We start from the raw sequence: 56,520 nt of genomic DNA, 5'->3' as shown, positions 1-56,520 counted from the left end.
AGGGTGAGCGGGAGGAAGACCGCGTCGCCGCCGGTGCGGACCGGGGCGTGGACCTGGGCGCCGACCTCGGTCAGGCCGGCGTCCGTCAGGGCCTGGGACAGGCTGCGACCGGTGCCGGGGGCCACGTCGGCGGCGCCGAAGGCGGCGCGGAGGGCGCGGCCGAGGCGTTCGGCCGGCTCGGTGTAGCCGGGGTAGTAGCCGGCGGCGGCCGGTTCCGTCGGACCGTCGATGTCGAAGTCCTCGACGATCACCCAGCCGCCGGGGCGGGTCGCCGCGACCAGTCGGCGCAGGGCCTCGTCGCGGTCGGGGAGGTGCTCGATCACGGCCCGCGCGTGGACGAGGTCGAAGGAGGCGTCGGGGAGGTCGTCCGCGCGCAGATCGTGGGTGCGGATCTCCAGGTTGGACAGTCCGTGGGTGTTGGCGAAGCTGGTGTCGACGTCGGTGGCGAGGACACGCCCTGCGGCGCCGACCTGCTTGGCCAGCCAGCGCGCGATACTGCCGGCGCCGCAGCCCACCTCCAGGCAGCGCCAGCCGTCGGCGACTCCCAGCTCGGTCAGGCGGTGGCGGCTCTGGCTGTCGTAGATCTCCTCCAGCGCCAGCAGCCGCCCGTGTTCCCGCTCCCAGGAGGTGTCGAAGACGTATCCGCTCTCCATCGTGGCCGTGTCGCCCACCGATCGCCCCTCTCCGTTGGTCGTGGGCCGAACATTGTGTCGTGTCAGAGAATCACGTGCGGCAGAAAGCGCGCGTATTCGTCGGTCACCAGTCCGGCCGACTCGCGGATGCCGAGGCCCGCCGACTCGTCCTCGACGACCCACGCGCCCAGAACGACACGGTTGCCGTCGAAGTCGGGCAGAGGCGCCAACTCCTGGTAGCAGCAGGCCTCTTCGCGCAGGACAGGGGCGGTGCCGGTGGTGTCGGGGGCGTGGACGGTGACGCCGGCGCCCTCGCGGCCGAGCAGTGGTTTGGCCACGTAGCCCTTCGTCGTCGCCAGCTCCCGCGGCCCGTCGAGGTAGGCGGGGAGGAGGTTCGGATGGCCGGGATAAAGCTCCCAGAGAATGGCCAGAAGTGCCTTGTTGCTCAGGAGCATCTTCCAGGCGGGCTCGATCCACAGGGTGGTGCCGGTGCCGCCGCCGTTGTCGAGGGTGTCGAGGACGTGGTCGGCGAAGCGGTCGGTGGTCAGCCACTCCCACGGGTAGAGCTTGAAGCAGCTGCGGATGAAGCGGAGTTGCTGGTCGACGAAGCGGCCGGAGAGGCGGTCCCAGCCGATCTCCTCCATGGAGATCCAGGCGGTGTCGAGGCCGGCCTGCTCGGCGGTCTCCTGGAGGTAGGCGACCGTCATCAGGTCCTCGCCGAGCTCGTCGTCGGAGGAGTACGCGAAGTACAGCGGGCTGCCCGGCGGGAGCAGCGCGGCCTGCTTCTTCCAGGCGGCGACGAGGCGTTCGTGCAGGGAGTTCCACTGGTCGGCGCCGGGGAAGCGCTCCTCCATCCAGAACCACTGCGGGGAGGCGGCCTCGACGAGGGAGGTGGGGGTGTCGGCGTTGTACTCCAGCAGCTTGGCCGGGCCGCTGCCGTCGTAGCGGAGGTCGAAGCGGCCGTAGACGGAGGGGAGTTCGGCGCGGCGGCGCCAGGCCTCGGCGACCGTGTCGGCGACGCGCGGGTCGGTGATGCCGAGGTCGGCGAAGCGGTTCGCGGTGACGATGTGGTCCGCCGCCGCCAGGCACATGCGGTGCAGCTCCTCGACCACGTCCTCCAGGGCCTCGACCTCCTCCAGGGAGAAGGCGTAGTAGGCGCTCTCGTCCCAGTAGGGGCGCAGGGAGTCGTCGGGGTAGCGAGTGAGCGGGTAGATCAGGCCCTGTTCCTCGACGGTCTGCTGCCAGCCGGGGCGGGGCTCGATGGTGCGGCGTTCCATGGCGTCTCTCTGTGGCCTGTCCGTACGTCCGTGCGCCCGCGCTCAGCCGCCGCCGCTGCCGCCGGAGCAGCCGAAGCCGCCGCGGTCGACGGCCTCGCTCTTGCTGAAGGTGCCGTAGTCGGCGCGGCCGTTGCTGACGTCGGCGTCGTAGTACCAGGCGGCGTCGGCGCTCTGGCCGGTGCCGGACTTCTTCTTGCCGCCCTTGGCCGAGGACGAGCCGGAGCTGCCGGTGTTGCAGTTCCTGTCGGCGACGACCTTGTAGCCCTCGTAGGTGTAGCTGTCGCGGTCGACGCAGCGGCGGTCGGGGTCGGAGCCGCAGGAGGTCAGTGCCGCCGCGACGACTCCCATGCCGCCGAGCACGACCGTGCTGGAGCGCAGCCGTCGCCGAGTTTCCGCCATGGTCTCTGTCTCCCCCGTGGTTTGTCGGGCCGTTGTCCGGCGGTCAGCCTAGAGATCGGTGAGAGTGCCCGCGCAACCACCCCGTCCGTCTTCACCGCTCCCCTACAGTCGCTTTGTGCTCTTTGGGATGGTGTGTGCGCTCGGTGCGGCGGTCTGTTTCGGTACGGCGACGGTGTTGCAGGCGGTCGCCGCGCGGGCGGCCGGTGCCGGTGGGGGCGGCGAGGCGGCGCTGCTGCTGCGGGCGGTGCGGCAGTGGCGGTATGTGGCGGGGCTGGCGTTGGACGGGCTGGGGTTCGTGCTGCAGATCGTGGCGCTGCGGTCGGTGCCGATCTACGCGGTCGGGGCGGCGCTGGCGTCGAGCCTCGCGGTGACGGCGGTGGTCGCGGCGCGGTTGCTGCGGGTGCGGTTGAGCGGGGCGGAGTGGGCGGCGGTGGCGGTGGTGTGTGCCGGGCTCGCGATGCTGGGGGTGGCGTCCGGGACGGAGGGGGATCTGGGCGGGCCGGAGGCGCTGAAGTGGGTGATGCTCGGGGTGGCCGTGGGGGTGCTGCTGCTCGGGCTCGCGGGTGGGCGGCTGTCCGGGCGCTGGCGTGGGCCGGTGCTCGGGCTGGGGGCGGGGTTCGGGTTCGGGGTGGTCGAGGTGGCGGTGCGGTTGATCGACTCACTCGCCCCGTCGTCGCTGCTCACGCATCCGGCGACGTATGCGCTGCTCATCGGCGGGGGCGCCGCGTTCCTCTGTCTGACGTCGGCGTTGCAGCGGGGTTCGGTGACGACGGCGACCGCGGCGATGGTGATCGGGGAGACGGTCGGGCCCGCGCTGGTGGGGGTGGTGTGGCTCGGGGACCGTACGAGGGAGGGGCTGGAGTGGCTGGCGGTGCTGGGGTTCCTGGTGGCGGTGGTCGGCGCGCTGGGATTGGCGCGGTTCGGGGAGGCGCCGGCCTCCGGGGGTGAGGCGGCCGGGGAGGGTGCGGAAAGGGCGACCGGCGCGGAAGCATCCCGGTGAGCGCCCCGGCGACGGCTCCTCGGACAGCCCGCGACGGACACCCCGCGACGCTTCGAGCAAGCCCCTGACTCCCCTGGCCGACCCACCCAGGTCCTCGGCTCGCCGGTGACGGTCGACGCGGCACGCAGCTGGAAGCCGCCGGGGACCCTCAAGCTCCGCACCGTCGGCCCACTCGCCCCCACGCCCTCACCCCGCCCCCACCCCCTACGGCATCGCCCTGCACAACGCCTCCAGCGCACCCGCCCACCCGCTGTCCGACGGGGTGCCGTAGCCGACGACCACCGCGTCCAGGCCATCGGGGAGGGCGTCGGGGTGGCGGAAGTAGGAGAGGCCGTGGAGGGCCACGCCCTGCCAGGCGGCGGACCGGACGACGGAGTGCTCGGTGCCGGGCGGGAGGCGGAGGACGGCGTGGAGGCCGGCGGCGATGCCGGTGATGTGGACGTCGGGGGCCTCTGCGGTGAGGGCGGTGAGCAGGGCGTCCCGGCGGCGGCGGTAGCGGAGGCGGGAGGCGCGGACGTGGCGGTCGTAGGCGCCGGAGGTGAGGAACTCCGCCAGGGTCAGCTGGTCCAGGGCGCTGGAGGTGTCGACCTTGCCCTTCGCCGCCGCGGTCTCCGCCGCCAGGGACGGGGGCAGCACCATCCAGGCCAGCCGGAGGCCGGGGGCCAGGGCCTTGCTCGCGGTGCCGAGGTAGACGACACGGTCCGGGTCGAGGCCCTGGAGGGCGCCGACGGGTTGGCGGTCGTAGCGGAACTCGCCGTCGTAGTCGTCCTCCAGGACCAGGCCGCCGGTGCGGCGTGCCCAGTCGACCACCGCGGTGCGGCGGCTCCGGTGGAGCGGGAGGCCCATCGGGAACTGGTGGGCGGAGGTGAGCAGGACCGCGCCCGCGTCGCCGAGATCCCCCGGGTCGGTGCCCCGGTCGTCGTAGGGCAGGGGTGGGGTGCGCAGGCCGGCTTGGGTGAGCTGGTTCCAGTGTGCGTCGAGGCCGTACGACTCCACGGCGACGGTGTGGACGCCGCGGGCCCGCAGGACCGTGCCGAGCAGGCGCAGGCCGTGGGCGATGCCCGAGCACACCAGGATGCGGTCGGGGTCGGCGCGGACGCCGCGGGCGCGGGCGAGGTAGCCGGCGAGGGCGGTGCGCAGTTCGGGGCGGCCACGGGGGTCGCCGTAGCCGAGGACGTGGTGCGGGGCCGCGAGGAGGGCGCGGCGGGCGGCCTTGAGCCACTCGGCACGGGGGAAGGCGGCCAGGTCGGGGGTGCCAGGGCGGAAGTCGTGGGTGGGGCGGTGCGGGGCGCGGGGGCCCGGGCCGCCCGTGGGCGAGGGCGGGGGCGTCGCCGTGCCTTCCGCGACCCTCGTGCCCGAGCCCTGCCGGGCGGTGAGCCAGCCTTCGGCGACCAGGTCGGCGTAGGCGTCGGCGACCGTGTTGCGGGCGATGCCCAGGTCGGTGGCGAGGCTGCGGGAGGAGGGCAGCCGGGTGCCCGGGGCCAGGCGGCCGGTGCGGACCGCCTCGCGCAGGGCGTCGGTCAGGCCCCGGCGCAGGTGTGGACCGGCGGGTTCCAGATGGAGGTCGACGCCCAAAGTGGCCCATGATTTCGCCATGGGAATGGACCATACCGGTGGGCTGCCTGGAATCTAGGGTCGAGGACATGACGACGCACACCGACGACAGGACACCCACCGACCGCACCGGCCACGCCACCGTGGGCTACGCCCCCGAGCACACCCCGCGCCTCGCCTGGGCCGAGCAGGCGCCCGAGGTCTTCAAGGCGATGATCCGGCTCGACGCCGCCGCCCGGAAGGGCCTCGACCCGAAGCTGCTGGAGCTGGTGAAGGTCCGCGCCTCGCAGATCAACCATTGCGCGCTCTGCGTCGACATGCACAGCAAGGACGCGCTGGCGGCGGGCGAGAGCGTGGAGCGGATCGTGCAGCTCAGCGCGTGGGAGGAGTCGGAGCACTTCTACACCGAGCGGGAGCTGGCGGCGCTGGCGCTGACGGAGGCCGTGACGGTGCTGACCGACGGGTTCGTGCCGGACGCGGTGTACGAGCGGGCGGCGGCGCACTTCGAGGACGCCGAGCTGGCGCAGCTGATCGCGGCGATCACGGTGATCAACGCGTGGAACCGGTTCGGGGTGACCTGCCGGCTCGTGCCCGGGCACTACCAGCCGGGCCACAAGTGACGGCGCGTACGCGGCTGTTGGACACGTCGGTCGCGCAGGCCATGTCCACGCTCAGCGCCGCCGCGAAGAGAGGCCTCGGGGACCCCGCGCTCGCCGAACTCGTCGTGATCCGGGCCTCGCAGCTCAACCACTGCGCGTTCTGCCTCGACATGCATCTGCGCATCGCCCGCGAACACGGGGTGCCGGAGCGGCAGTTGGATCTGCTGGCCGCCTGGGAGGAGGCCGAGGGGGTCTTCGACGAGCGGGAGCGGGCGGCGCTCGCGCTGACGGAGGCGATGACCGTCCTCACCGGGGGCACCTCCCAGGCTTTCGGCTCTGGGGGAGGGTTCGTGCCGGACGCGGTGTACGAGAGCGCCCCCAAGCACTTCGACGACACGGAACTCGCCCATCTGATCGGGCTGGTCGTCGCCATCAACAACTGGAACCGGGTGATGGTGAGCCGACGCGTCCCGCCGGGAGGTCACACACCATGAGCGTCGGAGGGGCACCCGTCATGAGCAAGGTCGAGATCTTCCGTCGGCTCCATCGGCGCCGGGCCGCCGACGATCCGCTCGTGCTCCCGGGGCCGTGGGACGCCGCCAGCGCCCGGGTGTTCGCCGAGGCCGGCTACCCGGCGCTCGCGACGCCCAGCGCGGGGGTCGCCGCCTCGCTGGGCCATGAGGACGGGCAGACCCCGGCCGACGAGATGTTCGCGGCGGTCACGCGGATCACCCGGGCCGTGGACGTACCGGTGTCGGCGGACGTCGAGGACGGGTACGGGCTGGCTCCCAAGGAGCTGGTCGAGCGGCTGCTGGAGGCGGGTGCCGTGGGCTGCAACCTTGAGGACTCCAACGGGGGTGTCCTCAAGGACCCGCACCAGCATGCCGAGTGGCTCGCCGAGGTGCGCTACGCGGCCGGGGGCGAGCTCTTCGTCAACGCCCGTATCGACACCTTCCTGCACGGCGACGGCGATCCCGAACAGGCCATCGAGCGGGCCGCGTTGTACACGGCAGCGGGCGCCGACTGCGTGTATCCGATCACCGCCCCGGCGGATGTACTGCCGCTGCTGCGGTCCGGGATCCACGGGCCGGTGAACGTGTTCGCGAAGGTCGGCACGGGCCCCTCGCCCGCCGAACTCGGCGAACTCGGGGCCACGCGGGTCACGTTCGGGCCGGGGTTGCAGCGGCGGGCGGCCGCGATCCTCCATGAGCTCGTCCAGGAAATGGGCTGATCCAGCAGCCAGGAGGGGTCAGGACAGCCACGTCCGCCACGTCGACTCATGGCCCTCGACCCACTTCTTCGCCGCCTGCTCCGGCGTCAGCTTCTGGTCGGCGATCATCAGGGCGACCTCGTTCTGGTCCTCGGTCGTCCACCGGAACTTCTTCAGGAAGGCCGCTGCCTTCCCGCCGGAGCGGGCGAAGTCGGAGTTGAGGTACTTCTCCAGCGGGGTGTGCGGATAGGCGCAGGCGACCTTCGCCGGGTCGGCGTCGCAGCCCTCCTTGTAGGCGGGGAGCTTCACCTCGGTCATGGGGACCTTCTTGAACAGCCACTGCGGCGCGTACCAGTAGGTGAGGAAGGGCTTCTTCTCCTTGGCGAACTGCCTGATCTGGGTGATCTGGGCGGCCTCGGAGCCGGCGAAGACGACCTGGTAGTCCAGGTCCAGGTTCGCCACGAGCGCCTTGTCGTTGGTGACGTACGACGGGGAGCCGTCCATGAGCTGGCCCTTGCCGCCGCTCTCCGCGGTGCGCATGAGGTCGGCGTACTTGTCGAGGTTCTTCCAGTTGGTGACGTCCGGGTGCTGCTTGGCGAAGTACGTGGGGACGTACCAGCCGATGTGCCCGGTCACGCCGAGTTCGCCGCCGCGCGTGATGGTCTTCTTGTCGTCGACGTAGCGCTGTTCCTGTTCGGGGTGGCCCCAGTCCTCCAGGATCGCGTCGACCCGGCCCTGGCTGAGCGCGTCCCAGGCGGGGACCTCGTCGACCTGCACGGTGTCGACGCGGTAGCCGAGCTCGTGCTCCAGGAGGTACTGGGCGACGGCCACGTTGGCCTGGGCGCCGACCCAGGACTGGACGGAGAGGGTCACCGTCTTCGAGCCCTGGGCGTTGGCGAACGGCGAGGCCTGTTTGGTCATGTCGGCGGCGCCGCAGCCGGTCAGGAGCACCAGTGAGGCCACGGCAGCGGTGGTACGTACGCGCATGTCACGCTCCCTTCTTCGTACGGCGTTCCGTCGGCTGGGTCACCCGGTCGAGCATCAGGCCGAGGCAGACGATCGCGGCACCGGCCACCAGACCGGTCGCGAGGTCGCCCTGGGCGAGGCCGAAGACGACGTCGTAGCCGAGGGCGCCACCGCCGACCAGGCCGCCGATGATGACGACGGCGAGGACCAGGACCACGCCCTGGTTGACGGCGAGCAGCAACGCCGGGCGGGCGAGCGGGAGTTGGACCTGGCGCAGCTGCTGCCAGCTCGTGGCGCCGAGGGAGTCGGAGGACTCCATCGCCGCCGCGTCGACCTGGCGCAGTCCCTGGGTGGTGATGCGGACGACGGCGGGCAGCGCGTAGACGACGGCCGCGGCGACGGCGGGGGCACGGCCGACGCCGAACAGGGCGACGACCGGGATGAGATAGACGAACTGCGGCATCGTCTGGAAGACGTCCAGGACGGGGCGCAGGGCCCGTTCGAGGCGGTCGCTGCGGGCCGCGGCGATGCCGGTCGCGAAGCCGATGACCAGGGTGACGGCGACGGCGGCGAGGACCTGGGAGAGGGTGTCGAGGGCCGGCGTCCAGACGCCCAGGACGCCGATCGCGGCCATGGCGAGGACCGCGGTGAGCGCGGTCTGCCAGGTGCCGATCAGCCAGGCCAGGGCGGCGACCACCAGCAGCACCGACCACCAGGGCAGCCAGGTCAGTCCGTCCCGGAGCGGGTTGAGGACCCAGGTGGTGAAGTGGGCGGCCCAGTCGGCGGTGCCGCCGACGACGGGGACGCCGGAGTAGAGGTGGTCGGTCATCCAGTCGACGGCGCGGTTGACGGGCTCGGCGATCCGCACGGTCCAGGCGTCGGGCCAGTCGAGGCGGCCCATGAGGCGTCCGGCGACGGCGATCGCGAGGGCGGCGACGAGGGCGTACAGCCATCCCGTGCGGCGCGGCTCCGCGGACGGGGAGCCGTTGCCCGCCGCCCCGGTGACCCGGTCCAGGACGACGGCCAGCAGCACGATCGGGATGCCGGCGGCGAGGGCCGCGCCGACGTCGACGGAGGCGAGCGCCTGGTAGACGCGGTCGCCGAGGCCGCCGGCGCCGATGACCGACGCGATGACCGCCATCGACAGGGCCATCATGATCGTCTGGTTGAGGCCGAGGAGGAGTTCCTTGCGGGCCAGCGGGATACGGGCCGTCAGCAGGCCCTGGCGGGCGGTCGCGCCCAGGGACCGCACCGCCTCCAGCACCTCCTTGTCGGCGCCGCGCAGGCCGAGCGCGGTGAGGCGGGCCATGGGCGGGGCGGCGTAGACGACCGTGGCGAGGACGGCGGCGGGGACGCCCATGCCGAAGACCAGGACGACCGGGAGGAGGTAGGCGTAGGCCGGGAGGACCTGCATGGTGTCGAGGACCGGACGCAGGGCCCTGTTCAGGCGGTCGGAGAGACCGCCGGCCAGCCCGAGCAGCGCGCCCACGACCACGGACGCGGCGACGGCCACGGCCATCAGGGCCAGGGTCTGCATGGTCGGCACCCACATGCCCAGCCAGCCGCAGGTGAGGAACGCGGCCACCGTGCCCAGGGCGAGGCGCAGGCCCGCGACCCGCCAGGCCACGAGGGCGCTCAGGGCGGTCACGCCGGCCCAGCCGGCCGCGAGCAGCACCAGGTAGACGGCCCGTACGCAGAGCACGATCGCGTTGCTGACGTGGCCGAAGAAGTAGAGGAAGAGGGGGTGGGTGTCGCGGTTGTCGACGATCCAGGTGCTGGCGTTGGTGAGGGGCTTGGTGAGGTCGACGGTCAGGGCGTCCGGCCAGGCGCCGCCGGCCCAGCGGGCGTTCGCCAGCGGGACGAGGACGGCGGCGGCCAGGGCGAGCAGCCCGAGCTTGTGGACGGCGCGGTGCTTGAGGACGGTGGGCACGGTCCGCGGGGAGAACGCGGTGATCGCAGCCATCAGACCGCCTCCTTGGCCGTGCCGGCCACCACCCCGAGCAGCCCGTCGGCGTCCACCACCCCGACGCACCGCCCCTCGTCCACGACCCGTGCCGGCTCGCCCGAGCGGGCCACGGCCTCGATGGCCTCCGAGACCGTGGCGTCCGGCGCCACCGCCGGGCCGGTGACCGCGTCCCCGTCCGAGGGCGTCCGCATCGCCGTCCGGACCGTCAGGACCTGCTCGCGCGGTACGTCGCGGACGAACTCGCGGACGTAGTCGTCGGCCGGGGAGCCCACGATCTCCTCCGGGGTGCCCAGTTGGACCACCTTGCCGTCGCGCATCAGGGCGATGCGGTCGCCCAGCTTCAGGGCCTCGCTCAGGTCGTGCGTGATGAAGACCATCGTGCGGCCCTCCTCGCGGTGCAGGCGGACGACCTCCTCCTGCATGTCCCGGCGGATCAGCGGGTCGAGCGCGCTGAAGGGCTCGTCGAAGAGGAGGACCTCCGGGTCCACCGCCAACGCCCGTGCGAGGCCCACGCGTTGGCGCTGGCCGCCGGAGAGCTGGCTGGGCCTGCGCTGTTCCATGCCGTCCAGGCCGACCTTGGCGACGACCTCGGCCGCGCGTGCCCGGCGTTCGGCCTTGCCCATGCCCTGGATCTCCAGGCCGTAGGCGACGTTGTCGAGGACCGTGCGGTGCGGGAGGAGGCCGAAGTGCTGGAAGACCATGGCGGCGCGGTGGCGGCGCAGTTCCCGCAGCCGGGGCTTGTCCATGGCGCGGACGTCCTCGCCGTCGATGGCGATGGTGCCGGCCGTCGGCTCGATGAGCCGGGTCAGACAGCGCACCAGCGTGGACTTGCCCGAGCCGGACAGTCCCATCACCACGAAGACCTCGCCCTTGCGGACGTCGAAGGAGACGTCCCGGACGGCGGCGGTGCAGCCGGTGCGGGCGCGCAGGTCGGCGGGGTCGAGGGCGGTGAGTTCGGGATCGGCGGGGATCCGGTCGGCCTTCGGACCGAAGACCTTCCAGAGCCCGTTCACAGAGAAGACAGGGGTCTCGGCGAGAACAGCATCACTCATCAGGCACCGCCTCCGATCAGGTCCACGGCTTTCTCACCGACCATGAGCACCCCGATCATCGGGTTCACGGCCGTCATCGTCGGGAAGACCGACGCGTCGGCGATCCGGATGCCCTCCAGGCCACGGATGCGCAACTCGGGGTCGACCACCGCGAGTTCGTCGTCCAGGGCGCCCATGCGGCAGGTGCCCGCCGGGTGGTAGACGGTGTGGGCGACCTTGCGGGCGTACTCGCTCAGTTCCTCGTCGCCGGTGACCTCCGGGCCCGGGCACACCTCGCGCTTGAGCCAGCCCGCCAGCGGCTCGGTCCGCGCTATCTCACGGGCGATGCGGATGCCGTCGACCAGGGTGCGGGCGTCGTAGTCGTCCTCGTCGGTGAAGTAGCGGAAGTCCAGGGCCGGTTTGACCGACGGGTCGGCGCTGGTCAGGTAGAGGCGGCCGCGGCTCTTCGGCTTGGGGATGTTGGGGGTCATCGAGACGCCGTACCGGGGGCGTTCGTAGCCCAGGCGCTCGGGGTTGTCGGTGAAGGGGACCTGGTAGAAGTGGAACATCAGGTCCGGGCCCGGGTGTTCGGGGTCGCGGCGGACGAACAGGCCCGCGTCGGAGTCCATCGCGGAGTTCTCCGGGATGGGGCCGTTCGTCTCCCAGACGATGACCGACTCGGGGTGGTCGAGGAGGTTCTCGCCGACGCCCGGCAGGTCGTGGACGACGGGGATGCCGAGGGCCTCCAGGTCGCGCGCGGGGCCGATACCCGAGTGCAGCAGCAGCCGGGGCGAGTCGACGGCGCCCGCGCACAGCAGCACCTCGTTCCGGGCGCGTACGACGAACTCCTCGCCGTCCTTGGCGCGGACATGGACGCCGCGGGCGCGGGTGCCGTCGAGGTCGAGGCGGTGCGCCCAGGTCTCCAGCAGGATCGTGAGGTTGGGGCGCTGGTCCATCACCGGGTGCAGATACGCCACGGACGCCGAGGACCGCTTGTTGTTCTCGGGGTGGTAGGCGAGGTCGAAGAAGCCGACGCCGTCGTCGAAGGGCCGGCGGTTGAAGCCCTCGACGCGCGGGACGCCCGTCGCCTTCTGCGCGGCGTCGACGAAGTCGCGGGCGATGGCGTTCCGGTCCTTCTCGTCGACGGGGACGATGTTGTTGAGCAGCCGCGCGTAGTACGCCTCCATCGGCACCGCGCCCCATCCCTTGGCGCCGTTCGCCTCCCACTCGTCCCAGTCGGACGGCAGCGGCTTGAAGGAGATCAGGGTGTTGTGCGAGGAGCAGCCGCCCAGGACGCGGGCGCGGCTGTGCCGGATGTGGGAGTTGCCGCGGGGCTGCTCCACCGTCGGGTAGTCGTAGTCGAGGTCGCCGCCGAGGAGGCCCATCCAGCGGCGCAGGGTGAGGACGTCCTCGCGGTCGACGTCGCTGGGGCCGCCCTCGATGACGGCGACGGTGACGTCGGGGTTCTCGGTGAGGCGGGAGGCGATGACGGAACCGGCGGTGCCGCCGCCTATGACGACGTAGTCGTAGAGATGATTGGTCTCTGGCATGGGGGTACTCCTGAAGCGTGCGGGGTGGAGGCCGGCCCGTGAACGGGCAATCTGCGAGCCGACGGGCGGGTCGGCCTGCGGACCGGGCGGGTCGGCCCATGGACGACGGAGGGCTCAGCCTGCGAACCAGCGGACCGGCTTCGGCGCGAGGTTCTGATAGATGTGCTTGCTCTCGCGGTACTCGGCGAGCCCGGCGGGGCCCAGCTCACGCCCCGTCCCGCTCTTGCCGAAGCCGCCCCACTCCGCCTGCGGGAGATAGGGGTGGAAGTCGTTGATCCAGACGGTGCCGTGCCGCAGCCGGCCGGCGACGCGGCGGGCGCGTCCCGCGTCGGCGGTCCAGACGGCGCCGGCGAGGCCGTACTCGGTGTCGTTGGCGAGGAGGACCGCCTCGTCCTCCGTCCGGAAGGTCTCGACGGTGAGGACCGGGCCGAAGACCTCCTCACGGACGACCTTCATCTCGCGGTGGCAGGCGTCGAGGACGGTCGGCTCGTAGAAGTACCCCTCGCCGAGCCCCTCCGGCCGCTTGCCGCCGGTGCGCAGCACCGCGCCCTCCGCCAGCGCCGAGGCGATGTACGCCTCGACCTTGGCACGCTGCTGCTCGGAGACGAGCGGGCCGCACTCGACGCCGTCGTCGGTGCCGCGGCCCAGCCTGATCCGGCCTGCCCGGGCGGCGAGTTCGGCGACGAAGCGCTCGCGCACCGACTCCTCGACGATCAGGCGGCTTCCCGCCGAGCAGACCTGGCCGCTGTGGATGAAGGCCGCGTTGAGGGCCTGGTCGACGGCGGTGTCGAAGCCCTCCTCGGTGGCGCAGGCGTCGGCGAAGACGACGTTGGGGTTCTTGCCGCCGAGTTCCAGGGCGACCTTCTTGACCGAAGGGGCCGCGGCCCGCGCCACCTTGGTGCCGCTGACCAGGCCGCCGGTGAAGGAGACGAGGTCGACGTCGGGGTGCTCGGCGAGCCGGGCGCCGACCGAGGCGCCGGGCCCGGTGACGATGTTGGCGACCCCGGCCGGCAGACCCGCCTCGACCAGCAGCTCGATCAGGGCGACGGTCGTCAGCGGGGTGATCTCGCTGGGCTTGACGACGAAGGTGTTCCCCGCGGCGAGCGCCGGGGCGATCTTCCAACTGGCCTGGAGGAGCGGGTAGTTCCAGGGGGTGATGAGGGCGCAGACCCCCACCGGCTCGTGCACCACGACGCTGTGGATGTCGGGCGAGCCCGCGTCGACGACCCGGCCGCCGGACTCGGCGGCGACGAGACCGGCGAAGTAGCGGAAGGCGTCGGCGACACAGTCGATGTCGACGCGGCCCTCTTCGAGCGTCTTGCCCGCGTCGCGGCTCTCCAGCAGGCCGAGCCGTTCGCGGTCGCGGATGAGGAGGTCGGCGACGCGGTAGAGGAGGGCGGCGCGCTCGGCGACCGGGGTGCGTGGCCAGTCGCCGTGGTCGAAGGCCTGGCGGGCGGCGGCGACGGCCAGGTCGGTGTCCTTCTCGTCCCCTTCGGCGACGACGGCGAAGGGCTGCGCGTCCGCGGGGTCGATGATGTCGCGGGTCGCGCCGGAGAGGGCTGCGCGCCACTCGCCGCCCGCGTGGATCGTCTGCTGGGCCTGCTGTCCGGCCATGATCGGTGTTGCCTTCCGTTCCTGTTCCATTCCCCTGAGTCACACGGGTGTCACCCAGCGGGACCGTCACCGCCTGCCCTCGCCCTTGCATTGCATGCGCAATCGAGGCTGGAAAGTGCTCCGCATCACTGAACATGCGGGCAAATAGGGCGAATCGTACGCTGAGTAAGGGTCCGCGTGTGGCGGCCACCACAGCGACCATCACACCGACCAGCACAGCGGCCACCACAGCGGCCGCCCCCTTGCGCACCCCGGAGGTGACGCATGGCAGGAAAAGCACTCGCCTGTGTGGCGACGGCGCTGCTGCTCTCACCGGTCTTCATCGCCGCGGACGACGGCGACGACCTGACCGCGCAGCAACTCGCCGACCAGGCGAAGGACAACCTCCTCGACGCGAAGTCCGTCCATCTGAAGCTGACCGACCGCAGCACCGACACACGGACCAGTACCACCCAGCCGACCTCGATGGATCTCGCCCTCGACCAGCACGGCAACTGCGTGGGCTCGATGGAGATGGGGGCGCGCGGCGGCAGCGTGGAGATCGTCAAGCAGGGTGACGAGGTGTGGATGAAGCCGGACGCCGACTTCTGGAAGGCCCAGGTGCCGGGCGGCCAGGGCGACGCGGTCGCCGAGCTCTTCAAGAACCGCTACATCCACGGCTCCACCGGCGACGCCATGCTCAAGGGCATGGCCGACACCTGCGATCTGACCTCCTTCCAGAAGGAGGTCGCGGGCGACGAGGGCGGCGCGACGGCCCTGACGAAGGGCGACGAGACGACCGTGGGCGGGACGAAGGTCATCCCGCTCAAGGGCACGGAGGACGGCAAACAGGAGGTCCTGTACGTCACTTCGGACGCCCCGCACCGGCTGGTGAAGGCCACCCAGCACGGCGGCGGTACCGACCTGACGCTGACCTTCACGGACTACGACGAGCCGGTGCCGACGGCCACGCCCGCCGCGGACGAGTCGGTGGACGTCGGGAAGCTTCAGGAGGAACTGCAAAACACCTGACGGAGGCCGAGGGCCCCAGCAGGTGAACCCGGCGCCGGCCCTCAGCAGGTGAACCCGGCCGGCGGCCCTCAGCAGGTGAACCCGGCCGCCGGCCCTCAGTAAGTGAACCCGGCCGGCGGGTCCTCCCCCACCCGCCCGTCGATCGACTCCCGGATCAGATCGGCCTGCCCCACATGGCGGGCGTACTCCTCGATCAGGTCCGCGAGGATGCGGCGCAGGCTCGGCGAGTCCCCGTTCCGGCCGGTGTAGTGGGCGAGCTGATCGAGCCCGCCCTCCGCGAGGACCTTCCGGACGTTGGCCCGGGAGCGGGCCACCGCGGCCCCCCACAGCGCGTACAGCTGCTCGGGCGTGTCCTCCGCGGCCGAGCGCCAGTCCCAGCCGGGCTCCGCCTCCCAGTCCACGGTGTTCCAGGGCGCGCCCGGGTCCTCTCCCAGCAGCCGCAGGGTGAAGTAGTCGGCCTCCACCAGTGCCAGATGCTTGAGCAGCCCGCCCAGCGTGATCGCCGAGGGGGCGAGCCGGGTGCGCAGCGCGGCCGCGTCCAGCCCCTCGCACTTCCAGGCGAACGTCCTGCGCTGCCGCTCCAGGGACCCGATCAGCGTGTCGGCCTCGCTGCCCGCGACGGGCGGCTCCAGAAGAATCTCCTCGCTCATGGGAAGCACGCTACGGTCCATTCCGGACGATCCACGACCGGAATCACGACGATCCACGACCGGAATCACCGGGAACCCGCCCGCACCATCACGGACCGGAACTCACCCCCGGACCCCCCGACCGGCAGGACAAGCACCTCCCCATGCCCCACGACGACAGCCCCACCGCCCGCGCCCTGCGCACCCTCGAACTCCTCCAGAACAGCCCCGGCATCACCGCCGACCGCCTCGCCGCCCACCTCGGCGTCTCCGAGCGCGCCGCCCGCCGCTACGTGGGCATCCTGCGCGAGGCCGGCATCCCCGTGGAGTCCACGCGGGGGCCCTACGGCGGCTACCGCGTCGGCCGCGGGCTGCGCGTGCCGCCCCTGATGTTCACGTCGGAGGAGGCGTTGGCGCTGGTCATGGCGGTGCTGGAAGGCCATCACGACGCGGCCGACCCGACCGGCCCGGTGGGCGGCGCGCTCGGCAAGATCGTGCGGGTGCTGCCCGCGCCGGTCGCGCACCCGGCGGAGGCGGTCCGCAGGGTGCGCACCAAGGGCCCGGAAGCCACCGCCCCCGACCCCGCCACCACGGCCGCCCTCGTCCAGGCAGCCACCGACCGGCACCGGCTCCGCGTCGCCTACGACCTGGGCGCGAAGGGTGTACGCCCCATGGAGGTCGACCCGTGGGCCGTCGCCGTCCGCCACGGCCGCTGGTACCTGCTGTGCTGGTCGCACACCGCCGAGGCCCGCCGCGTGCTGCGCGTCGACCGGATCGCCGAAGTGACCGTCCTGGAGGGGACGTTCACGCCGCCCGAGGGCCTAGACCCGCTCGACACCCTCGAAGCGCACCTCGCCGACGGCTGGTCGTACGAGGTGGAGGTCGTCGTCGAGGCCCCTGCCGACCTCGTCGCCCAGTGGCTGCCGCGCAGCCTCGGCCGCGCCGAGCCGCTCGACGCGCGCACCACCCGGCTGCTGGCGACGACGGATGAGCCGGAGTGGTACGTCCGGCAGCTCACGGAGCTCCCGGTCGCGTTCCGGATCGTGGCTCCGCGGGAGCTGCGGGATGCGGCGCAGGCGCTGGCACGCAGGCTCCTGACGGCGGCCGGGCACCCTACCCAAACCGAAAACCTTTGACTAAAGTCAAAGAACTATGGACCCAGTGTCAGCGGACCACGTCACCAGCCTCCGTCGGTTCAACCGCTACTTCACCCGCCGGATCGGCGCCCTCGACGACCACTACCTCGGCCAGGACCGCCCCCTCGGCGAGGCCCGGCTGCTGTTCGAGATCGGGGACGGGGCCTCCCTGCGCGAGCTGCGCACCCGCCTCGGCCTGGACGCCGGCTATCTGAGCCGGATGGCGAAGGCCCTGGAGGCGCAGGGCCTGGTCCGGCTGAGCGCGCACCCCGACGACAACCGGCTGCGGATGGTCGAACCGACCCCCGCCGGGCGGGCCGAGCTGAAAGAGCAGAACCGGCGGGCGAACGCCCTCGCCGCCGGCCTCCTCGAAGGCCTCACCGCCGACCAGCGCGCCGAGCTGACCGCGGCCATGGCCACCGCCCAGCGCCTGCTGCGCCTGGCGGCCATCACCGTCACCCTCGTCGACGGCGCCGCCCCGGACGCCCGCGCCTGCCTGGACGCCTACGCCGCCGACATCGACGCCCGCTTCCCCGAGGGCTTCGACAAGTCCGACCTCGTCGGCCCGGAGGAGGTGTCCGGTACGGCGGGCGCGTTCTTCGTGGCGTACGAGGAGGGCCGCCCGGTCGGCTGCGGGGCGCTGCGCCGCCTGGAGCCGGGCGTCGGCGAGCTCCGGCACGTGTGGGTGCACCGGGACGCCCGCCGCCTGGGCCTGGCCCGCCGGCTGCTCGCGGCGCTGGAAGCCGAGGCCGCCGCGCGCGGCCTCACGCTCCTGCGCCTCGACACGCACGCCACCCTCACCGAGGCGCAGGCGATGTACCGGGCGTGCGGGTACACGGAGATCCCGGCGTACGTGGACCACGTCTACGCCGACCACTGGTTCGAGAAACGGCTGTAGCCCCTTCCGGGCTAGGGCTGTGCCTGTAGCCCCCTTCCGGACTAGGGCTATGCCTGAAGCCCCCTTCCGGACTAGGGCTGTCCCTGAAGCCCCCTTCCGGGCTAGGGCTGTCCCTGAAGCCCCCTTCCGGGCTAGGGCTGTCCCTGAAGCCCCCTTCCGGACTATGCCCCTCCTTCCGCCCGCCCGGCCGTCCAGTCGGCCATCAACTCCCGTACGGTCCGGCGCAGCCAGGCATGGGCCGGATCGGCGTCGTGCCGTGGATGCCACGCCAACCCCAGCCGCAGCGGCGGCAGGTGCAGCGGGATGTCGAAGGTGACCAGGCCCAGACTGTCGGCGAGGGGCCGGGCCCAGGTGGTGATCAGGCCGACCAGGTCGGTGTCGCGGACGACGAACAGCGACGACGGATAGGTCCCGACCGACCCCACCACCCGCCGTTCCAGACCGAGTTCGGCGAGCGCGGCGTCGATCGGACCGTGCAGCTTGCCCCGCCGGGAGACGATCAGGTGGTCGGCCTCCGTCGCGAACCGCTCCGCCGTCAACTCCCCTTCCAGAAAAGGGTGTCCGGCCCGTACGACGCCGACCATACGGTCCTCCAGCAGTGTCTCCGCATGCACCTCGGGCTGCGTCTGGTCCACCACCCCGACCTCCAGGTCGGCGGTCCCCTCGCGCAGGAACGGCGCGTCGACATGGCTCTCGCCGAGGTACCGGATGCGGATGCCGGGCGCCTCGGCGGCGGCCCGGGCGAACAGGGCCGGGCCGTGGGAGGCGGCGATCGCGTCGTGCCCGAGGAGGGTGAACGTCCGTTCCACCGTGCGCAGATCGGTGTCCCGCCCCGGCGCGAACAACGCCCGCGCCCGCTCCACCACCGCGCTCACCTCGGCCCGTACGGCGAGCGCGCGCGGCGTCGGCACCATCTGCCGCCCGGCCCGCACCAGCACGGGGTCACCGAGCGCCTTGCGGATGCGGCCGAGGGTGCGCGACATGGCGGGCTCGGACAGATGCAGCCGCCGGGCGGCGCCGCCCACGCTCTGCTCCTCCAGCAGCGCATCGAGCGCGACCAGCAGATTCAGATCCAGATTCCCGGATTGCGCCACACGCATCCATCCCTTGCAAAGCTTGCACTGGAGTGCAGGACACCTCCGACCCTACGGTGAGAGCGCATCCCAGACCAACGCCCGCTCCCCGGAGGAGCCATGCCCTCGCACGCCCTGAAACGGTCCACCCTGCTCGCCGTCTGCGCCTGTGTCCTGGTCGCCCAGAGCATGGTCGCGGCCGTCAACCTCCTCATCCCGCAGCTGAGTTCGTCCGCCCTGCATCCCTCGCACACCGAGATCCTGTGGACCGTCGACGCCTACGTCATCGCCTTCGCGGGCCTGCTCATCCCGGCGGGCGCGCTCGGCGACCGGTACGGCCGCAAGGGCGCGCTCCTCGCCGGTCTCGCCCTGTTCGCCGCGGGCGCCGCCACCAGTGCCCTCGCCCCCGGCCCGGCGCTGCTGATCGCGGGCCGGGCGGCGTGCGGGACGGGCGCCGCGCTGATCACCCCGGCGACGATGTCGATCCTGCTGCATCTCGCGGGCCCCGAGGGGCGGGCCCGTGCGATGGCCTCCTGGACGCTGGCGATCGGTGTCGGCGGCATGCTGGGCAACCTCGGCGGCGGGCTGGCCGGCCAGTTCCTCAGCTGGCGGGCCCTGTTCGCGGCGATGGTCCCGCTGGCCGCGCTCCTCGCGACGGCCGTCGCCGTCACCACCCCGCGCACACCCCGCTCCCCGCACAGCACGCTCGACCCGGCGGGCACCCTGCTCCTCACCGCGGGCCTGCTGGCGGTCCTGTTCGGCATCATCGAGGGCCCCACCTACGGCTGGGCCTCTCCGCGCATCCTCGGCGTCTTCGCCACGGGCGCCCTGCTGGTGGCCGGCTTCACGACGTACGCCCGACGCGCCCGCAGGCCCCTGATCGACCCGCGCGTCTTCGTCGCGTCCCCCCGGCTGCGCGCGGGCACCCTGGGGCTGGCCACCGGCTTCTTCGGCCTCTTCGCCCTCTTCTTCGTCAACTCGCAGTACCTGCAAGGCGTGAAGGAGTACGGTCCCGCCGTCACCGGCGTCGCGATCGTGCCGCTGATCGTCGGCATGGCGCTGGTGCCGAAGCTGGCGGCGCGCTGGGCGCCGCACCCCCGCCCGGTCATCGGCGGCGGCCTCGCGCTCATCGGCCTCGGCCTGCTGGGCGCGTCCACGGCGGACGCGGGAACGCCCTATCCCCTTTACGCCTGCTGGCTCCTGGTGATCTCGGTCGGCACGGGCCTGTCCATGCCCGCGCTCACCCTCACCACCGCCACGTCCCTGCCACCCCACCAGGCAGGCCTGGCCTCGGGCCTGGGCACCTCGGCCCGCGAACTCGGCGCTGCCCTGGGCGTGGCGGTCACCGGCACGGCCCTCGCCCACCACCCGGACCTCGCCCACGGCATGGGCCCGGCCCTGCGCACGGTGGCGGCCCTGGTCCTGGCCGCGACGGCGGTGGTCGTCATGGAGTACCGCGGGGCGAAGGCCCCGGTGACCGGGCGGACCGAGGCCCGTACCCCTACGAACACTCCTGTCCCGTAGGGCAGAACGAGCTCAGGGCCATGCTGAGCGGTTCGCGGACCTGGGCGGGGGACAGATCCTCGGGGCCGCTGGCGCGGATCGCGTAGTACCTGCCGTCAGCCGCCTCGAACCGATGGTCGATCACCTGCCGAGCGCCCTTGTCCTCGTCGTCGTAGCGGTAGGTGAGCTCCGACCAGGTGGAGTCCTCGTCGCGTTCGAGGGCCTGGTAGCCGGGCTGGTGGGCGAAGCCGAAGCCGGGGTCGTTCTCGGCCTGGTGCAGGGACTCGGCCGGGCTGTCCTCGGCCAGCCGGAAGATCTGTAGCTGGCGGCCGTCGTCGGGGGCGTCGTAGAAGACCACCGGGGCCTTCTCGCCCTGCTTCTGTCTGCGGGTCCAGCCCTCGGGGACGACGATCGAGTAGCCGACGGGGTCGTCGGCGAGGCGGTAGCCGGGGGCGGTGCTCGGCGACGCGGGAGGCGATTCCTGGGGAGTGACCGACGGGGTGATCGAAGGGGGGATCGAAGGGGCCGCCTGCGTCGGGGCGGACGTCGGGGTGGACGTCGTGACGACCACGCTCGGACCCGGTGTGGCATGGGCGCCCACCCCACCGTCACGGGTCAGGAACCACACCCCGGCACCGACGCCCGAGCCCAGCACGACCATCGCGGTGAGGATCACCAGCAGGCGGCGCGGGCCAGGAGACGGCGGCGAAGGCGGAGGCGGCTGGACGTACGGCTGCTGCGGTGGCGGCTGGGGCGTGGGTGTGACCCACGGCGGCGTGTGCGACGGCGGTGTATACGACGTCTGCGTCTCCGCCTCCGCCCACGGCGGCAGCGCACCGGGCGGCCCCTGCTGGGCGCCCCAGGCCGCCTGGCCTCTGTCCTCGCTGGGCTCGTGCTCGTCGGAACCCGAGCTGTAGCCACCGCCGTCGCCGTTCCAGCCGCTCATCGCGAACCCCCCGAATCACCTTGGCGGGTAACGTTCTTGACGGTAGCGGTGAAAACGGGCGCGGGCCCCGCCCCGGATGAAACCGGAACAGGGCCCGTGCAGGCTTGTGACGCGGAGCGCGTGGCTCAGATGAGGCCGAGCGCGCGGACCGCCTCGCGCTCCTCCGCCAGCTCGGCGACGGAGGCGTCGATGCGGGTGCGGGAGAACTCGTTGATGTCCAGGCCCTGGACGATCTCGTACCGGCCGTCCTTGGTGGTGACCGGGAAGGAGGAGATCAGGCCCTCCGGGACGCCGTAGGAGCCGTCCGACGGGATGCCCATGGAGGTCCAGTCGCCCTCGGCCGTGCCGTTGACCCACGTGTACACGTGGTCGATGGCGGCGTTGGCGGCGGAGGCCGCGGAGGACGCGCCACGCGCCTCGATGATCGCCGCGCCGCGCTTGGCGACGGTCGGGATGAAGTCCTCGGCCAGCCACTTCTCGTCGCTCACGACCTCGGCGGCGTTCTTGCCGCCGACCGTGGCGTGGAAGATGTCGGGGTACTGGGTGGCGGAGTGGTTGCCCCAGATGGTCAGGCGCTTGATGTCGGCGACCGTGGAGCCCGTCTTCTTCGCGAGCTGCGTCAGCGCGCGGTTGTGGTCGAGGCGGGTCATCGCGGTGAAGCGCTCGGCCGGTACGTCCGGGGCGGCGGCCTGGGCGATCAGGGCGTTGGTGTTGGCCGGGTTGCCGACGACGAGGACCTTGATGTCGTCCGCGGCGTTGTCGTTGATGGCCTTGCCCTGCGGCTTGAAGATGCCGCCGTTGGCCTCCAGGAGGTCACCGCGCTCCATGCCCTTGGTGCGGGGGCGGGCGCCGACGAGGAGGGCGACGTTGGCGCCGTCGAAGGCGACGTTCGGGTCGTCCGTGATGTCGATGCCCTGAAGGAGCGGGAAGGCGCAGTCGTCGAGCTCCATGGCGGTGCCCTCGGCGGCCTTGAGCGCCGGGGTGATCTCCAGGAGGCGGAGCTTGACCGGCACGTCCGCGCCGAGCAGCTGGCCGGAGGCGATGCGGAAGAGCAGGGCGTAACCGATCTGGCCGGCCGCGCCGGTGACGGTGACGTTCACGGGAGTGCGGGTCATGGCGTTCTCCGTATGACAGCTGGCGGTGGGCGTCCTTGCCCTGGGGTGCGGACGTACAAATGATCGATCTCTCGCCCGCGGCGGAGCCGCAAATGGGCAGGTAAGAGATCCACCGGTCAGGCTATCGCGCATCCGGGATGCCGGACGTCCGGGTCCCTGTGGCCCACCCCACAAAGGGTCCGGCGCCCCGTACAAAGAAGCGACGGCCGCCCGTCCGGGAGAGGTGGAACGAGGCGGCCGCCGTAGTGGGGGTACCGACTTGGCCGGACTCCCGTGGGGGTACGGTTCGCGTGCCCACGATTCGTCCGGCCATGCCTGCGGCCCCGGAATTCTTTTTCAGCCACGGGTGACTACGGGGTGCACCCCTTCGTCCCGGCGGCCAGCGTCGCGCAGGCCTTCGCCTCGCCCGCGTCCTTCACCGCCACCATCGGGGTGTACGCGATCGTGTCCCCCGCCGTGGTGATCGAGCCGGTCTGCTGCTTGCCCTTGCCCACGGTCACGGCGACCTTGTCACCCTGCGCGCCCCCGGTGATACGGCCCCACGCGGCACCGCACGTCTTGCTGTAGCGGACCTCCACGACGGTGGTGCCGACGGTGGCGGTCTTGGCGGTGGTCACCAGGTCGCCGCTGCAACCCATGCTCTCCGCGTCCTTGCCCGTGCAGGAGTCACCGCTGCACTTGACGCCGGCGGGCAGGTTCGCGGGCGTGGAGGCGGTCGGGGACGGGGAGGCCTTGCCGCCCTCGTTCTTCTTGTCGCCGCCGCCGTCGGTGAGGAAGTACGCCGCGGCGATGACGACGAGCACGCCGACGACCCCCGCGAGGAACATCGTCAGCCGCCGCTTGCCGCCGGTCCCGCCGGAACCGGGCGCACCGGAGCCGGGTGCGCCGGCCGGACGCGGGCTCTGCGGGGGTTCGCCGTACGCCGTCTGCGGTGATTCGCCGTACGGCGACTGCGCGGTCGGTGACCAGGCCGGCCCGCCGGGGGCGCGTCCGCCCGTCGACGAGGGCCCGGCGTACCCGGCGAGCCCCCAGGAGTTGACGCCGCTCTCCCGGCTCCCCTGCGAAGACTCTGCGCGCGAGCCCTGCCCGCCTGAAGTGCCCGGCACTCCCGGGGAATCCCGTACCTCCGGCGAGGCCGGCTGCGGCGGCACCGTCGGTGCCACGCCCGCGGGCCCGGCCACCCCCGGCGTCGCCGTGGCGCTGCCGCCCCTGCGGGCCGTCTTGCTGCCCTTGGCAGTGGCGGGCGGCGCCCCGAACTCCCCGAGCGCGGCGCGCGCCTGGGAGATCCGGATGGCCTCCATGGTCATGTCGTGACGCATCTCCGAGCGGCTCCAGGCGCGCTCGGCGAGCTCCCACATCGTGGTCAGATGGATCGGATTGGTGCCGGTGACCTCGGCCAGCGCGACGATCGCACCCTTGGGCGCGAGCAGTCTGCCGTTGAGATAACGCTCCCAGGACGTCTTGCTGTAGCCCGTGCGGTCGGCCACCGCCGCGATGCTCAGTCCGCTGCGGTCCACGAGCCGGCGCAGCTGGCTGGCGAACTCCCTGACCTGCGGATCCAGTTCATCCGGCAAGGCCCTCCAACGAGGCATTGCTTCCCCCCTCTTTCCCCCCGGTCGTGCTGGCTCTTGCTGCGTTTCCCCGTGCGTGGTGCCCTCTGCCGAGTCCCCGTCTGGCTACCCACAGGGATGCGCCCGACAAGGATCTCAGTTCCCGGGGTGGGGGCGCACGGGTGCATCGGGGCCGAGGGCATGCACCGTTGCACGCCGACCCGGCCGCGGTCCAGTTCTTCAGCCACGGGACGTCCCGGACCGTCCCGATCGGTCACGCTAACGCCCTCATCGAACGACTTCGTTGCAAATCCGCGAAGTTGTCAACACATCGACACATGGGGCGCACACCGTCCGTAACGCGCGCCACTCCGGTGCGAAGCTCACCCAAGCACCACGACACCGACACCCGCGACGAGCACCAGTACGAACAGCAGCAGTACGGCGGCCAGCAGCATCCGGTTCGCGCCGCGCGGTCCCTTCGACGGCGGCCGCTCCTCCCACCACGGCAGCGTGGGATCGTCCTCGTACTCCTCGGACCCCGCGGGCTGTTCGGGGGCGGTCGCCGGGCGGGGCCAGGCCTGGACGGCGAGTTCCCAGCGGACGCCGACGCGCTCGGCCTCCGGGCCGCCGAGCCCGGCGATCCTGCACAGGGCGCTGACGGCCTGCCGGGGCGGCGGCTGCGTGGCGTTGAAATAGCGGTGCCAGGAGGACTTGCTGTACGCGGTGCGCGCACCGAGCGCGGCCAGGCTGAGGCCGGTCGCGTCCTTCAGCCGCCGCAGCTGCTCCACGAAGTGCCGCACCTCCGGCGGCAGATCCTCCGGCAGCGACTGCCAGGCGCCCATCGCTCACCTCCACGGTGTCGGACGACACCGTGCCGGTGATCGGTTCCCCCGGCCTTCCCCGCCGTGACAGGGCCCGGACACCGTAGCGGAATGGTCACTTCCGCGGCACAGCGTGCTGACAGGCGTTGAACAGCGTCTTCGTCGTGCACCAGGGTTGACGCAGACGGCGGCCCGTCCTTCCTCGGGGGAGGGGACGGACCGCCGTCATGAGGCGCCGGGATCAGCCGGTGGCCGGCCGGGGGATCAGCTGCTGACCGTGAAGTGCAGCGCGTCCTTAAGGAACGGGATGACCAGCCACGGGTCCGGCTGGGCCATCAGCGCCAGCAGCGCGATCGCGGCGCCCAGCACGCCGTACGTCACGATGTCGGTGAACCGGGAGCGCACCGCGAGCATGCCGACGTCCGGCAGCAGCCAGCGCAGCACGCCACCGGCCAGCAGCCCGGCCCCGATGAGCAGCGAGCCGACGCGGAACTGGTCGGTCGCGATCACCAGCAGGCCGACTGCGACCGTGGCCAGCACGGCGAGGATCGGCCACTGCCGGGCGGGCGCCGGGGCGTCACTCGGCGCGGCCCGGCCGCCGCCCTCGGGGCGGGCGGTGTCCCGGGTGAACAGCGGGAAGCGGCGGGTCGTCCGGCGCGGCCTGCCGTCGGCGTCGGGCGCGCTGATCGGGTCCCGGACCTCGATGTCGTTCGCCTCGCGGTCAGTCGACACTGCGCTCCGCCGCCTCGACCACGTTGACCAGCAGCTGGGCCCGGGTCATCGGGCCGACACCGCCGGGGTTCGGGGAGATCCAGCCGGCCACCTCGGCGACACCGGGGTGGACGTCGCCGACGATCTTGCCGTCGGCGCTGCGCGAGACACCGACGTCGAGGACGGCGGCGCCCGGCTTCACGTCCTCCGGGCGGATCAGGTGGGCGGAGCCGGCGGCGGCGACGATGATGTCCGCGCGCTTGAGGTGCGCGGACAGGTCGCGGGTGCCGGTGTGGCACTGGGTCACGGTGGCGTTCTCGCTGCGGCGGGTGAGCAGCAGCGGCATCGGGCGGCCGATGGTGACACCGCGGCCGACGACCACGACCTCGGCGCCCTTGATCTCCACGCCGTACTGGCGCAGGAGGGTCAGGACGCCGTTGGGGGTACAGGGCAGCGGGGCCGGCTCGTTGAGGACCAGGCGGCCGAGGTTCATCGGGTGCAGACCGTCGGCGTCCTTGTCCGGGTCCATCAGCTCCAGGATGCGGTTCTCGTCGATGCCCTTGGGCAGCGGCAGCTGGACGATGTAACCGGTGCAGGCGGGGTCCTCGTTCAGTTCCCGCACCACCGCCTCGATCTCCTCCTGCGTGGCCGTCTCCGGCAGTTCACGCTGGATGGAGGCGATGCCGACCTGGGCGCAGTCGCGGTGCTTGCCGGCGACGTACTTCTGGCTGCCGGGGTCGGTCCCGACGAGGATCGTGCCGAGGCCGGGCGTGACGCCCTTCTCCTTCAGCGCCGCCACGCGGGCGGTCAGATCGGACTTGATCGCGGCTGCGGTGGCCTTGCCATCGAGAATCTGGGCGGTCATGCCCCCATCCTCGCGGATGACCGGCCCCCGGTTCCAATCCGGGTCCCGGGGGGCTGTCCGTCGTATCCGACCATGATCGGTTCTGTTGCACTTGCACAACACCTGTGGAATGCGGCTGGACAAGGAACCAGCCACTGAAGAACGATTGACGCCACAGTGCCGCGGGCTGTACCGGGGGGACGAACCGCATCTGTTGAACCTTCCTCCGAGCGTGCCGCTCGTCGTCCCCGCACATTCGGCAAACGGAGGAAACCCCGCCATGAGTTTCGGCGATCCGCACAACCCCTACGGGCCCCCGCCCCAGCAGCCGCCGGCCGCTCCCGGTTACGGCTACCCCCAGCAGGCCCCGCCCGGCGTCCCGCCGCAGCAGCCCTACGGCGCTCCCCAACAGCCCTACGGCGCCTACCCGCAGGCACCCGCGTACCCCGGCTACCCGGGCGCGAACATGGTGCCGCAGTCGATGCCGGGCCTGCTGGTGACGGCCCGCGTCTTCCTCTACATCATCTCCGCGGTGCAGATCGTCCTCGGCCTGATCTACCTGTACGTCGCCGCGTTCGTGAACGACGTCTCGGACTCCGCGGACTCCCTGAGCTCGTCCTCCGACGACCCGTTCAGCGACATAAGCGACTTCGGTGACGCCGCGGCCGGTCTCATCGCCGGTATCGCGATCTTCGTGCTCGCGCTGGCGGCCCTGTCCATCACGCTGGGCGTCAAGTTCGGCCGCGGCGGCCAGGGTGTCCGGATCACCACGGTCATCTACGGCGCGCTCGGCACCATCGTCGGCCTGCTCCTGCTCTTCGTCGGCCTCGACTCGGGTATGGCCTCCGCGGTCATCTTCCCGCTGCTGTGGGTCGTGTTCGGCGCGATCATCACGGCCGCGCCGGTGGTACCCAGCGGCACGGCCTGGTTCGCGCGGCCGCGTTACTGAGCGGTCCGCGGCCTTTTCCCGGGACGCGTGACGGGGCCCGCCGGTTCACGACCGGCGGGCCCCGTCACGTGTGTGCGGCTCAGTGGAAGAAGTGCCGCGTGCCCGTGAAGTACATCGTCACGCCGGCCTTCTTCGCCGCCTCGACCACCAGCTCGTCGCGCACCGAACCACCCGGCTGGACGACCGCCTTCACGCCGGCCTCGACGAGGATCTCCAGGCCGTCCGGGAAGGGGAAGAACGCGTCGGAGGCCGCGTACGACCCCTGCGCGCGCTCGGCACCGGCCCGCTCGACGGCCAGCTTCGCGGAGTCGACGCGGTTGACCTGGCCCATGCCGACGCCGACCGAGGCGCCGTCCTTGGCGAGGAGGATCGCGTTGGACTTGACCGCGCGGCAGGCCTTCCAGGCGAAGGCCAGCTCGGCGAGCTCGGCGTCGGACAGCGCCTCGCCCGTGGCCAGCGTCCAGTTCGCCGGGTCGTCGCCGTCGGCCTGGAGGCGGTCGGTGACCTGGAGGAGGACACCGCCGTCGATCGGCTTGACCTCGACCGGGTTGGCGGGGGCGCCCGCGGCCTTCAGCACCCGGATGTTCTTCTTCTTGGCGAGGGCCTCCAGGGCCCCCTCCTCGTAGTCCGGCGCGACGATGACCTCGGTGAAGATCTCGGCGACCTGCTCGGCCATCTCCTTGCTGACCGGGCGGTTCACGGCGATCACGCCGCCGAACGCCGACAGCGGGTCGCACGCGTGCGCCTTGCGGTGCGCCTCGGCGACGTCCGCGCCGATGGCGATGCCGCACGGGTTGGCGTGCTTGATGATCGCGACGGCCGGCTCGTCGTGGTCGTACGCGGCACGGCGGGCGGCGTCCGTGTCCGTGTAGTTGTTGTACGACATCTCCTTGCCGTGCAGCTGCTCGGCCTTGGCCAGCCCGGCACCGGAGGCGTCCACGTACAGGGCGGCCGGCTGGTGCGGGTTCTCGCCGTAGCGGAGGGTGTTCTCACGCTCCCAGGTGGCGCCGAGGAAGTCGGGGAACTGCGACTCGTCGACCGGCGCGTAGGAGGAGGCGAACCAGGAGGCGACGGCCACGTCGTACGCCGCCGTGTGCTGGAAGGCCTCGGCGGCGAGCCGCTTGCGGGTGGTGAGGTCGAACCCGCCGTCCTGGACGGCGTTCAGTACGTCCGCGTACCGGGCGGGACTGGTGACGACGGCCACCGACGGATGGTTCTTGGCGGCCGCGCGGACCATCGAGGGACCGCCGATGTCGATCTGCTCGACGCACTCGTCGGGCGAGGCGCCGGAGGCGACCGTCTCGCGGAACGGGTACAGGTTCACGACGACCAGGTCGAACGGCTCGACGCCCAGCTCGGCCAGCTGCCGCTGGTGGTCCTCCAGGCGCAGGTCGGCGAGGATGCCGGCGTGCACGCGCGGGTGCAGCGTCTTGACCCGGCCGTCCAGGCACTCGGGGAAGCCGGTGAGCTCCTCGACCTTGGTGACGGGGACGCCGGCGGCGGCGATACGGCCCGCGGTGGATCCGGTGGAGACGAGTTCGACGCCGGCCTCGTGCAGCCCGCGGGCAAGCTCCTCGAGCCCGGTCTTGTCGTAGACGCTGACGAGCGCGCGACGGATGGCCCGCTTGCCGCTCTCGATGCTCTCGGCGGTCACTGGATAACTACCTTTCGTCCCTCAATGCGATAGCCGTTGCGGGCGAGCCGCCCCACGACCTCGACGAGCAGCCTTCGCTCGACTTCCTTGATGCGCTCGTGGAGAGCGTCTTCGTCGTCCTCGTCCCGGACCTCCACCACGCCCTGAGCGATGATCGGTCCGGTGTCGACGCCGTCGTCGACGAAGTGGACGGTGCAGCCGGTGACCCGGGCGCCGTACGCGAGCGCGTCACGGACGCCGTGGGCGCCGGGAAAACTGGGGAGAAGAGCGGGGTGGGTGTTGACGAACCGCCCGCCGAAGCGCGCGAGGAACTCCTTGCCCACGATCTTCATGAACCCGGCGGAGACGACCAGGTCGGGCTCGTGGGCGGCGACGGCCTCGGCGAGCGCGGCGTCCCACTCCTCGCGCGTCTCGAAGTCCTTGACCCGCGTGACGAAGGTCGGCAGCCCGGCGCGCTCGGCCCGGGCGAGCCCTTCGATGCCCGCGCGGTCGGCTCCGACGGCCACGATCTCGGCGCCGTAGGCCTCGACGCCGGTCTCCGTGATGGCGTCGAGGAGCGCCTGGAGGTTGGTGCCGGAACCGGAGACCAGCACGACAAGGCGCTTAGCCACGGGGGGCCCTTTCTCGGGGAACATGCGGTATGTACGTTCGTACGAATGCATCGCGCCCCGGGATACGGGGAAGTCTACGAAGCGGCCGAACGTCAGCAACGATACCGGCACTCCGGACGGCCCCCACGGGACGGGGGCGTGGCCGGAAGGTAGCGTCTGGGAGGGCTCGACTCGGGAACGTGGTCGTCGTGCGGTGCGTTTCCGAAGTGAAAGCTCACATCAGCTCACGCCAGACAGCCGTATCACCTAGGGGAAGACGCTCACTTGATGCCGGACCGCAGCCTGCGACTCCTCACGCTCCCCCCGCAGTCGATGCAGGGAGGGGAGCGCCGCGGCGTGCTGCTGCGGGAGCGCCCCGCGTCCCCGCCCGACGCACCCTCGGACGACAAGCCCGACACCAAGCCGGGCAGCGACAGGCCGGACGCCGGTCCGAACGCCGGGTCGGGAGGCTCCGCCGGGGACGACAACCCCTTCGCCCCGCCGCCGGAGGGCACGCCCGACCGGCCGTGGCAGCCGCGCCGCCCCAGCGGTGACTCCGACGACGATTCCGGCTCCCCGTGGGGCAGCCAGTGGAGCGACCGCCAGCCCGGCCGCTCCTCCGGCGGCTTCGGCGACCGCCCCGGCGGCTCCGGCCCCGAGGGCGGCCAGGGCAGCGGCGGCGGCTCCGGCACGGGGATGCGCTGGGACCCCACCGACCCCACCCAGCGCCGGGCGCGGTACTCGCTCCTGAGCGGTATGTGGGCGTTCTTCTTCGCGCTGTTCAGCTGGCCGTACGTCGCTCTGCTGCTCGGGGCGCTCGCCCTGTACTGGGGTATCAGCGCCCTGCGCGCCAAGCCCCGCCCCGCCGACCCCGACGCCCCGGCGCCGGACACCTCGGGTTCCCGCCCCCAGACCACGGCGGCGATCAGCGGCCTGGTCACCGCGTCCCTGGCGGTCGTCCTGGTCGGCGCGGGCTTCACGGCCCAGCTCGTCTACAGCGACTACTACACCTGCACGAACGACGCGCTCACCAACCAGGCGAAGCAGTCCTGCAGCGACCTGCTCCCGAAGGAACTCCGCGGAATCCTGGGCACGAGCTGACACTCACTCCCCGTCCGACACCTCCCTGAGCACGGCCCACCGCGCCGCGCGGGAGGCGTCGTCGTCTTGCCAGGGGTAGGGGGGCGGGGGTGAGGCGGGGTTGGCGGTCGGGTTCGCGGCCGGGTGCGGGTCGGCGGGCAGGAAGTCGTAGGGCTCGAAGGCGGCGTCGTCGGCGTCGAGTTCGTACGGGGTGGAGGCCGCTGCGGCTGCTCGGCTCGCGCGCGGCTTGCGGGAGAACCAGCGGTTGGCGGATCGGTTGGCGGTGGCCTCGGGGCCGGAGACCTCGGGACTGAGGGGCTCGGCTGTGGGCATCCCGGGGCTTGAGGTCATGGGGCCGGAGGTGCTGGAGCCGGACGTCTCCGGTCCGAAGGTCATGGGGCCGGAGGTCATGGGGCCGGAGGTCATGGGGCCGGAGGTCAAAGGGGCGGAGGTCATGGGGCCGGAGGTCAAAGGGGCGGAGGTCAAAGGGGCGGAGGTCAAAGGGGCGGAGGTCAAAGGGCGGGACGTATCCGCACCGAAGGTCATGGGGCTGGACGTCTCGGGGCCGGACGACCTCAGGGCCGCGCCCCGACCGTCACCCTTCCGCCGCGAGAACCAACGTCCCGCGCGGGCTGCCGCCACCTCCGGCGCACCCCCAGCCCCCTCGAAGCCCCCCGGCTCCCAGGCCCCGACCTCGCCCTTCGGCGCCTCTCCCCGCGCCCCACCCTGCGTCCCCGCCACTTCTCCCCGCGCCCCAGCGACCGTCACCGCCCGCCCCCGCCGCACCTTCCGCTCCCGCCGCTCCCGCCGCTCCCGCCGCTCCCTGCACCGCCAAGCCCGCACGCCCAGTGCCGTCGGGATCGCCAGCGCCGCGGTCCACAGCAGTGCCGCCCCTCCCGTCAGCCACCAGACCGGCCCGAACCAGGCCAGCGCGGCCACCCCGAGCGGTCCGCCCGCGAGTGCCGCCAGCAGCGCGACCGAGGCCGCACAGAGAACGGCCGCGAGCCCGGCGGTACCGGCCGTCCGGCCCCGCGTCCAGACCACGGCCTCCTGCACCGCCCGCACACCGCCACCCCTGCCGTGCGCCGCTCCGGCCGCACCGGCACCCCTCCCCGACAGGCCGTCGCCCCCACCGACTCCCCCGACCTGTCGTGCGCCGGACGCCTCAGCCCCGTCCACAGCCCCCCGGCCCGGCGCCCCGCCCCCGTCGCCCCGCGCCTCGCGGCCTCTCCCGCCGCTCGCCGGCCCCGCCACGAACCACCCCACCGTCACCCCGGCCACCAACGGCACCGAACCGGCCGCCCAGTTCATCCAGGTCCCCGTCCCCGCCTCCGGCACCGCCGCCAGCAGGGGGAACGGGGGGAGGAGCGGGGCCGGTGCGGAGGTGAGGGGGGACATCACGTGGCCCGCGCCCAGTTCGAAGCCGGGGCCGAGGGCGTACGACAGGCACCAGACCGCCGCGTTGGGCACGAGCGCGACGCACAGCAGCAGTACGGCGAACCGGCCCGACCACCCCTCCGTCAGCTGGAGGAAGGAGAGCCGCGCCGCGCCGCCGTGCCAGACCAGGGACGACGCCAGCAGCAGCGCACCGCCCCCCACCAGCAGCGCCACCCCCGCACCGGCCGCCCGCGCCGCCACCCCGAGCCGCTGCCCGGCGTCCGGCCCGAGGACGAGACGACGGACCGGCGCCGGCAGCAGGAGCAGCACGCTGTCGACGGGGCCGCGCGGGCGACCGTACGCCGTCCAGACGCCCGCGGCCGCCGCCACCGTCACCACAACCGGCACGCACACCCCCGTCCACACCCACGAAGGCCGCAACTCCCCGCCCGCCGCATACAGCGCGACCCCCGCGCCGACGGCGAGATACCCGAGGACCACCCCCGCGAACGCCGTCCACCCCGCCGCCCCGGCCGTGTCCTCGTCGTCGGCGACCACGTCCCGCGCCGCCCGGTGCACCAGCCACACCGGCAGCACCAGCAGCAGCAACGGCGTCACCCCGACCGGCGCCGGTACCCCGGACAGGGTGTCCGTGCGGACCAGTTCCGCCCCGTGCGCGAGCAGCCACAGCGCCGCCGCGACATGCAGTGCACCACCCGGCCCGCTGTCCGGATACGGCGAACTGATCCACAGCACCATCACCAGCACGGCGAGCGAACCGAGCCCCAACCCCGCCGCGAGCACCCCGCTCACCAGGCTCGCGGCCAGCCCGGGTGAACGGTCACGCAACCGGGTGAGCAGGGACGACAGGGGCGATCGGCGAACGGTCATCTGGATCACGACCGTCATGCTGCCAACGACACGCGCTTTCTCGTCGTAACAGGCGAACTCCTGCCGTGTCGCTCAATATACGACTATGTACTTTTTCGTACGAAGGGGCGCCCTGTGACCCAGAGCCCTGCAACCCCGCTCCCCCCGCCCGAGGAACGCCGACGCCTGCGCGAGGCCGGGTCGCTGACGCAGGCTCAGCTCGCCGAACGGGTGGGAGTCACCCGGGAGACGGTCCGCGCGTGGGAGTCCGGCCGTACGAATCCGCGCGGCCGCAAGGGGGAGGCGTACGCGAAGCTGCTGAGCGCATGGGTGCAACAGGAGCCGCCGCTCGCCGAGGTGACGGCACCTCAGTTCCATGAAGAGCTCCCCGCGGAATCCCCCGCGCCCCTGACGCCCACTCAGGCCTTCGACGCGCTGTACGCGTTCTGCGCGCCCGCCCTCGTACGGCAGGCCTATCTGCTCACCGGACGGCGGGAACTCGCCCGCGAGTCCGTCGAGCGCGCCTTCCAACTCGCCTGGCAGCGCTGGCCGGAGGTGGCGGTCGACCGCGACCCGGCGGGCTGGGTGCGGGCCACGGCGTACGAGTACGCCCTCTCCCCCTGGCACCGCTTCCGCCCCCGCTACCGCAGCCCGGAGGCCCCACCCGCCGACGCCTCCGACCGCGCCCTGCTGGCCGCGCTCCTGCGCCTGCCGCCACCGCAGCGCCGCACACTCGTGCTGTACGACAGTGTCGGCCTCGACCTGCCGGAGACGGCGGCGGAGACGGAGGCGAGCACACCGGCGGCGGCCGGGCGGCTGATGAACGCGCGGGAGGCGATCGCCGCGCACCTGCCGGACCTCTCCGACCCCACCGAACTCCATCGCCGCCTGGCCGAACTCGCCGCCACGGAGCGCTTGCGCGCGGCGAAGCCGCCGGTGGTGCGGACGGGGAGCGAACGCAGGGCCCGTTTCTGGACGAGGGCGGCGATCGCGTTCACGGTGGCGTTGATCGGCACGACGGCGATGACGCTCCGCACGGCACCCACGCACTACGAACCGCCGATCGCGCCGGGGGCGGAGATCCAGGGGGTGCCGCCTCGGGTCGCGCAGGGAGCGTTGTCGGAGGCGGAGAGGCAACTGCGGGAGAAGCTGCGGGGTGCGATGACGAGCCGTCCGGAAAGGCTGGCACCGCTGAGTCGTTGAAGGGGACGAGTGGAGGTGCTTTCAGGGGCGGGTGGAACGGCGCGACCAGCCACAACGCATCCGCACCCGACTCACTACGCACCGTGGGCCCGCCCCCCTCCCGGGGAACGGGCCCACAAACGCTCGGCCAGGAAACCGCTGCTCAGCCGGCGAGGATCTCGCGCGCCAGCTTCGCCGTCTCGGTCGGGGTCTTGCCGACCTTGACGCCCGCGGCCTCAAGGGCCTCCTTCTTCGCGGCGGCCGTGCCGGACGAGCCGGACACGATCGCGCCGGCGTGACCCATGGTCTTGCCCTCCGGCGCGGTGAAGCCCGCGACGTAGCCGACGACCGGCTTGGTCACGTTCTCCTTGATGAACGCGGCCGCGCGCTCCTCGGCGTCGCCACCGATCTCACCGATCATCACGATCAGGTCGGTGTCGGGGTCGGCCTCGAACGCGGCGAGGGCGTCGATGTGCGTCGTACCGATGATCGGGTCGCCACCGATGCCGACGGCGGAGGAGAAGCCGATGTCACGGAGCTCGTACATCATCTGGTACGTCAGCGTGCCGGACTTCGAGACCAGGCCGATGCGGCCCGGCTTGGTGATGTCGCCCGGGATGATGCCGGCGTTGGACTGGCCGGGGGTGATGAGACCCGGGCAGTTGGGGCCGATGATCCGCGTCTTGTTGCCCTTGCTGACCGCGTAGGCGTAGAAGGCGGCGGAGTCGTGGACCGCGATGCCCTCGGTGATGACGACCGCGAGCGGGATCTCGGCGTCGATGGCCTCGACGACGGCGGCCTTGGCGAAGGCCGGCGGGACGAAGAGGACGGACACGTTCGCGCCCGTCTTCTCGATCGCCTCGGCGACGGTGCCGAAGACCGGGATCTCGGTGCCGTCGACGTCAACGGTGGTGCCCGCCTTGCGCGGGTTGACGCCACCGACGATGTTCGTGCCGTCGGCGAGCATGAGCTTGGTGTGCTTCATGCCCGTGGAGCCGGTCATGCCCTGGACGATGACCTTGCTGTCCTTGTTGAGGAAGATAGCCATGGCTGTGTTCCCTCGTCCCTTACTTCGCAGCCGCGAGCTCGGCGGCCTTGTCGGCCGCGCCGTCCATGGTGTCCACGCGCTGGACCAGCGGGTGGTTGGCGTCGGAGAGGATCTTGCGACCCAGCTCGGCGTTGTTGCCGTCCAGGCGGACGACGAGGGGCTTGGTGACTTCCTCGCCCTTGTCCGCGAGCAGCTGGAGCGCCTGGACGATGCCGTTGGCGACCTCGTCACAGGCGGTGATGCCACCGAAGACGTTGACGAAGACCGACTTGACGTCGGGGTCGCCGAGGATGATCTCCAGGCCGTTCGCCATGACGGCGGCGGAGGCGCCACCACCGATGTCGAGGAAGTTGGCCGGCTTCACGCCACCGTGGTTCTCACCGGCGTACGCGACGACGTCCAGCGTCGACATGACCAGACCGGCACCGTTACCGATGATGCCGACCTCGCCGTCGAGCTTGACGTAGTTGAGGTTCTTCTCCTTGGCGGCGGCCTCGAGCGGGTTGGCCGCGTCCTTGTCCTGGAGGGCCTCGTGCTCCGGCTGACGGAACTCGGCGTTCTCGTCCAGGGAGACCTTGCCGTCGAGGGCGATGACGTCGCCGGAGGCGACCTTCGCCAGCGGGTTGACCTCGACCAGGAGGGCGTCCTCCTTGATGAAGGTGTCCCACAGCTTGACGAGGACGTTCACGACCTTGTCGGCGACCTCGGCCGGGAACTTCGCGGCCTCGACGATCTGGCGCGCGACCTCGGGGGTCACACCCACGTTGGCGTCGATCGGCGTCTTGGCGACGGCCTCCGGACGGGTGGCCGCCACCTCCTCGATCTCCATGCCGCCCTCGACGGACGCGATGGAGAGGAAGGTGCGGTTGGCACGGTCGAGGAGGAAGGAGACGTAGTACTCCTCCACGATCTCGGGGGCCGTCTCGGCGATCATCACCTTGTGGACCGTGTGGCCCTTGATGTCCATGCCGAGGATGTTGGTCGCGTGCTCGACCGCCTCGTCGGCGGTGGCGGCGAGCTTGACGCCACCGGCCTTGCCACGGCCGCCGACCTTCACCTGCGCCTTGACGACGGACTTGCCACCGAGACGCTCGGTGGCTGCGCGGGCCGCCTCAGGCGTGTCGATGACTTCACCGGCCAGCACCGGTACATCGTGCTTGGCGAAGAGGTCCCTCGCCTGGTACTCGAACAGGTCCACGCGCTTCCGTCCCTATCAGTGATCTCGCGGTTCGTTGGATGCGTGGGCGTGCCGCGATGGGCAACGTGACGTCCGCCGAGTGTCACAAGGGAGGCGCACACGGTGTCCGAGCGCGCGGCATGTCCGTCTCGCAGGTTATCGCTGCTTGCAGGGGGCCCCTAAATCGAGGGTCACACCTGAGCGGTGATACCTGTCACATGATGCCGCCCTCACTGGCACGGCGTGTCAGGCGTGAGGGGCGGAGGAGGTCAGGGGAAAGGGCCTCACCGGGCTGGGGTTGACCCGGTGAGGCCCCTTGAGCAGCCCCTTGCGGGGCGCGGAGCCGATGATCCCCACCCCAATGGGGACCGCCCGGCTCCGACCGCGAGGGGTCACGTCCGGACGGACCGACGGCTTTCGGCCGTCCGGGCGTGCTTCCTCGCGGAGTCGGTGTGGGGACGTCGGTGTCGGGATGGGGAGGGTCAGACGCCGTATCCGGAGGTGACGGTCCCGCCGACCCCCTGGAGGCCGGTGACGGCGTTCCCCACGAGGGGAGCGACGCCGTCGACGGTGTGCCCGGCGACGGGCACGACCCCGTCGCCGGTCCCCCGCACGTCCCCGGTCACGCCGTCGGCGAAGGGGGCGACGTCCTGGGTGACGCCGTACGCGAAGGTCTCGGCACTGCCGCCGACGCCCGCCACGACCGGCCGGACGAGACCGACGACCGGCTGGACGGCGCCGGTGACGCCGTGTGCGAAGGGCGCCACGTCCTGGTTCACGCCCTCGGCCAGCCCGCCCGCGTGCCCGGCCACGCCGTACGCGAGCCGCGCCACCTGCCCGACGGTGTGCCGCACGTCCCCCGTCACGCCGTACGTCAGCGCCCCCGCGTCGACCACGGCCTGCTCCGCAACGGGAACGGCCCCGTCCACAACGGTGCTCACGACAGGCGGCAGCACACTCCCGACGACATCGCCACCGACCTGCTCCACGAGCCCGGTGGCGTACGGCGGAACGTCCCCGACAGCGCCGGCGGCGACCTGTCGCACACCGGAGACGGCACCGCCCGCGACCGGGGTGACGCCGTGAACCGCGCCGGTGACGACGCCCTGCGCGTCGACGGCGACGCCGGTCGCGACGGGCTGGGCGTCGGCGACCAGCCCGTGGGCGAGTGCGGTGGCCGCGTCGACGGTGTGCTCGGCGGTCCCGCTCACCCCGGCGACGGCGTCGGTGGCGAGAGGGGCGACGCCCTCGACCGCGCCGGTGACGACGGGCGTGGCGCCGGGCACCACACCGGTGGCTACGGGCGCCACCCCGTCCACCGCCCCGCCGACCACCGGAACGGCACCGTGCACCGCGGCGGTGGCCAGCGGGGGGACCGCCGCGGCGGTGAGGGCGGACGTGGTGGTGGATGCGGTGGTGGATGCGGTGGTGGTGGCGGACGTGGTCCTGGATGCGCCGGCGAGGGCGCGCTCCAGCTCCGGGGCGAAGACGGCGAGGGGGCCGAAGAGGTAGTCGACGTCGTCCTGCGGGGTGCCCGCGTCGGAGACGGTGGTCCGCGCGGCGGCGACCGTCTCACCGGCCGTCCCCCGGGCCGTCGCGTCGAGCTGCGCCTGCGCGGCACGGGCGGCGCGGGCGGCCTTCGCGCCCTGGATGGCGGCGGCGCCCTTGATCTTGGTGGCCTTGGAGGTGGTGGGGGTGATGGAGGTGGTGGAGGTGGTTGCGGTCTTGGTGGCCTCGGCGGCCTGAGTGGCCTGAGTGGCCTGGGTGGCCTGCGGGGTGGTGACCCTCGTGTCGGTGGGGGCCGTCTTCGTGGCCGTGTCGGTCACGCCGGTCAGCGTGTTCGTGGCGTCGGCCGTGACGCCTTCCGTGATGTCCGTCGTCGTGTCCGACACGGAGAGGGAGGAGGCGGGCAGCTCGTCGGCGCTGGCGGCCGTGGAGCCGAGCGCCCACGCGCCGGTGACGCCGGCGGCTATGACGATGGAGCGGCGGATGTTCTTGTTCATGGGTACGTCAGGTCCTTGGGAACTGGGCGTCCGCAGCCCATGGAGACGGGAACAGGAAGGAGTGCCGGTCCTGGGCTCGGACGGATGCGGGCGGTCGAACAGACCCGTGCCACCCCCGCGCCGCAGATCGGCGGCAGGGGTGAGCGTCCCGCTAGGCCGGGGAAACCGGAATGTCCCGGTGCCTGTCCCGGGTGCCGTCCGCGTCGGTGCGCACCACGCCGCCGGGCACGAGCCTCAGCGGGGCGCGGTCGTTCAGGGATACGGCCTGTGCGTCGCCGTGCCGCGGCGAACCGTTGTCCACTCCGGACCGGTGGGCCAGCACCCCGTCCGGGTCGCCCGCGGGCGCCGGGTGCGCGGGGACGTAACCGCCCGACCTCGCGGCCCGATGCCGGTCGGCCTTGGCGGCCGTACCCGTGACGGGGGAACCGTCGCCGTACGACGGGCCGTAGTCATCACCGACCCTGCTCGCCCTCGCCTTGTGGGGGCTGGTGGAGCTGTCGGAGCCGGCAGGGCTGTCGGAGCCGTGTCCAGCGTTCGAGCCGTCCGCCGGGGAGCCCGGCTGCGGCGCTGCCGTGACCGGCGCCGGCAAGGTCTGCCCCGGCAGCACCGGCGGCACCGGGAGTTCGGGCACCGCCGGGAGGGCCGGCAGGCTCGGCAGCGCCGGCCATTGTGCCTCTGCCTGCGCGTCGGCCAGCTGCTCGGTGACCGTCTCCACGAGTTCCCCGACCGGCTGTACGACCTTGCCACCCAAGGAGGTGTCCGTGAGATCGGGCAGCCGCGGTGCGCTCCCGTGGGCTTCGGCTTCGGCCGGTTGCGTCTGGGGCGGCGCTGTCGGGTGGACGTCCGCTTCCGTCCGCGGGATCACCAACCGCTCCACCGCGTCCCGCGTCAACGACCGGACGCCGTCCGCCCGCACCCCGGAAGTCACCGGGGCAACCTGGGCCACCGACGCGACTTCATGGGACGTCACCGTCGGCACGCCCTCCGCCGCGCTCGCCCGTTCCCCGCAGAGGAACCCGAGCGCGAACAACCCGCCCACCAGCACGACCACTTGCAACGCACGCCGCCCGGCCGCCGTGCGCATCACGCGCAGAGCGGCACCGGGCAGAGCGGCTGGCGAGGTCAAGAGGGGGTGGGTCCTCCCGTGCGGCGGAACACGGCACGCGTGACGAGCCACGCGTCGACGCGACGCTGAAGAGGCGTCGATACTCGCACGGGAGTGCGGAGGTTGCGCAAGCCCTCCGTTACCGATGGGTAGGCATGTCCGTTTTGCTGCCCGGAGTCGCCGGTCACCGGGTCGACATATCACCCTTCCGGCACCGGAATCGGCCGCTTCTCGATCGCCGCCGCCATCACCTCAGGGAACAGGTCCGGCGTACAGGCGAAGGCCGGTGCGCCCAGCGCGGCGAGCGCGGCCGCGTGCTCCCGGTCATAGGCCGGCGCCCCCTCGTCGGACAGCGCGAGCAGTGTCACGAACTGCACGCCGGACGCCTTCATCGCCGCGACCCGCTTGAGCATCTCGTCGCGTATGCCGCCCTCGTACAGATCGCTGATCAGCACGACCACCGTCTCCGCGGGCCGGGTGATCTGCGACTGGCAGTACGCGAGCGCCCGGTTGATGTCCGTGCCGCCGCCGAGCTGGGTGCCGAAGAGGACGTCGACCGGGTCGTCGAGCTGGTCGGTGAGGTCGACGACCGCCGTGTCGAAGACGACGAGCCGGGTGTTGATCGACCGCATGGAGGCGAGCACCGCCCCGAACACGGACGCGTACACGACCGACGCCGCCATCGACCCCGACTGGTCGATGCACAGGACGACCTCCTTCTTCACCGACTGCGAGGCCCGTCCGTAGCCGATGAGCCGCTCGGGCACGATCGTCCGGTACTGCGGCAGATAGTGCTTGAGGTTGGCCGCGATCGTGCGGTTCCAGTCGATGTCCTGGTGCCGGGGCCGGCTGACCCGGGCGCTGCGGTCGAGGGCGCCGGTGAGGGTCGCCCTGGTCCGGGTGGCGAGCCGCTTCTCGAGGTCCTCGACGACCTTGCGCACGACCGCCCGTGCCGTCTCCTTCGTCGTCTCCGGCATCGCCTTGTTGAGCGAGAGCAGCGTGCCGACCAGATGGACGTCGGCCTCCACCGCCTCCAGCATCTCCGGCTCCAGCAGCAGCGTGGCGAGGCCCAGTCGGTCGATGGCGTCGCGCTGCATCACCTGGACCACCGAGGACGGGAAGTACGTCCGGATGTCGCCGAGCCAGCGCGCCACGGAGGGCGCGGAGGCCCCCAGCCCCGCGGAACGGTCCCGCCCCGACTGCTGCCCCTGCCGGTCCCCCTTCCCGTACAGCGCGGCCAACGCGCCGTCCATCGCCGCGTCCCGCCCGCCGAGCACACACCCGGTCCCGTCCGCCGCGTCCCCACCGAGCACCATCCGCCAACGCCGCAACCGCTCCTGCGCCGGATCCAGCACGTCGCCGCTCATACGCCGACCCCCTCAAGAGACCGGGCCGTCGCCGGTCGTCGCGCGGCCAGGGACCACCCCGGCTCCTCGGGCTCCGCCAACGGCCGCGCCCACAACGGCATCACCCGAACGCCGGCCCTCGGCCGCCTCTGCGCCGGGATCTCCCCCGGGGCCTCCGTCGGGAGCTCCGCCGGAATCTCCGCCGGGTTCTCCCGCTCCTGCCCGTCCGTCACCGCGCCCGCCCCCTCGATCCGCTCCCCCGGCCCACCGGTCCACTCCCCCGCCCCAGGCATCCGCTCCCCCGCTCCGCTGGTCCGCGACCCATTGGTCGGCCCCCCGGCCCCACCGGTCCACTCCCCGGCCCCACCGGTCCACTCCCCCGCCCCACCGGCCCGCTTCCCCGGCCCACTCCGCCCGCTCACCTGCTCGGTCGTCATCCCCCCACCCCCGCAAGGTCGTTGTCGTCGGCGTCCCGATGACCAGGTACGCCGTCCAGCCCCAGCAGCAGCCGCACCACCGGCAGTACCGCGTCCGCCCGCGCGGTGTCGAGGCCGGTCGCGAAGCCGGGCAGGCCGGCGCCGCTGCCGATCGGCCCACCTCCGGCCCTCTCGCCCGGTCCCCGCCGGACCAGTTCGCCGAGCGTGCGCCGGACCCCCGCCTCGTACGCCGAGAACGACCTGCGCAGCAGCGGCAGCACATCCGTGAAGGCGTCCGCCGGTACCCCGGTCAGCCAGGCGTCGACCAGCCCGAGCAGCCGCTCGTCGTGCACCAGCAGCATCCCGCCCCCGGCGCCCCCGCCCACGAAGCCCTCGATCCAGGCCGCCGCGTCCGCCGGCGGTGTCCCCGGCGACAGCACGAGCCCCATGAGCCGCGCGGCCTCGTCCTGCCCCAACTCCCCGTCGTCGAGCAGCAACCGCACGGCCCGTCCCCGAATGACGCCGGGCACGCTCTCCCGCCCGCACAGCACCCGCAGCACGGAGTGCCAGCGGACCCGCAGGGGAGGTGCGCCCCTCTCCGTCCCGTCCATCGCAGGACTGGCCGCCGCAGGACTGGCAGTCGCAGGACTGGCCACCGCAGGACCGGCCGCCACGGCCGCGTCCCCCAGCAACCCCACCGCCCCATGTACCGCGTCCACATGGCGCCGTATCTGCTCCGCGGCGTCCGCGTCGAGTCCGGCGCAGGCCGGGGGAAGGCCGACGAAGATCCGTTCGGCGAGACCCTCCGCGACCTCTGTGAGGGCGTGGGTGTCGGTGCCGCGGACGTCGCCGTACCGCAGGGAGCGGACCAGCGCGGGCAGGGCCTGGGCCAGGTGGCCGACGTCCGCGTCCAGGGCCGCGCGGTCGGCGAGGACCTGCATCACCACCGGGAGGGCGTCGGGGAGTTCGGCCAGCAGACAGCGCTCGGCGAGCGCGGTGACGTCGGCGAGGCTCGGCGCGCCGACGGCGTCCGCCTCGGCCTTGGCCGTCGCCGCCGCGAGCACCGTCGTCCCCCACACGCCCGCCTCGGCGACCCGCACCGCCAGCTCCGGCTCCCAGCGCAACCGCCACGTCTCCCGGAACGTGCCCGTGCTCCCCCGCGACGCCACCGGCTCGCCCCATGCCACGCCCAGCAGCCGCAGCCGGTGCAGCAGTCTGCTGCGGCCGGCGTCGATCTCCTTGCGCAGATCGAGCTCCAACTCCCGCTCCAGCGCCTCCGGTTTGAGCCGCAGCCTGCGCTGTGCCCGGTCGAGGTCCCGCTGCAACGGCACCGCGGGCGCCCCCTGCGGCACCTCGCCGAGCACGTCCCCGACCACGAGCCGGTCGTGCACCAGCGACAGCGGTACGTCCGAGCCCTCGCACATCACCGCCCGCACCGCGTCGGTGGTCTCGCTCAGCCCCGCCAGCGGGCGCCCGCGCATCGCCGCGAGCGTCTCCGCCAGCCGCACCGCCTCGATGACATGCGCCGAGGAGACGAGCCGGTCCTCCTTCCGCAGCAGCCCCGCCACCTTGGTCATCCACCGCTCGATCGGCCGGTCCGGCGCCGCGAACAGATGCCCGTACCACCCCGGTGAGTCGATCCCCGCCCCGTAGCCGCTGACCCGGGACAGCCTGCGGTGCGTCCACGGCACCCACGTCATGTCCGCCTTGACCTTCGGCAGACCCTTGAGCAGGGCCCGGTCGGCGGCCACGGACGCCTTCCGCCGCAGCGCGGGCACATGCCACGCCCCGCACACGACGGCCACCCCCGCTCGGAACTCACGCTGCGCCGCCCGCACTTGGAGCCGCATGTACGCCTCCCGCACGAGATCCTTGTCGTGCCCCCCGTGCCCGTACGTCTCCCGCAGCGCCCCCATCGCCTCCTCCAGGGCGAGGAACGGCCCGAACACGTCCCCGGTGCCGCCGCCCCGATGCTCGACGACGTCCTCCCACCAGCGCTCGGGATCGTCGTAACCGGCCGTCTCGGCGAGCACGGCGAGAGGATCGACCCGGACGTCGATCCGACCGGCACCGTCAGCCTCCTCGATCCCCTCACTCCCGTCGGACCCGTCGCCTGTGTCGGTCTCCGCCTCGGCCGCCTCGGCCGCGTCCGCCTCGGCCTCGTCCGCCTCGTCGGCCCCCGTGTCCCTCCCCCACGCCAGCGAGTGCGTCGCCGGCAAGTCGATGAAGCGGGCCGGGACGTCCTGCTCAAGCGCCCATCGCAGCGCCACCCACTCCGGGGAGAACTCGGCCAGCGGCCAGAACGCCGACCGGCCGGGCTCGTCCACCGCGTGGCCCAGGAGGGCGACCGGCGGCCGCATGTCCGCGTCGGCGGCCAGCGGGATCAGGGCGTCGGCCTCGGGCGGGCCCTCGATCAGGACGACCCGCGGCCGGGCCGCGTCCAGCGCCGCCCGTACCGCGCGGGCCGACCCGGGCCCGTGATGCCGTACGCCGAGCAACAACGGCTCCCCGCCGGTCGCCCCGACCTCACCCCCGTCACTGCCGCTCACTCCGTCCCCTCCCTTCAGGAACCGCCGATCCCTGGCCCCCGCCCGAGCCACCCGAGCCGCCGGAGCCGCCCGACCCACCGCTTCCCTGGCCCCCGCCAGGCTTCCCCCACCCCAGGTCCTCCCCGCTCACGCGCTCACCTCGCGGCACGCGCGGTAGAAGTCCGTCCAGCCGTCGCGCTCGCGCACGACCGCTTCCAGGTACTCCTGCCAGACGACCCGGTCGGCCGCCGGATCGCGGACGACGGCGCCGAGGATGCCCGCGGCCACGTCACCGGCGCGCAGCACGCCGTCGCCGAAGTGGGCGGCCAGGGCGAGGCCGTTGGTGACGACGGAGATGGCCTCCGCCGTCGACAGCGTGCCGCTGGGCGACTTGACCTTCGTACGGCCGTCGGCCGTGACCCCGTCGCGCAGCTCCCGGAAGACCGTCACCACGCGGCGGATCTCGTCGATCCCCTCCGGTACGGCGGGCAGGTCGAGCGAGCGGCCGAGCTGGTCGACGCGCCGCGAGACGATGTCGACCTCGGCCTCGACGCTCTCCGGGAGCGGCAGCACCACCGTGTTGAAGCGGCGGCGCAGGGCACTGGAGAGGTCGTTGACCCCGCGGTCGCGGTCGTTGGCCGTGGCAATGAGGTTGAAGCCGCGGACGGCCTGCACCTCCTCACCCAACTCCGGTATCGGCAGGGTCTTCTCGGACAGGATCGTGATGAGCGTGTCCTGGACGTCGGCGGGGATGCGGGTCAGCTCCTCCACCCGCGCCGTCATCCCCTCCGCCATGGCCCGCATGACGGGGCTGGGCACCAGCGCGTCACGGCTCGGGCCGTTCGCCAACAACTGCGCGTAGTTCCAGCCGTATCGGATCGCCTCCTCCGGCGTGCCGGCCGTGCCCTGCACGAGCAGGGTCGAGTCGCCGCTGACCGCGGCGGCCAGGTGCTCGGAGACCCACGTCTTCGCGGTGCCGGGCACGCCGAGCAGGAGCAGGGCGCGGTCGGTGGCGAGCGTGGTGACGGCGACCTCGACGATGCGGCGCGGACCCACGTACTTCGGGGTGATCACGGTGCCGTCGGGCAGGGTGCCGCCGAGCAGGTACGTCGCCACCGCCCACGGCGACAGCTTCCAGCGGGCCGGGCGCGGGCGCTCGTCCTGGGCGGCCAGCGCCGCGAGTTCGGCGGCGAAGGCGTCCTCGGCATGCGGTCGCAACGCCTGCGCAGGTGTCGTCTCCCCTGTTTCCACGGGCATCGGCTCAACGGTCACAGACATGGCGAAGTCCCCCTCCAGGCTCGGCCGGTTCTGCCGTTCTCGGATCTGGCACCCACCTTGCACCACACCACTGACAATCGCTCTGACCTGCAGAAATTCACTCACAGCAGCGCTCAGCGGACCGATTGTCAGTGGTGGGATCTACCGTCGAAGACATGACTCAGCAGGGGGTGCGCTGGACCGCGGACCAGGTGCTGGCACTGGCGCCTGACACCGCGTCACGCAAAGCGGGAAGCAAACTCGGGGCGGCGGGGCCGTGGTCCGGGACGGGGAGTTCCGACGAGGGGACGGTGTGGGGGCTGTGCAAGGGCAGTGGCAGCAAGCCGTATCAGACGGTCGTGGACATCGCGGACGTGTCCGGGCCCGCGTACAAGTGCAGTTGTCCGAGCCGGAAGTTCCCGTGCAAGCACGCGCTCGGGCTGCTGCTGCTCTGGGCGGGCGAGGACGGTTCGGTGCCGTCGGGGCAGGCGCCGGACTGGGCGGAGCAGTGGATGGAGGGGAGAAGACAGCGCGCGGAGGAGAAGAAGGCCGGGGGCGCGTCGCCGTCCGGCTCCGGTGATCCGGAGGCGGCGCGGCGTCGGGCGGAGCGCCGGGCCGAGCGGGTCACCGCGGGGGCGACGGAGTTGGAGCAGCGCCTCGCGGACCTGCTGCGCGGCGGGCTGGCCGGCGCGGAGCAGGCGGGGTACGGGCTGTGGGAGGAGACGGCGGCCCGCATGGTCGACGCGCAGGCCTCCGGACTGGCTGCCCGCGTGCGGGAGTTGGGGGCGATACCGTCCTCCGGTCCCGGCTGGCCGGTGCGGCTGCTGGAGGAGTGCGCTCTCCTCCACCTCCTGGACCAGGGCTGGCTGCGGCGCGAGCGTCTGCCGGACGGCCTGGCGGCCACGGTCCGCTCCCGTGTCGGCCTGCCCGCCTCCGCGGACGGCCCGCCGGTGCGGGACCAGTGGCTGGTGCTGGCCCAGTACGACACGGCGGACGCCCGCCTGACGACCCGCCGCATCTGGTTGTACGGCACCGGCTCCGGCCGCAGCGCCCTGCTCCTTTCCTACGGCGCCGCGGGCCGCGCCCCCGAACTCGCCCTGCCGGTGGGCCTGGCCCTGGACGCGGAGCTCTCCTCGTACCCGGGGACCGGACAGCTGCGCGCGGCCCTGGGCGAGCAGTTCGCGCCACCGGCCCCGTCCTCCATCCGTCCGCCGGGGATGACCACGACCGAGGCCGCCGCCCGTTACGGCGAGGCGCTCCGCGACGACCCGTGGCTCGACTCGGTCCCGGTGACCCTGGGCCAGGTCGTCCCGATCCCGGACGCCGACGGCTGGCAGCTCGCGGACGCCGACGGCGAGGCGGCCCTGCCGCTCACGCCCACCGCCCGCTCCCGCCCCGGCCTGTGGCGCCTGGTCGCGCTGTCGGGCGGCGTCCCGCTCAAGGTCTTCGGCGAGTGCGGCCACCGCGGCTTCACACCACTGACGGCGTGGCCGGAGGGGACGGGCGAGCCGGTCCGACTGTGCTGACCCCACCGAAGCCGACCCACCTGACGCCTCCACCGAATCCGACCGACCTGGCCGCACCGCCGAGTCCGACGGACTTGACGTTGCCACCGAGTCCGACCGCCCTGACGCCTCCGCCGTACCCGACGACCACCCCGAACTCTCCGCCGTACTCGACCGATCTGGGAGCGCACACGTACACCACCGGCCCCGCCACGCTCACTCTCCGCGACGCGCAAGACGACGACAACGTCCACGCCACACGCATCAGCAGGCAGGCCCACCAGGACGACGACAACGTCCACATCACGTACGCGCGGAGCGACGCCCACGCCACCGCACGCGCCCGTCGACGGAAGGTGCTCGCATGAACAGGACACCCACCCCAGCGGAGATCCCCGTAGAGACATCAGCCACCTGGGAAGACCTCGTCACCACCGCCCTCCTGGGAACCGACCGGCGGCCCCCCGCTACCGGAGCCCCGGGGCGCGCCGCGCCGATCGCGCTGCTGGACGCGGCCGCCGCGGAGACCGTACGGCGGCGGGCCGGGCTGCGCCCCGCGCGGGCGGCGGCGCGCCCCGACCCCGCGCCCGCGGACCCGCGCCCCGCGCTGCCCACCGCCGCGGCCCGCAGGCTGGCGATGCTGCTGGCCGACCGCCCCGGCACGGGCGGCGGCGGCCGCAGGGGCACGGCACCGGACCTCATGGAGCTGCTGCCCCAGTGGCTCGCGGCGGCCAACGCCCGGGGGTTCGCCGCGCCCTCGGAGCTGCTCCCGGCGCTGCTGGACGCGGCTCGGGGGCGTACGGATCTGCGGCCGGCGGCGCTGGCGTTCGCCGGCCCGCGCGCGGTGTGGCTGGCCCGGCTCAATCCGGACTGGCGGTTCGCCCTGCGCGCGGCACCCGGCGGGGACGCGGCGCTGCCGCGGCCGGAGGACGGGGAGCGCGTGCGACGGCTGTGGCAGGAGGGCCTGTTCGCCGAGCGCGTCGCCCTGCTCGCCGCGATACGGGCCCGCGAGCCCGCCGCCGCGCGGGAGTTGCTGGCGACGACCTGGGCGACGGAGCGGGCCGAGGACCGGCTGATGTTCCTCGACTCGCTGCGGACGGGACTGGGCGCGGACGACGAGCCGTTCCTGGAGCAGGCGCTGTCGGATCGCAGCCGCAATGTCCGGGCGACGGCGGCCGAGTTGCTGTCGGCGCTGCCGGGCTCGGCGCTCGCCGCGCGGATGGCGGTCAGGGCGGCGGCGTGTGTGGCGGTGGACCGTACGCGCGAGGTGGCGTCGATCGTCGTCGAGGCGCCGCACGAGTGCGATTCGAGCATGGAGCGGGACGGTGTCGTACCCAAGGCTCCGGCGGGACGGGGTGAACGGTCATGGTGGTTCGGCCAGTTGATGGAGGCCGCCCCGCTGGGCACGTGGTCGGCGCGGCTCGGTGGGCGGACGCCCGAGGAGATCGTGGCGCTGCCGGTGACGGACGACTGGCGGTCCGAGCTGCACGCGGCGTGGTGCCGGGCGGCGGTGCGGCAGCGGGACGCCGGCTGGGCGCGGGCGCTGCTCGGGGCGCCCGCGGCGCCGGAGGCCGGTGGCCCGGGCGCGGTGTCGCTGGCCGAGCGCGCCAAGCTGCTCGGGACGCTGCCGCCGGGCGAACGGGCCGACTGGGTGGCCGGGTTCATCGCGGCGCACGGCCTGTCGGAGGCGTTTCAGCTGCTCGGCGGCTGCGCGGTGCCGTGGTCCGGGCCGCTCGGGCGGGCTGTGGTGGACGCACTCAACATCGCGCGGGACGCGGGGAGTTACCCATGGAGCTTCAGTGGTGTGATGGGGCTGGCCGAGCGGTGCCTCGACCCGGCGGAGGCGAGCCGGCTGGACGGCCTGCTGGCGGTGCCGGACGAGTCCGAGGACGCCTCGCCGGGGGCCGGAGGGTACTGGGCGGAGGCCTTCCAACGGCTGGGCACGACGCTGCGGTTGCGGGCGGCGATGCTGGAGGAGCTGGGGACGGTGTAGCCGTTCGGCCGCGCCGTTCCGCGTCGGCGGCTGCCCTACGCCCCCGCCGCCTCCCGCACGTTCTCCCTGACCCACTCCACGATCGACTGCGTCGTCGCCCCCGGCGTGAAGATCTCGGCGACGCCCTTCTCCTTCAGCGGTGCGATGTCCGCCTCCGGGATGATGCCGCCGCCGAAGACCAGGATGTCCTCGGCCTCGCGCTCCTTGAGCAGATCGATCACCGCGGCGAAGAGCGTGTTGTGGGCACCGGAGAGGATGGACAGACCGATCGCGTCGGCGTCCTCCTGGATCGCGGTGTCGACGATCTGCTCGGGCGTCTGGTGGAGGCCGGTGTAGATGACCTCCATGCCGGCGTCGCGCAGCGCCCGCGCGATCACCTTCGCCCCGCGATCGTGGCCGTCGAGCCCCGGCTTCGCCACCACCACGCGGATCGGACCGGCTGCCACACCCATCACTGCCTCCATGAAGCGGCTTCGGCTTCCTCACACCCCATCGTGCGAGGAAGTGAACGAACGTTATCTCCAGCATCCCGCAACCGGCAGTTTCACGGCGCTGGCCGAGGGGGAAATCACACGGTGGGACACGTTCGCCGCGCACCGTTCCGAGTCTTTGCGGCACACGGACCGCAGACCCCTGCGGCCCTCGTACCGCAGCGGGAGCAAGCGCAACGGGAGCCGCAACGAGGTCGCCGCACCACCGCGCCGCGGGCCGCGCGCCGGGGCGGTGCGGCGTGCCGACGGAGGCACGCAGGGCACGTAGGGCAGGTAAGGCACGACAGCGGGGAGCCTCGTCGCCACACCGGCAGGGAGTCTCACCTCGTCATCGGCGCGGTACGCGCCATCCGCCGAGCTCACCCCACGCGCCCTCCGCATGCCCCGCCGGCCGCCTCCGCCCCGGCCTCCCACGAGGGCACACGGGGGACAGAGACGTCCTCACGTGTGCCGACAGGAGGTCGGCCATGAAGGTCACCCGGGCAGTGGAGCCCTTTCTTCCGCTCTGCCAGCGCCTGCTCCCGAGCAGACTGGCGGGACTGTCCGCGGCGCTGCTGAAGGCGACCGCCCTGGAGATCGCGATCCTCGCCGGCCACCTCCTGCTCTACCCCTCGGGCGTCTTCCAGGAACGCCGCGCGCCGGCCGCCCCGCTCCCTTCCCGGGACGGCCCCGCGCAGCTGCCGACGCAGGCCAAGCCGCCGGTCGTCCTGCTGCACGGCTTCATCGACAACCGCTCGGTCTTTGTCCTGCTGCGCCGCAGCCTCCTCCAGCACGGCCACCGGCAGCTCGAATCCCTCAACTACTCACCGCTGACCTGCGACATCCGCACCGCGGCCGAGCTGCTGGGCCGGCACATAGAGGAGATCTGCGAGCGCACGGGCAGCAAGCAGGTCGACGTCGTCGGACACAGCCTGGGCGGGCTGATCGCGCGCTATTACGTACAGCGCCTGGGCGGCGACCTCCGCGTCCGCACCCTGGTCACGCTCGGCACCCCGCACTCGGGGACCCGGGTGGTCCCGCTGGCCGACGCCCACCCGATCGTGCGCCAGATGCGCCCCGGCTCGGACGTCCTCACGGAACTCGCCCGGCCCGCGCCCGGCTGCCGTACGCATTTCGTGAGCTTCTGGAGCGACCTCGACCACCTCATGGACCCGCTGGAGACCGCCCGTATCGACCACCCCGACCTGATGGCGCAGAACGTCCAGGTGAGCGGGATCGGACATCTCGCCCTCCCGGTGCACCCGGCCGTCGCGACGGGGATACGCCAGGCGCTCGACTCGACGAGGACGGGAGCCGCGGCCGAGACCGGCACAGGAGGTCTGACAGTGGCGTGACGGGCCGCGCATCGGCGGCGTAACAGCCGCCTGACAGCCTCCTGACAGCCGTCCAACATCGAACAATCTTCGAACACAAAGCCAAACTCGCGCCCGCAGTCCCCCGAAACACGGCCGAATGCCCGTTTCCTTCAGGCGCGAAACCTGCCGAAGATTGTCGCGCCCGCGTACCGCCGGGTACAGTCACCGCACTGCTCTGGCAGCCCCTGTTGTCGAGGCGAAAGAGAAGTTGGTGAACGACCCGTACACGTCGGGGACCATGACCACCCCGACTCCGGCTTCCGATGCCTCGTCGGCGCACTATGCGTCGTACGGCACCCAGGAGGCCCAGTACGGCGACTTCGCGAGCTACGGCTACGACACGGGCGCGCACACCACCACCGCGCACTTCGACACCGACCCCCTGTTCGGCAGTCTCCCCGGTGACAGCGCTCAGAGCACCGGGACGTACGACGCCCAGCAGTGGCCGACGGACAGTCACCAGGCCCTGAACTACGACATGTACGCGGCCCAGCACCACGCCGCCTACGACACGGGCACGTACGACACGACGGGCTGGACCGGGGAGCATCAGCAGCTCTCCGCGATCCCGCCGCAGGTCGGCGCGGTGGACGCGAGCGGGCAGTGGGACGCGGGCGCCTGGCTCCAGCCCGACCAGTCCGGGAACGCGGCCGACCAGACCCAGCACTGGCAGTGGGGCACGCAGGCCTTCGACACCGGCGCCTACGACGCCACGCAGTGGAACTCCGACGGGGTCACGCCGGACCACGAGGAGCCCGTCGACCATCAGTCGACCGCGCTGTTCGAGCAGGTCTCCTACGACGAACCCGCCGCGCACGACACCGAGTTGAGCTCCACCGGCGAACTGCCCGCCCTCTCCGAGGACGACAGCGACGCCGCCCCGCTCCTCGACGACCAGGAAGACCCCACCCCCGCCCCGGGCTCCCGCATGGCCGCCCGCAACGCGGGCCGTTCCCGCCGCCGTACGCCCGCCAAGCGCTCCGCGCTGATGAAGATCGCGGTGCCCTCCGCGTGCGTCATGGGGGTCACGGGCATCGCGGCCGCCTCCATGGGCAGCATGAGCGACGGCAAGGACACCTCGACGACCGCGTCCGACGCGACGACGAAGTCCGTCAAACCGTCCGCCGCGAACAACAAGCTGGACACCCAGCTCGAGTCCCTCTCCGCGGGCGCCGACGACTTCGCCGACCGGGCCAGCCGGACGCAGGAGCGCATCGACCTCAAGGCCCAGCAGGAGGCCGAGAAGAAGAAGGCGGCGGAGGAGGCGGCCCGCAAAGAGCGGCTGCGCCCCAAGTTCGCCCTCCCGGTCGCCCAGCACGGCCTCAGCGCCTACTACGGCCAGGCCGGCGTCAACTGGATGTCCGTGCACACCGGCATCGACTTCCCGGTCTCGTACGGCACGACCGTGATGGCCGCGACGGACGGCGTCGTCCGGACGCAGTGGAACAGCGCCTACGGCAACATGATGATCGTGACCGCGAAGGACGGCACGGAGACGTGGTACTGCCACCTCTCCAGCTACCGCGTCGCCTCCGGTACGACCGTCAAGGCCGGTGACCCGATCGCGTACAGCGGCAACTCGGGCAACTCCACCGGCCCGCACCTGCACTTCGAGGTCCGCCCGGCCGGCGGCTCGGCGATCGACCCGCTGCCGTGGCTGCGCAGCCACGGCCTGGACCCGACGTAAGCATCGGGTTTTTAGGGGCGCGGGGCTGAGTCGATCAGCGGCTCCGCCGCGGGGCGCGACCAGCCCCCACCGGCCCGCAGTCGAAAAGCCCCCGTACCGCTACAGCTTCTCCACCGGCGCATACCGCAGCAGCAACCGCTTCGGCTTGGCCTCGCCGAAATCGATCGTCGCCTCGGCGTTCGCGCCCGTGCCCTTCACCGCCATGACCGTGCCCAGCCCGAACTGGTCGTGGGTGACGCGGTCGCCCACGGCCAGCGAGACCACCGGCTTCTCCGACGAACGGCTCGTGGCGAAGCCGGACGCGCCTCGCGCCGAGGAGCGGGAGCGGGAGGACGACAGTGTGGCGGCGACACCCGAGACCGGGCCCGCCGGGGCCGCGGTGGCGCCGGTGCGCTTCCACTCCACGTGCTGCTCCGGGATCTCCGACAGGAAGCGCGAGGGCGGGTTGTACGACGGCTGTCCCCACGCGCTGCGCAGCGACGAGCGCGTCAGGTACAGCCGCTCCCGCGCGCGCGTGATGCCGACGTACGCGAGCCGCCGCTCCTCCTCCAGCTCCTTGGTCTGGCCGAGGGCGCGCATGTGCGGGAAGACGCCGTCCTCCATGCCGGTGAGGAAGACGACCGGGAACTCGAGTCCCTTGGCGGTGTGGAGCGTCATCAGGGTGATGACCCCGGAGCCGTCCTCGTCCTCGTCGGGGATCTGGTCGGAGTCGGCGACGAGCGCGACCCGCTCCAGGAAGGCGGCGAGCCCCGGGGACTCCTCGCCCTCCGCCGTCTCCTGCTCGAACTCCAGGGCCACGGCGGCGAGTTCCTGGAGGTTCTCGATCCGGGTCTCGTCCTGCGGGTCGGTGGAGGCCTGCAACTCGGCGAGATAGCCGGTGCGTTCGAGCACCGCCTCCAGGACCGTCGCCGGTCCCGCGCCGGAGTCGACGATCGTACGGAGCTCCTCCATCAGCACGTTGAACCGCTTCACGGCGTTCGTCGACCGCGCGGCCATGCCGTACGCCTCGTCGACGCGCTTGAGGGCCTGCGGGAAGCTGATCTTCTCGCGCTGGGAGAGGGCGTCGATCATCGCCTCGGCGCGCTCGCCGATGCCCCGCTTGGGGACGTTGAGGATGCGGCGCAGCGGCACCGAGTCCTCGGGGTTGGCCAGCACCCGCAGGTAGGCCAGGACGTCCCGGACCTCCTTGCGCTCGTAGAAGCGGACGCCGCCGACGACCTTGTAGGGCAGGCCGACGCGGATGAAGATCTCCTCGAAGACTCGGGACTGGGCGTTGGTGCGGTAGAAGACGGCGACATCGCCGGCCTTCGCCTCGCCCGCGTCCGTCAGTCGGTCTATCTCCTCGGCGACGAACTGCGCCTCGTCGTGCTCGGTGTCGGCGACATAGCCGGTGATGCGCGCGCCGGCGCCCGCATTGGTCCACAGGTTCTTGGGGCGGCGGGACTCGTTGCGCTCGATGACCGCGTTGGCGGCGGACAGGATCGTCTGGGTGGAGCGGTAGTTCTGCTCCAGCAGGATCGTCGTCGCGTTCGGGTAGTCCTCCTCGAACTGGAGGATGTTGCGGATCGTCGCGCCGCGGAAGGCGTAGATCGACTGGTCGGCGTCACCGACGACGCAGAGCTCGGCGGGCGGGACGTCGAACTCGTTCGGCGGGACGTCCTCGTCGTGCGCACCCGTGCCTACCAGTTCCCTGACCAGGGCGTACTGGGCGTGGTTGGTGTCCTGGTACTCGTCGACCAGGACGTGCCGGAAGCGGCGGCGGTAGTGCTCGGCGACATCGGGGAACGCCCGCAGCAGGTTGACCGTCGTCATGATCAGGTCGTCGAAGTCGAGGGCGTTGGCCTCGCGCAGCCGCGACTGGTACATGGCGTAGGCCTGGGCGAGGGTCTTCTCGAAGCCGTCGGTGGCCTGGGCGGCGAAGTCCTCCTCGTCGATCAGCTCGTTCTTGAGGTTGCTGATCTTGGCGCTGAAGGACTTGGGCGGGAAGCGCTTGGGGTCGAGGTCGAGGTCACGGCAGACCAGGGCCATGAGGCGCTTGGAGTCGGCGGCGTCGTAGATCGAGAACGACGAGGTGAAGCCGAGCTTCTTCGACTCCCTCCGCAGGATGCGCACGCAGGCGCTGTGGAAGGTCATCACCCACATCGCGTTCGCGCGCGGGCCGACGAGCTGCTCGACGCGCTCCTTCATCTCGCCCGCGGCCTTGTTGGTGAAGGTGATCGCGAGGATCTGGCCCGGGTGGACATTCCGCTCGGCCAGCAGATAGGCGATGCGGTGCGTGAGCACGCGCGTCTTGCCGGAGCCGGCGCCGGCCACGATGAGCAGCGGGGTGCCGGAGTGCACGACGGCGGCCCGCTGGTTCTCGTTGAGCCCCTCGATCAGCGCCGCCGCGTCCAGGGCCGGGCGCGGGGCGCCGTCGCGGTAGTACGCGTCCCGGTCCGGCGGTACGTCGAACTTCCCGCCGAACAGATCGTCCGGAACGGGTTCCGGTCCGTGCTCGTCCTCGGGCGGCGGCGGGGGTTCCTCCTCGTGGCCCTGGGGGGCCTGGAGGTTCGCCAGGAAGCTGTCGTCAAAGAGGCCTGTCATCGCTCTCCGAGTCTAGGGCTCCCCACTGACACCCCGCCGCCGCCCCGAGAATTCGGGCCCTCTCACCCTCCAGGACCCCACCGTCACGTTCCGTGAGAAACCGCGCGATCTTCTCCCCCGCCCACCCAAGGTCACGAAAATGTATCGGGCCTATCGGACATCAACCTTCACAGGGGCCACACCCGTTGGCTACCGTGCCGGTCAGGCCGTACGACCCCCACCGGCGAACGTCGCCGGGCCGCGCGGCCTCCGCCGAGTCCGGTGCGCCGCCATGGCAACCGGAGCCGGGGACCCACACCGACCTTGGGGTGAATCGGCCCACTCCCTCTCGGGGACGGCCGTAGGGCACACCTTCCGAACCACCCGCCCGAACCCGACAGCTAACTCGGTAGGCGGAACATGGAAGGAGTCGCCTCCCTTGGCGTCGCACGCAAGGCCACGTCCTGCGGGAACGCGCGTAGCAGGCATACGCACCCCCGCGCTCGCAACGGCCGCCCTCACCTCCGTGGCCCTGCTCTCCCAGACGGCCACCGCCGCCCCCTCGACCGACGACAAGCCGAGCCTGGAGGAAGTCGAGAAGAAGGTCGACGACCTCTACCGGCAGGCGGAGTCGGCGACCGAGAAGTACAACTCGGCCAAGGAGAAGACCGCCGCGCAGCGCAAGGAGGTCGACACCCTCCTCGACGACGTCGCCCAGCGCACCCAGAAGCTCAACGAGGCCCGCGAGGAGCTCGGTTCCTTCGCCGCGGCCCAGTACCGCACCGGCGCCTCCGCGCCCGACACCGCGACCTTTCTGCTCGCGGACACCCCGCAGGACTACTTCGACCAGACGCAGCTGATGGGCCGCATGACGGACCGTCAGAAGGGTGCGGTCGACGACTACATCAGCGCCCAGTCCGCGACGATGAAGAAGCGCCAGGAGGCCACCGAGAGCCTGGAGACGCTCACCGGCTCGCAGGCCGACCTGAAGACCGCCAAGGCGACCGTCCAGCGCAAGCTCTCCGCCGCGCGCGAGCTGCTGTCGCAGCTGACCGCCGAGGAGAAGGCGCGGCTCGCGGCGATCGAGAAGAAGAAGCAGGAGGAGGCCGCCCGCAAGGCCGCGGAGCTGGCGGAGCAGCAGAAGGCGGCGGAGCAGAAGGCGAGCCCCTCCCCCTCCGAAACCACCCAAACCACCCAAACCGCCGACTCCTCCTACGCGACCAAGGCCGACAAGGCGCTCGCCTTCGCCCGCGCACAGGTCGGCAAGCCGTACGTCTGGGGCGCCACCGGCCCCGAGTCCTACGACTGCTCCGGCCTCACCCAGGCCGCCTGGAACGCCGCCGGCATCTCCCTCCCCCGCACCACCTACGACCAGGTGAACTTCGGCACCACGGTCTCCCTCGCCAACGCACAGCCAGGTGACCTGGTCTTCTTCTACGACGACGTCAGCCACGTCGGCCTCTACATCGGCAACGGCATGATGATCCACGCGCCGAAGCCGGGAGCGTACGTCCGCGAGGAGTCGATCTACTACGACGGCGAGTCGGCGATCCACAGCGTGGTGCGCCCGGCCTAGGCGTCGCCCCTCCGCGCCCCGCGCTCTTTTCTCCACGCCCGCGCGCGTGCCCCGCTCTGATCCCCCCACGCGCTCCTTAGCATCGCTTTCATGTCCGAGACGCCCCATACCTCCCCCCTCCGCACCTGGTGGGCGCAGCGCCCGCCCGCCGCCGGTTCCGCGGTGATGGCGACCGGCATCGTGTCGGTCGCCCTGCATCTGACGGGGTACGAGGTGATGTCCCGCATCGCCCTCGTGCTGGCGTGCGTGGCCTGGGTGGTGCTGGCCGCCGGCTTCGCCGTACGCCTGCTGCGGGAGCGTTCGCGCTGGGTGGCGGAGGCCGAGACGCCGGGCGCGCTCACGGCGATCGCCGCGACCACGGTGCTGGGCACCCGCTTCTCCGCCCTGGACTGGCAGCGGCTCGCCGAGGCGCTGCTGGCGCTGGCCACGGTGCTGTGGCCGGTGCTGATCGTGCTGGTCATGGGGCACTGGAAGCGGCGGATGCCGGGCGCGGTGTTCCTGACCTGCGTGGCGACGCAGGGCTTGGCGGTGCTCGGCGCGACGCTCGCGGGCGCGATCTCGACGGCGTGGCTCGCGCACGCGGCGCTGGTGCTGTTCTGGCTGGGCCTGGTCTTCTACGGCCTAGCCCTGGCCCGCTTCGACCTGCGCCAGGTGACGACGGGCGCCGGGGACCAATGGGTGGCCGGCGGGGCGATGGCCATCTCGGCGCTGGCGGGGTCGAAGCTGATCGC

At 72.4% G+C, this 56,520-nt stretch carries 48 protein-coding genes and 1 riboswitch (2 of these 49 cut by a window edge); of the genes, 18 read left to right on the top strand and 30 right to left on the bottom strand.

The features are described 5' to 3' along the window. The 3 genes in view from EJC51_RS29985 to EJC51_RS29975 are tightly spaced (at most 44 nt apart) and all read right to left on the bottom strand, a layout consistent with a single transcriptional unit that may run on beyond the window. Positions 1-671, bottom strand: the 5' portion of a protein-coding gene (locus EJC51_RS29985; RefSeq protein ID WP_126273923.1) for a class I SAM-dependent methyltransferase. 142 nt of this gene lie to the left of the window's left edge; the window shows 671 of its 813 coding nt (coding positions 1-671); it begins with the start codon at positions 669-671; its stop codon lies beyond the left edge, outside the window. Positions 672-715: 44 nt separating this feature from the next. Continuing rightward, positions 716-1,909 (bottom strand): glutathionylspermidine synthase family protein, encoded by a 1,194-nt coding sequence (locus EJC51_RS29980; RefSeq protein ID WP_126273922.1) that lies wholly within the window; start codon positions 1,907-1,909, stop codon positions 716-718. Between the two features lie 42 nt (positions 1,910-1,951). Further along, complete coding sequence (locus EJC51_RS29975; RefSeq protein WP_126273921.1) at positions 1,952-2,308, bottom strand: hypothetical protein; 357 nt, start codon at positions 2,306-2,308, stop codon at positions 1,952-1,954. A gap of 127 nt (positions 2,309-2,435) precedes the next feature. On the opposite strand from EJC51_RS29975, the gene EJC51_RS29970 reads away from it, so the two are divergent. Then, a complete protein-coding gene (locus tag EJC51_RS29970) occupies positions 2,436-3,308 on the top strand; it encodes a DMT family protein (protein ID WP_126277178.1) in 873 nt (290 codons plus the stop codon). Positions 3,309-3,512: 204 nt separating this feature from the next. On the opposite strand, the gene pdxR is transcribed toward EJC51_RS29970, so the two are convergent. Continuing rightward, on the bottom strand, positions 3,513-4,904 hold the full coding sequence (pdxR, locus tag EJC51_RS29965; protein ID WP_126273920.1) for a MocR-like pyridoxine biosynthesis transcription factor PdxR: 1,392 nt from the start codon (positions 4,902-4,904) through the stop codon (positions 3,513-3,515). A 47-nt stretch (positions 4,905-4,951) separates the two neighbouring features. Here pdxR and EJC51_RS29960 point away from each other — a divergent pair, with 47 nt between their 5' ends. The 3 genes from EJC51_RS29960 to EJC51_RS29950 are packed head-to-tail and all read left to right on the top strand — an operon-like array spanning position 4,952 to position 6,692. Beyond that, positions 4,952-5,482, top strand: a complete 531-nt coding sequence (locus tag EJC51_RS29960) for a carboxymuconolactone decarboxylase family protein (RefSeq protein ID WP_126273919.1) — start codon at positions 4,952-4,954, stop codon at positions 5,480-5,482. Continuing rightward, entirely contained in the window at positions 5,479-5,955 is a 477-nt protein-coding gene (locus EJC51_RS29955) for a carboxymuconolactone decarboxylase family protein (protein ID WP_126273918.1), read from the top strand. Before EJC51_RS29960 ends, EJC51_RS29955 begins: the two co-directional genes overlap by 4 nt. Positions 5,956-5,975: 20 nt before the next feature. Beyond that, the gene (locus EJC51_RS29950) at positions 5,976-6,692 is read left to right on the top strand and encodes an isocitrate lyase/PEP mutase family protein (protein WP_126273917.1); all 717 of its coding nucleotides are present in this window, start codon (positions 5,976-5,978) and stop codon (positions 6,690-6,692) included. Between the two features lie 18 nt (positions 6,693-6,710). Here EJC51_RS29950 and EJC51_RS29945 read toward each other — a convergent pair whose 3' ends face one another. The 5 genes from EJC51_RS29945 to EJC51_RS29925 all read right to left on the bottom strand — a co-directional run bounded on the left by EJC51_RS29945 (position 6,711) and on the right by EJC51_RS29925 (position 13,798). Beyond that, entirely contained in the window at positions 6,711-7,658 is a 948-nt protein-coding gene (locus EJC51_RS29945) for an ABC transporter substrate-binding protein (protein ID WP_126273916.1), read from the bottom strand. 1 nt (position 7,659) lies between these two features. Beyond that, positions 7,660-9,600, bottom strand: a complete 1,941-nt coding sequence (locus EJC51_RS29940; protein ID WP_126273915.1) for an ABC transporter permease — start codon at positions 9,598-9,600, stop codon at positions 7,660-7,662. Then, positions 9,600-10,655, bottom strand: coding sequence for a quaternary amine ABC transporter ATP-binding protein (locus EJC51_RS29935; RefSeq protein ID WP_126273914.1), 1,056 nt, complete (start codon positions 10,653-10,655; stop codon positions 9,600-9,602). The genes EJC51_RS29940 and EJC51_RS29935 overlap by 1 nt, the downstream gene beginning before the upstream one ends. Further along, positions 10,655-12,184 (bottom strand): GMC family oxidoreductase, encoded by a 1,530-nt coding sequence (locus tag EJC51_RS29930; protein ID WP_126273913.1) that lies wholly within the window; start codon positions 12,182-12,184, stop codon positions 10,655-10,657. Before EJC51_RS29930 ends, EJC51_RS29935 begins: the two co-directional genes overlap by 1 nt. A gap of 114 nt (positions 12,185-12,298) precedes the next feature. Then, entirely contained in the window at positions 12,299-13,798 is a 1,500-nt protein-coding gene (locus tag EJC51_RS29925) for an aldehyde dehydrogenase family protein (protein ID WP_126273912.1), read from the bottom strand. 264 nt (positions 13,799-14,062) lie between these two features. Between EJC51_RS29925 and EJC51_RS29920 the strand changes: the two genes are divergently transcribed. Continuing rightward, positions 14,063-14,809 carry a LolA-like protein gene (locus EJC51_RS29920; protein ID WP_126273911.1) on the top strand — a complete coding sequence of 249 codons (747 nt, stop codon included), beginning with the start codon at positions 14,063-14,065 and terminating at the stop codon, positions 14,807-14,809. Positions 14,810-14,904: 95 nt separating this feature from the next. Here the strand turns inward: EJC51_RS29920 and EJC51_RS29915 are convergent, their stop codons facing one another. Next, on the bottom strand, positions 14,905-15,459 hold the full coding sequence (locus EJC51_RS29915) for a DinB family protein (protein ID WP_126273910.1): 555 nt from the start codon (positions 15,457-15,459) through the stop codon (positions 14,905-14,907). 143 nt (positions 15,460-15,602) lie between these two features. Between EJC51_RS29915 and EJC51_RS29910 the strand changes: the two genes are divergently transcribed. After that, positions 15,603-16,574 (top strand): helix-turn-helix transcriptional regulator, encoded by a 972-nt coding sequence (locus tag EJC51_RS29910; RefSeq protein ID WP_126273909.1) that lies wholly within the window; start codon positions 15,603-15,605, stop codon positions 16,572-16,574. A 16-nt stretch (positions 16,575-16,590) separates the two neighbouring features. Further along, complete coding sequence (locus tag EJC51_RS29905; RefSeq protein WP_126273908.1) at positions 16,591-17,472, top strand: GNAT family N-acetyltransferase; 882 nt, start codon at positions 16,591-16,593, stop codon at positions 17,470-17,472. A 161-nt stretch (positions 17,473-17,633) separates the two neighbouring features. Here EJC51_RS29905 and EJC51_RS29900 read toward each other — a convergent pair whose 3' ends face one another. Then, positions 17,634-18,572, bottom strand: a complete 939-nt coding sequence (locus EJC51_RS29900; protein ID WP_126273907.1) for a LysR family transcriptional regulator — start codon at positions 18,570-18,572, stop codon at positions 17,634-17,636. Between the two features lie 93 nt (positions 18,573-18,665). Between EJC51_RS29900 and EJC51_RS29895 the strand changes: the two genes are divergently transcribed. After that, a complete protein-coding gene (locus EJC51_RS29895; RefSeq protein ID WP_126273906.1) occupies positions 18,666-20,069 on the top strand; it encodes an MFS transporter in 1,404 nt (467 codons plus the stop codon). On the opposite strand, the gene EJC51_RS29890 is transcribed toward EJC51_RS29895, so the two are convergent. The 6 genes from EJC51_RS29890 to EJC51_RS29865 form a co-directional block, all read right to left on the bottom strand. Next, entirely contained in the window at positions 20,047-20,994 is a 948-nt protein-coding gene (locus EJC51_RS29890) for a hypothetical protein (RefSeq protein ID WP_126273905.1), read from the bottom strand. The two genes, EJC51_RS29895 and EJC51_RS29890, sit on opposite strands and share 23 nt — an antisense overlap. A 125-nt stretch (positions 20,995-21,119) precedes the next feature. Beyond that, a complete protein-coding gene (locus tag EJC51_RS29885; protein ID WP_126273904.1) occupies positions 21,120-22,109 on the bottom strand; it encodes a malate dehydrogenase in 990 nt (329 codons plus the stop codon). Positions 22,110-22,459: 350 nt separating this feature from the next. Beyond that, entirely contained in the window at positions 22,460-23,701 is a 1,242-nt protein-coding gene (locus tag EJC51_RS29880; protein ID WP_126273903.1) for a helix-turn-helix domain-containing protein, read from the bottom strand. 341 nt (positions 23,702-24,042) lie between these two features. Then, positions 24,043-24,504, bottom strand: a complete 462-nt coding sequence (locus tag EJC51_RS29875) for a helix-turn-helix domain-containing protein (RefSeq protein ID WP_126273902.1) — start codon at positions 24,502-24,504, stop codon at positions 24,043-24,045. A gap of 243 nt (positions 24,505-24,747) precedes the next feature. Then, entirely contained in the window at positions 24,748-25,215 is a 468-nt protein-coding gene (locus EJC51_RS29870) for a DUF3017 domain-containing protein (RefSeq protein ID WP_126273901.1), read from the bottom strand. Beyond that, complete coding sequence (locus EJC51_RS29865) at positions 25,205-26,059, bottom strand: bifunctional methylenetetrahydrofolate dehydrogenase/methenyltetrahydrofolate cyclohydrolase (protein ID WP_126273900.1); 855 nt, start codon at positions 26,057-26,059, stop codon at positions 25,205-25,207. The genes EJC51_RS29870 and EJC51_RS29865 overlap by 11 nt, the downstream gene beginning before the upstream one ends. A 259-nt stretch (positions 26,060-26,318) precedes the next feature. Between EJC51_RS29865 and EJC51_RS29860 the strand changes: the two genes are divergently transcribed. Then, positions 26,319-26,987: a hypothetical protein gene (locus EJC51_RS29860; protein ID WP_126273899.1), complete on the top strand. Its 669-nt coding sequence runs from the start codon at positions 26,319-26,321 to the stop codon at positions 26,985-26,987. Positions 26,988-27,066: 79 nt separating this feature from the next. Here the strand turns inward: EJC51_RS29860 and purH are convergent, their stop codons facing one another. Next, entirely contained in the window at positions 27,067-28,641 is a 1,575-nt protein-coding gene (gene purH / locus EJC51_RS29855) for a bifunctional phosphoribosylaminoimidazolecarboxamide formyltransferase/IMP cyclohydrolase (protein ID WP_126273898.1), read from the bottom strand. Continuing rightward, entirely contained in the window at positions 28,638-29,303 is a 666-nt protein-coding gene (purN, locus tag EJC51_RS29850; RefSeq protein WP_207924780.1) for a phosphoribosylglycinamide formyltransferase, read from the bottom strand. The genes purH and purN overlap by 4 nt, the downstream gene beginning before the upstream one ends. Before the next feature lie 216 nt (positions 29,304-29,519). Between purN and EJC51_RS29845 the strand changes: the two genes are divergently transcribed. Next, positions 29,520-30,332: a hypothetical protein gene (locus EJC51_RS29845; RefSeq protein WP_126273896.1), complete on the top strand. Its 813-nt coding sequence runs from the start codon at positions 29,520-29,522 to the stop codon at positions 30,330-30,332. Positions 30,333-30,335: 3 nt separating this feature from the next. Here EJC51_RS29845 and EJC51_RS48885 read toward each other — a convergent pair whose 3' ends face one another. Beyond that, positions 30,336-32,588 carry a cell division protein PerM gene (locus EJC51_RS48885; protein ID WP_425276848.1) on the bottom strand — a complete coding sequence of 751 codons (2,253 nt, stop codon included), beginning with the start codon at positions 32,586-32,588 and terminating at the stop codon, positions 30,336-30,338. 105 nt (positions 32,589-32,693) lie between these two features. Here EJC51_RS48885 and EJC51_RS29835 point away from each other — a divergent pair, with 105 nt between their 5' ends. Further along, positions 32,694-33,761, top strand: coding sequence for a helix-turn-helix domain-containing protein (locus EJC51_RS29835; protein WP_126273895.1), 1,068 nt, complete (start codon positions 32,694-32,696; stop codon positions 33,759-33,761). Between the two features lie 142 nt (positions 33,762-33,903). Here the strand turns inward: EJC51_RS29835 and sucD are convergent, their stop codons facing one another. The 8 genes from sucD to EJC51_RS29790 all read right to left on the bottom strand — a co-directional run bounded on the left by sucD (position 33,904) and on the right by EJC51_RS29790 (position 44,641). Further along, complete coding sequence (gene sucD / locus EJC51_RS29830) at positions 33,904-34,788, bottom strand: succinate--CoA ligase subunit alpha (RefSeq protein WP_126273894.1); 885 nt, start codon at positions 34,786-34,788, stop codon at positions 33,904-33,906. Positions 34,789-34,807: 19 nt separating this feature from the next. Continuing rightward, positions 34,808-35,986, bottom strand: coding sequence for an ADP-forming succinate--CoA ligase subunit beta (gene sucC / locus EJC51_RS29825; protein WP_079312953.1), 1,179 nt, complete (start codon positions 35,984-35,986; stop codon positions 34,808-34,810). 461 nt (positions 35,987-36,447) lie between these two features. After that, positions 36,448-37,968, bottom strand: coding sequence for a proline dehydrogenase family protein (locus tag EJC51_RS48300; protein ID WP_208870750.1), 1,521 nt, complete (start codon positions 37,966-37,968; stop codon positions 36,448-36,450). Between the two features lie 151 nt (positions 37,969-38,119). Next, complete coding sequence (locus EJC51_RS29810; RefSeq protein ID WP_126273893.1) at positions 38,120-39,094, bottom strand: hypothetical protein; 975 nt, start codon at positions 39,092-39,094, stop codon at positions 38,120-38,122. Between the two features lie 179 nt (positions 39,095-39,273). Continuing rightward, positions 39,274-40,440 (bottom strand): VWA domain-containing protein, encoded by a 1,167-nt coding sequence (locus EJC51_RS29805; RefSeq protein ID WP_126273892.1) that lies wholly within the window; start codon positions 40,438-40,440, stop codon positions 39,274-39,276. Then, entirely contained in the window at positions 40,437-40,856 is a 420-nt protein-coding gene (locus tag EJC51_RS29800; protein WP_126273891.1) for a hypothetical protein, read from the bottom strand. The genes EJC51_RS29805 and EJC51_RS29800 overlap by 4 nt, the downstream gene beginning before the upstream one ends. Next, a complete protein-coding gene (locus EJC51_RS29795) occupies positions 40,853-43,384 on the bottom strand; it encodes a DUF5682 family protein (protein WP_126273890.1) in 2,532 nt (843 codons plus the stop codon). The genes EJC51_RS29800 and EJC51_RS29795 overlap by 4 nt, the downstream gene beginning before the upstream one ends. A 126-nt stretch (positions 43,385-43,510) precedes the next feature. After that, positions 43,511-44,641, bottom strand: coding sequence for an ATP-binding protein (locus EJC51_RS29790; protein WP_126273889.1), 1,131 nt, complete (start codon positions 44,639-44,641; stop codon positions 43,511-43,513). A 155-nt stretch (positions 44,642-44,796) separates the two neighbouring features. Between EJC51_RS29790 and EJC51_RS29785 the strand changes: the two genes are divergently transcribed. The 3 genes from EJC51_RS29785 (at position 44,797) to EJC51_RS29775 (ending at position 48,118) form a co-directional block, all read left to right on the top strand. Beyond that, the gene (locus EJC51_RS29785; RefSeq protein WP_126273888.1) at positions 44,797-46,146 is read left to right on the top strand and encodes an SWIM zinc finger family protein; all 1,350 of its coding nucleotides are present in this window, start codon (positions 44,797-44,799) and stop codon (positions 46,144-46,146) included. A gap of 80 nt (positions 46,147-46,226) precedes the next feature. Further along, positions 46,227-46,493 (top strand): hypothetical protein, encoded by a 267-nt coding sequence (locus EJC51_RS29780; protein WP_126273887.1) that lies wholly within the window; start codon positions 46,227-46,229, stop codon positions 46,491-46,493. Continuing rightward, positions 46,490-48,118, top strand: coding sequence for a DUF5691 domain-containing protein (locus EJC51_RS29775; RefSeq protein ID WP_126273886.1), 1,629 nt, complete (start codon positions 46,490-46,492; stop codon positions 48,116-48,118). Before EJC51_RS29780 ends, EJC51_RS29775 begins: the two co-directional genes overlap by 4 nt. 35 nt (positions 48,119-48,153) lie before the next feature. Here the strand turns inward: EJC51_RS29775 and icmB are convergent, their stop codons facing one another. Then, a complete protein-coding gene (icmB, locus tag EJC51_RS29770; RefSeq protein ID WP_126273885.1) occupies positions 48,154-48,570 on the bottom strand; it encodes a coenzyme B12-dependent isobutyryl CoA mutase small subunit in 417 nt (138 codons plus the stop codon). A gap of 506 nt (positions 48,571-49,076) precedes the next feature. Here icmB and EJC51_RS29765 point away from each other — a divergent pair. Both EJC51_RS29765 and EJC51_RS29760 read left to right on the top strand, forming a co-directional pair. Continuing rightward, the gene (locus tag EJC51_RS29765; protein ID WP_126273884.1) at positions 49,077-49,943 is read left to right on the top strand and encodes an esterase/lipase family protein; all 867 of its coding nucleotides are present in this window, start codon (positions 49,077-49,079) and stop codon (positions 49,941-49,943) included. A 259-nt stretch (positions 49,944-50,202) separates the two neighbouring features. Next, positions 50,203-51,651, top strand: a complete 1,449-nt coding sequence (locus EJC51_RS29760; protein ID WP_244363465.1) for a M23 family metallopeptidase — start codon at positions 50,203-50,205, stop codon at positions 51,649-51,651. A gap of 99 nt (positions 51,652-51,750) precedes the next feature. Here the strand turns inward: EJC51_RS29760 and pcrA are convergent, their stop codons facing one another. Then, on the bottom strand, positions 51,751-54,234 hold the full coding sequence (gene pcrA / locus EJC51_RS29755) for a DNA helicase PcrA (RefSeq protein ID WP_126273882.1): 2,484 nt from the start codon (positions 54,232-54,234) through the stop codon (positions 51,751-51,753). A gap of 240 nt (positions 54,235-54,474) precedes the next feature. After that, positions 54,475-54,644, top strand: a riboswitch (cyclic di-AMP (ydaO/yuaA leader). Between the two features lie 8 nt (positions 54,645-54,652). On the opposite strand from pcrA, the gene EJC51_RS29750 reads away from it, so the two are divergent. Both EJC51_RS29750 and EJC51_RS29745 read left to right on the top strand, forming a co-directional pair. After that, entirely contained in the window at positions 54,653-55,789 is a 1,137-nt protein-coding gene (locus tag EJC51_RS29750) for a C40 family peptidase (protein ID WP_126273881.1), read from the top strand. 90 nt (positions 55,790-55,879) lie between these two features. Beyond that, positions 55,880-56,520: the 5' portion of a tellurite resistance/C4-dicarboxylate transporter family protein gene (locus EJC51_RS29745; RefSeq protein ID WP_126273880.1), read on the top strand. The gene runs 364 nt beyond the window's last position; the window shows 641 of its 1,005 coding nt (coding positions 1-641); its start codon is at positions 55,880-55,882; its stop codon lies off the right edge, out of view.

It is taken from the genome of Streptomyces aquilus, assembly GCF_003955715.1.
In the GTDB taxonomy this organism is placed as follows: Bacteria; Actinomycetota; Actinomycetes; order Streptomycetales; family Streptomycetaceae; genus Streptomyces; species Streptomyces aquilus.
The sequence above is the reverse complement of the archived record's forward strand: the minus strand, read 5'-3'. Positions and strand labels throughout refer to the sequence as shown.

Bases quoted from the DNA above. Each gene is read 5' to 3' on its own strand.
- EJC51_RS29800 (WP_126273891.1), bottom strand. From the start codon at position 40,856: ATGACGACCGAGCAGGTGAGCGGGCGGAGTGGGCCGGGGAAGCGGGCC.
- EJC51_RS29900 (WP_126273907.1), bottom strand. From the start codon at position 18,572: ATGCGTGTGGCGCAATCCGGGAATCTGGATCTGAATCTGCTGGTCGCG.
- EJC51_RS29845 (WP_126273896.1), top strand. From the start codon at position 29,520: ATGCCGGACCGCAGCCTGCGACTCCTCACGCTCCCCCCGCAGTCGATG.
- EJC51_RS29930 (WP_126273913.1), bottom strand. From the start codon at position 12,184: ATGCCAGAGACCAATCATCTCTACGACTACGTCGTCATAGGCGGCGGC.
- EJC51_RS29885 (WP_126273904.1), bottom strand. From the start codon at position 22,109: ATGACCCGCACTCCCGTGAACGTCACCGTCACCGGCGCGGCCGGCCAG.
- EJC51_RS29775 (WP_126273886.1), top strand. From the start codon at position 46,490: ATGAACAGGACACCCACCCCAGCGGAGATCCCCGTAGAGACATCAGCC.
- EJC51_RS29860 (WP_126273899.1), top strand. From the start codon at position 26,319: ATGAGTTTCGGCGATCCGCACAACCCCTACGGGCCCCCGCCCCAGCAG.
- pdxR (WP_126273920.1), bottom strand. From the start codon at position 4,904: ATGGCGAAATCATGGGCCACTTTGGGCGTCGACCTCCATCTGGAACCC.
- EJC51_RS29790 (WP_126273889.1), bottom strand. From the start codon at position 44,641: ATGTCTGTGACCGTTGAGCCGATGCCCGTGGAAACAGGGGAGACGACA.
- EJC51_RS29935 (WP_126273914.1), bottom strand. From the start codon at position 10,655: ATGAGTGATGCTGTTCTCGCCGAGACCCCTGTCTTCTCTGTGAACGGG.
- pcrA (WP_126273882.1), bottom strand. From the start codon at position 54,234: ATGACAGGCCTCTTTGACGACAGCTTCCTGGCGAACCTCCAGGCCCCC.
- EJC51_RS48300 (WP_208870750.1), bottom strand. From the start codon at position 37,968: ATGAACAAGAACATCCGCCGCTCCATCGTCATAGCCGCCGGCGTCACC.
- EJC51_RS29925 (WP_126273912.1), bottom strand. From the start codon at position 13,798: ATGGCCGGACAGCAGGCCCAGCAGACGATCCACGCGGGCGGCGAGTGG.
- EJC51_RS29880 (WP_126273903.1), bottom strand. From the start codon at position 23,701: ATGCCTCGTTGGAGGGCCTTGCCGGATGAACTGGATCCGCAGGTCAGG.
- sucD (WP_126273894.1), bottom strand. From the start codon at position 34,788: ATGGCTATCTTCCTCAACAAGGACAGCAAGGTCATCGTCCAGGGCATG.
- EJC51_RS29905 (WP_126273908.1), top strand. From the start codon at position 16,591: ATGGACCCAGTGTCAGCGGACCACGTCACCAGCCTCCGTCGGTTCAAC.
- EJC51_RS29960 (WP_126273919.1), top strand. From the start codon at position 4,952: ATGACGACGCACACCGACGACAGGACACCCACCGACCGCACCGGCCAC.
- EJC51_RS29785 (WP_126273888.1), top strand. From the start codon at position 44,797: ATGACTCAGCAGGGGGTGCGCTGGACCGCGGACCAGGTGCTGGCACTG.
- purN (WP_207924780.1), bottom strand. From the start codon at position 29,303: ATGCATTCGTACGAACGTACATACCGCATGTTCCCCGAGAAAGGGCCC.
- EJC51_RS29865 (WP_126273900.1), bottom strand. From the start codon at position 26,059: ATGACCGCCCAGATTCTCGATGGCAAGGCCACCGCAGCCGCGATCAAG.
- EJC51_RS29805 (WP_126273892.1), bottom strand. From the start codon at position 40,440: ATGAGCGGCGACGTGCTGGATCCGGCGCAGGAGCGGTTGCGGCGTTGG.
- EJC51_RS29890 (WP_126273905.1), bottom strand. From the start codon at position 20,994: ATGAGCGGCTGGAACGGCGACGGCGGTGGCTACAGCTCGGGTTCCGAC.
- EJC51_RS29940 (WP_126273915.1), bottom strand. From the start codon at position 9,600: ATGGCTGCGATCACCGCGTTCTCCCCGCGGACCGTGCCCACCGTCCTC.
- EJC51_RS29945 (WP_126273916.1), bottom strand. From the start codon at position 7,658: ATGCGCGTACGTACCACCGCTGCCGTGGCCTCACTGGTGCTCCTGACC.
- EJC51_RS29975 (WP_126273921.1), bottom strand. From the start codon at position 2,308: ATGGCGGAAACTCGGCGACGGCTGCGCTCCAGCACGGTCGTGCTCGGC.
- EJC51_RS29970 (WP_126277178.1), top strand. From the start codon at position 2,436: ATGGTGTGTGCGCTCGGTGCGGCGGTCTGTTTCGGTACGGCGACGGTG.
- EJC51_RS29895 (WP_126273906.1), top strand. From the start codon at position 18,666: ATGCCCTCGCACGCCCTGAAACGGTCCACCCTGCTCGCCGTCTGCGCC.
- EJC51_RS29760 (WP_244363465.1), top strand. From the start codon at position 50,203: ATGACCACCCCGACTCCGGCTTCCGATGCCTCGTCGGCGCACTATGCG.
- EJC51_RS29765 (WP_126273884.1), top strand. From the start codon at position 49,077: ATGAAGGTCACCCGGGCAGTGGAGCCCTTTCTTCCGCTCTGCCAGCGC.
- EJC51_RS29920 (WP_126273911.1), top strand. From the start codon at position 14,063: ATGGCAGGAAAAGCACTCGCCTGTGTGGCGACGGCGCTGCTGCTCTCA.
- EJC51_RS29915 (WP_126273910.1), bottom strand. From the start codon at position 15,459: ATGAGCGAGGAGATTCTTCTGGAGCCGCCCGTCGCGGGCAGCGAGGCC.
- EJC51_RS29910 (WP_126273909.1), top strand. From the start codon at position 15,603: ATGCCCCACGACGACAGCCCCACCGCCCGCGCCCTGCGCACCCTCGAA.
- icmB (WP_126273885.1), bottom strand. From the start codon at position 48,570: ATGGGTGTGGCAGCCGGTCCGATCCGCGTGGTGGTGGCGAAGCCGGGG.
- EJC51_RS29950 (WP_126273917.1), top strand. From the start codon at position 5,976: ATGAGCAAGGTCGAGATCTTCCGTCGGCTCCATCGGCGCCGGGCCGCC.
- EJC51_RS29875 (WP_126273902.1), bottom strand. From the start codon at position 24,504: ATGGGCGCCTGGCAGTCGCTGCCGGAGGATCTGCCGCCGGAGGTGCGG.
- EJC51_RS29980 (WP_126273922.1), bottom strand. From the start codon at position 1,909: ATGGAACGCCGCACCATCGAGCCCCGCCCCGGCTGGCAGCAGACCGTC.